The organism is Kitasatospora sp. NPDC029312 (assembly GCF_055569215.1).
In genome coordinates, this window is record NZ_JBVHXY010000030.1 from 55,376 (window position 1) to 97,921 (window position 42,546).

Here is a 42,546-nt window from a genome sequence, read left to right on the forward strand (position 1 = left end):
GGGCCTGCTGCCGGACCGCATCGCGGCGGCGGCGCAGGGGGCGGACACCGTGGCGGACACCCTGGGCCCGGCCCCGGAACTGGCGGCCCTGCTGCTGGAGCGCTACGACGAGGCCCGGCGGGCGGCGCGGTCGGCCCCGGCGCTCACCGCCTGAGCGGACATACCCGTTAGGTGTGGCCCGAGATCCCGTGCTCGATGAGGTCGGCCGCGAACCGGGCCACGGTGCGATAGTCCGCATCGTCGTGGAGGACCGTGAGTCCGTGGTGTGCGGCCGTGGCCGCGATCATGAGGTCGACTGCAGAGGCACTGCCGTGTTGTCCGGCGAGTGCCATCCGGCGCTGAACGGTGTCGATCCATCGCCCTGCACCCTTCGGTACCGACACGTCCGGGTACAACTCTGCGAACATCTCGGAGATCTCGTCGTACTCGCGGCCGTCGCGTGCGGTGTAGAGGAACTCGGCCCGCTGCGGGTAGCACGACGCGATCGCCCCCGCGTCGATCGCGTCGTACCAGGCCGCCTGGAGTTTCGGCTCACGGAGTAGCCGGAACAACCCGGACGTGTCGAGGAGGTAGATCATCGGGCTTCCTTCTCGGCCCGGTGCAGTCGCTCAGCGCGCTCGACGGCCTCCCAGTGAAGAGCCCGTTCGAAGTGCCTGCTGATATGGGCCGCACGTTCCTGCCGTTCGGCGTAGTAGCGCAGCGCGAGATTGACGGCTTCCTTCTTCGTCCGCACTCCGGCGAGTGCCATCGCCCGCTTCAACGCGTCTTCATCGATGTCGATCTGCGTTACGGACATTCGGCGCCTCCGTCGATCGATGTTGGTGATGTACATAGAGTTGTACGCCACCAACATTGCGCCCGACCCGGTTCGGCGCGGGGCAGGATCGGGTCCGGAGCCGCCCCGGGCCGCCGTCCGACAGACGGGTCGGGTCGGGCCGGGCCGGCTCAGACCCGGCGCAGGGTGAAGGTGTCCGCCGGGTGGCCCGACAAGGCGTCGGCGAGGCCGCCGGAGAGCAGGTAGAGGCTGCCGGCCGGCCCGGCGACGGGGGCGGTGGGGGCGGGGTCGGCGGAGGGGTGGACGGCCGTGAGGCGGGCGGTGCGCCAGTGGTCGTCGGAGCGCAGTTCGACCTCGGCGTCGCGGCCGGCGCCCAGGAGGTTGTTGGTGACGCCGGCGATGGAGCCGTCGGGGCGGCCGAGCAGCCCGTCCAGGTGGAGCAGGGCCGCGCCGCCGGCCACCTCGACGCGCCGCAGGGCGGCCGGGTTGCCCAGCGGGACGTTCCACAGCGTGCCGTCGTTCCACTTGCCGATGATCAGACGGCCCTCGCGGTGGACGATGCCGTTGAGGCCGTACGTTCCGGGGGCGGGGGCCAGCCGGGGGTCGCGCAGCAGGACGGAGGCGCTGCCGTCCGGCGCCACCCGGTAGACGACGGGGGCGAAGGAGTCGGTGACGTAGGCGGTGCCGTCGGGGCCGACCGCGATGTCGTTGGCGAGGTGGCTGCCGCCGTCGGCGGCGACGGCGGCGAGGTCGGTGTAGAAGAGGCGGCGGCCGGTGTCCAGGTCGTAGGCCCCGATCCCGGCGATCTTCCCCTGCGTCGCGGCGCTGCTGCGCTCGCCGATGCCGTTGTCGAGGTCGGTGACCAGGACCCGGCGGTGCACGGGGTCGATCCGCAGTCCGGCGATCTCGGTCAGCGCCGGGTCCTGCACCAGGGTGCGCACGCTGCCGTCGAGGCCGACGGCGGAGACGGTGCCGTGGCGCATCGAGCCGAGCAGGAAGCGGTGGTGGGAGGCGTCCCAGACGCCCGACTCGGGCACCAGGGTGGGCGCGTGGCCGGTGATCACGGCCGGGGCGGGGCGGTGGGCGGCCGCGGCGGCCGGGAGCGTTCCGGCGGTGCCGAGCAGGGCGGTGGCGGCGAGGGCGACCAGGGCGCGGCGGGCGGTGGGGTTCTGACGGTTCATCGTGGGTTCCTTGCGCGGTTGGCTGCGTTGTCGTGATCAAGGTTGGCCCAGGCGCCGCGGGGGCGGCAGTGCGTGGCGATACTGGTAGTTCGACCACCAGGAAGGGGCGGGGGACATGAACGAGGCGGAGGAGCGTCGCGCGGAGCTGTCGGGCTTCCTGCGGACCCGGCGGGCCCGGCTGACGCCGCAGGAGGTGGGGCTGGCGCCGGGGGTCCGGCGGCGCACGCCGGGGCTGCGGCGGGAGGAGTTGGCGCTGCTCGCCGGGGTGGGGGTGACCTGGTACACGTGGCTGGAACAGGGGCGGGACATCCATCCGTCGCCGGAGGTGCTGGAGAGCCTGGCGCGGACGCTGCGGCTGGACCGGGCGGAGACGGCGTACCTGTTCCGGTTGGCGAGCGCCCGTCCGCTGGACGGGGAGGTGTCCGGGGCGGCCGAGGTCCCGGCGGCGCTGCTGCGGCTGATGCACGCGCAGTGGCCGTCGCCGGCCTGGGTGATGGACGCCAACTGGGACGTGCGGGCGTGGAATCCGGGCGCGGACGCGCTGTTCGGGCTGTCCGGGCGGCCGCCGCAGGAGTGCAACCTGGCCTGGGTGGTGTTCGGCAACGCGGTGCACCGGGGCCGGGTCGAGCACTGGGAGCAGCACGCCCGCCGCTTCCTGGCGCAGTTGCGCTCCGCCTACGCCGAGCGCGGCGGGGAGGCGACGGCGGTGGGCCGCAGGCTGGGCCGGATGATCCAGCAGGTGCGCGACGAGCATCCGGAGGCGGACCGCTGGCTGGACGAGCACCAGGTCGCGGAGCGCACGGGTACGGAGAAGGTGCTCCGGCACGAGGAGTTGGGCGAGCTGCGGATCGACCAGCACGTGCTGCTGGCCGAGGAGGGGCTGCAGCTGACCGTGATGGCGCCGCAGGACGCGCGGACGGCGGAGCGGCTGCGCCGGCTGGCTCCGGCGGCCGCGGCCGTGTAGGGCGGCGGGTTCGCAGCGGGACGGGAGCGGGCCGTCGGCGGGCCGGGAACGCGGAACGGGCCCCGCGGCCCCTCCCCGTGGCGGGGAGAAGCGCGGAGCCCGTTCGGCGGGACCGGGCCGGCCGTCAGTCGAACTTGCGGCGCTGGCGGCCGGTGCCGTAGTTGCCGCCGGTCTTGGAGCCGCTGCCGGGCTTGGCCCGGCCCGAGGAGCGTCCGATGAAGCCGGCGGCCTGGGGCCGCTCGCCCTGGGCGGCCGCGCCCAGGCGCTGCTTGGGGCGGGGGCGGCGGGGGTTGCCGTTCATGTCGACGTCGGTGGGCAGTCCGGAGCGCTTGGCGGGGCGGCGGCGCCCGGCGGCGGGCTTGCCGTCGGCCGGCTTCTCCACCGTCTGGGCGGCCGCGGCGGCCGGGACGACGGCGACCGGGACGCCGCTGGGGGTGCGGGCGCCGGTGATCCGGGCCAGGTCGGCGTCGCCGGGGCGGACCTTGGTGACGGTCGGGCGGATCCCGGCGACCGTCATCAGCCGGTTGACCTCGCGGCGCTGCTCGGGCAGCACGAGGGTGACGACCGTACCGGACTCACCGGCCCGGGCGGTGCGGCCGCCGCGGTGCAGGTAGTCCTTGTGGTCGATCGGCGGGTCGACGTTGACGACCAGGTCGAGGCCGTCGATGTGGATGCCGCGGGCGGCGACGTTGGTGGCGATCAGCGCGGTGACCTCGCCCTCGCGGAACTGGTCGAGCACGCGGTTGCGCTGCGGCTGGGACTTGCCGCCGTGCAGGGCGGCGGCCTGGACGCCGGTCGCGCGCAGCTGCTTGGCGAGCCGGTCGGCGCCGTGCTTGGTGTGCACGAACATCATCACGCGCCCGTCGCGGGAGGCGATGTGGGCGGTGGCGGAGGCCTTGTCGGCGGGCTCCAGCTGGAGGACGTGGTGGTCCATGGTGGTGACCGCGCCGGCCGACGGGTCGACCGAGTGGGTGACCGGGTCGTTCAGGAAGCGCTTGACCAGCCGGTCGACGTTGCGGTCCAGGGTGGCGGAGAACAGCATCCGCTGGCCGTTCTCGGCGACCTGCTCCAGCAGCTTGCTGACCTGCGGCAGGAAGCCCATGTCGGCCATCTGGTCGGCCTCGTCCAGGACGGTGATGGCGACGTCGGAGAGGTTGACGTCACCGCGCCCGATCAGGTCGTCCAGCCGGCCCGGGGTGGCGACCAGGACCTCGGTGCCGCGGCGCACCGCGTTGGCCTGGCGGCTGATGCCCATGCCGCCGACCACGGTGGTGATCCGCAGGTTGACGGCGGTGGCGTAGGGGGTGAGTGCCTCGGTGACCTGCTGGGCGAGCTCGCGGGTGGGCACCAGGACGAGCGCCAGCGGGTGCCGGGAGTCGGCGCGGCGGCCGGCGGTGCGGGCGAGCAGCGGCAGGCCGAAGGCGAGGGTCTTGCCGGAGCCGGTGCGGCCGCGGCCGAGCACGTCGCGGCCGGCGATCGAGTCGGGCAGCGTGGCGCCCTGGATCGGGAACGGCTCGGTGACGCCTTCGCGGGTGAGTGCGCTGAGGATCGCCTTGGGCAGGTCGAGTTCGGCGAAGGTGGCCGCCGGGGGCCGGGCCGGGGTGCCCTCGACGACGGTGAAGTCGGCGGGCTCGGCGGCGGCGGTGCGGGCGGTCTTGGGGGCGCCGGTGCGGTTGCGCGGCTTGCGGGGGCGGTCGGCGCCCTCACCGCTGCGGCGCGGTCGGTCGGTGCGGCGGGCCTGGTCGGCCGGGCGGTGCTGGTCGCCGTTGCGGGCGGTGCGGTCACGGGGCGTGCGGGCAGGGGTGGTCACGAAATCTCCGTCGGTCGGGCGGCAGCCCGCGGTACGGGCTGGTCGGCCGTCGGATTGGAGTGCGCCGCCCCGGCCGTTCGGCGGCATGAACGAGGGCCCGCACCGCTCGCGGTGCGGGCCCCCGCTTCACGAGATCACAGGATCGCGCGTCAGCGTGGTGGCTGACGTCAGCCGATGACCTGGATGTTCTCGCCCTGCGGGCCCTTCTGGCCCTGGGTGACGTCGAACTCCACGCGCTGGCCCTCGACGAGCTCGCGGAAGCCCTGGGCCTGGATGTTCGAGTAGTGGGCGAACACGTCCGGGCCGCCGCCGTCCTGCTCGATGAAGCCGAAGCCCTTTTCGCTGTTGAACCACTTCACGGTGCCGGTAGCCATAACCGTCTCCTCCTCTTTGGGGCATCGGGGATTCACACCTCGTGAATCCCCAAGTAGCCGCGATCCCCATCCGGAGAGTGAAACACCGGACAAAACAAATGCGCCTGTTGGTTGGGACCAGCAGGCGCACACAAGCGTTCATGGGAACCAAAACTGCAACTGACTCGACTGTAGCACGGTGACACCCCGATTGACCGGGGACTTTCTGCGGAGCAGATCACGTTTGCCGGCTCCGGAAAGCGGGGAGCGGCGCCCCGCCGGAGCGGGGCGCCGCCTGTGCCGCGTGACGGCCGGGTCAGCGCCGGCCGGCCGGCTCCGGCACACCGTGGGCGCCGGCCACCGGGGCCGGGCCCTCGCCGTGGCCGGGGCTCTTGGTGTCGCCGTGGCCGGGCCACCAGGCGCGGTGCCCGAGCAGGGCGGTGATGGACGGGGTGAAGAACATCGCCATCACGAACGCCGCCAGCACGATGCCGAAGGCGAGCGAGAAGCCGAGCTCCATGAAGAGCACGTTGCCCGCGAGCATGAAGGTCGCGAACGACGCCGCCAGGATGAACCCGGCCGCCGCGACGGTCGGGCCGCCGTGCTTGACGGCCTCGCGGGCCGCCTCGCGCGGGTTGCGGCCCTCGCGGGCCTCCTCGCGGAGGCGGGCGATGATCAGGATGTTGTAGTCCGTGCCGATCGCCACCACGAACAGGTAGATGAAGATCGGCAGCATGAACATCAGGCCCTGCTCGCCCTTGACGTTCTGGAACAGCAGGGTGGTGGCACCGAGGGTGGCGCCGAAGCCGAGGCCGACCGAGGCCATCAGGTACCAGGGCGCGACCACGCTGCGCAGCTGCAGACCGAGGATGAGCATGATGAGCAGGGCCGCGATCGGGAAGACCAGCGTGTAGTCGTGCACCATCGCGGTGTTGATGTCCTTGTACACCGAGGTGATGCCGCCGACCAGGGACTTGGTGTTCGCCGGGGCCGCCGAGTGGGCGGCGTCGCGCACCTTCTCGATGGTGTCGATGGCCTTGTTGGAGGCCGGCGCGTCCTTGAGCAGCACGGTGAAGTCACCGGTGGCGCCGTCGGCGCTGATCGTCTTGGCCTGGGCGGACGGCGGGACGACCGAGGCCACCCCGGGGACGCCCTGGAGCCGGTCGCCGAAGCCCTTGATCGCGGCGTCGTCGAGCTTGGCGCCGTCGGTGCTGGTCAGGTAGACGTGGCTCGGGTCTGCGGCGCCGGCCGAGAAGGCCGTCATCAGCTTGTCCTGGACGACCATCGACTCCTTGCCCTTGGGCATCGAGCTGCCCGCCAGGTCGTAGGTGCCGTTGTAGTTGACGCCGGCCAGGGCCAGCACCAGCAGGATGCCGCCGGAGACCAGGGCCACCAGGCCCGGCTTCTTGCCGGTCATCCGGCCGAGCGCGGCGAAGCGCGCGTTCTTCGGCTCCTGCATCCACTTCTTGCCGGGCCAGAAGACCGCCTTGGACGGGATGACCGCGAGCACGGCGGGGGCGAGGGTCAGCGAGACCAGGGCGGTCGCGATGACGGCGATGGCCAGCGCCGGGCCGAGCGCGGTGAACATGCCGAGGCTGGAGAGCACCAGCACCGCGAAGGCGACGGCGACGGCACCGGCGGCGGAGGCGATCGCCTCACCGACCCGGCCGACGGCGTTGGCCACGGCGGTCTTGCGGTCCTCGCCCAGGCGCAGCCGCTCGCGGTAGCGGAAGGCGAGGAAGAGGAAGTAGTCGGTGCCCACGCCGAGGACCACGATGATCAGGATCGCCGAGGTCATCGGGGAGGACTTGAGGTCGAACATCTTGATCGCGTCGGCGATCAGGCCGTTGGCCACCGGCATCGCGACGGCCAGGGCGAGGACGACCGGCAGGATGCCGGCCAGGATGCTGCGGAAGATGATGCCGACGATCAGGATGACCAGCAGCAGGCTGCCGAACATGACGATGGCGTCGGTGGCGCCGGAGGCGTCCTGCTGGTCGAGGCTGCTGGCGGCCTGGCCGCCGACCTGGAACTTCAGCCCGGTGCCGTCGGCGAGCGTAGTGCCCTCACTGCGCAGCTTCTTGGCCGCGTCGGTGTACTCCGGGCTCTGCATCTTGGTCTTGTCGATGGCGACCATGGACAGCGCGTACTTGCCGTCCTTGGACTTCGAGGTCTTGGGGTCGACCGGCAGGATCTTCTCGACGGCGGGGATGTGCGCGTCGGTGAGGCCCTTGACGACCTTGTCCATCGAGGCCTGGTCGCCGTCGGTGAGCGCTTGGCCGTCGGTGCGCTCGAACAGCAGCAGCGCGGCCGGGGTGAAGCTCGACGGGAACGCCTGCTCCTGGAGCTGCGCCGCCTGGATGGACTCGTAGTGCTTGGGAAGGAACGCGGACTCGTCCGTCTGGGAGGTGACCGTGGGCGCCGACGCGACGATGGCGATCATCGCGACGACCCACGCGGCGATCACCCACCAGGCGCGGCGGACGACGAAGTGTCCTAGTCGGTGGAACATGCTCGAATGCCTCCTGGGCATGGTTCACCGCAGCCCTGGGGACGGGACGCTGGGCGACGGCAGGACCGGCACGGGAAGCGCGGAGGCGCTCCTTGCCGGTCGGCAGGTAAGTGGGACTGGGTGTCATCCTACGAGCACCTACTTGCCGCCCGGCAAGGAGCCCCCGTATTCCAACCCCCGTGCGGGCCGACCCGAACCGGCCCCGGCCCAGTCTCTCCCGGCCGAACGCCCGTTGACCTCGTGCTCCGGGTGGAGCCTTCTCCCCCTCAGGGTGGAGCCGCTCCCCTACCTCTGAGGAGGAGTACGTCAGGGTCTCGGGGTAGGGGAAACCCCACCCCCACCCCGACACGAGCGCCCTGGAGCGGGCCCCGGTGGGTCATGATGACCACCGTCCGGGGCCCACCGGATGACCGCCGGCGGAACGGAGCCCAGCCATGATCCCCTTCGACGAGGGCCGCGCCCGGCTGCTGCTCGCCCACGCCTGCGAGTGCGCCGGACTGCCCGGCCCGGGCGACGCCCGGCTGCTCGCCCTCGGCGAGAACGCCGTCTTCGACCTGGGCGAGCCCGCCGTGGTCGCCAAGGTCGGCCGCGCCCCCGAGCTGTACGACCGGGCGCAGCGCGAGCTGACCGTCGCGCACTGGCTGGCCGGGCAGGGCGTCCCGGTGGTCCGCCCCTACCGGGGGACGGCACCCGAGCCGCAGCTCGCCCACGGGCACCCGGTCACCTTCTGGCACCGGCTCGCCCCCGCCGTGCGCCCGGCCCGCCCGGCCGACCTCGCCCCGCTGCTGCGCGCCCTGCACCGGCTGCCGCTGCCGCCCTTCCCGCTCGGCCGGCGGGACCTGCTGGCGCCGGTGGAACGCTGGCTGGCCTCCGCCGAGGGCCATGTCGACCCCGAGGACGTCGACTTCCTGCGCCACCGCCGGGACGCCTTCGCGGCCGCCCTGCCCGACCTCGCCCCGCGGCTGCGCCCCGGGGCGATCCACGGCGACGCCCTGCCGCGCAACGTCCACGTCGGACCGGACGGGCCGGTGCTGCTCGACCTGGAGAACGTCTCCCACGACCTGCGCGAGCACGACCTGGTGGTCCTCGCGCTCAGCCACGACCGGTACGGCGTGCCGGGCGAGGAGTACCGGGCGTTCACCGCGGCTTACGGCTGGGACGTGCGCGACTGGCCGGGCTTCGCGGTGCTGCGCGGGGCCCGGGAGACCGCCAGCGCCTCCTGGGTCGCCCAGCAGGCGGCGAGCAACCCGGCCGCGCTGGCGGAGTTCCGGCGCCGGGTCGACTCGCTGCGCGAGGGTGCCACTGAGGTGCGGTGGTACCCGTTCTGACGGCCGGCGGTACCCGCTTCCGAGGGTGAGTGCCAAGCCCGGCGGGTGTGAGAAGGCTCCTAGAGGGGACCGGTCCGGCGCGCAACCGCGACACGTACGATCGGCGTCCTGTCCGACAGTCATCCTGACCGAGGGATCGGCACCCTTTCTCGTACCTCAGGAGCCGCCGCCATGCCCATGCCCGCCCCCCGTCGAACGACCCACCCGACCCGCACGGCCCGTGACCGCCGCCGGTTGATCGCGGGCTGTGTCGCGGTGGCCGCCGTCCTGGGCCTGTCCGCGTGCGGCACCGCCAGCGGGGCCCTGCAGTCGCCGAGCGCCTCCGCCCCGTCCGCGAGCGGTGCGCCCCAGCAGCCGAGCGGCGCGGGGACGACCGGGTCCACCGGGGCGGCCGTCATCACGCCCACCCCCGGCACCGACGCCGTGGACGGCTCCGCCCCGGCGGCGCCGCCCGTCGCGCCGAAGCCGAAGAGCCCGCAGACGCCGATGGCCACGACGCCCTCGGCCACCCCGACGGCGCCGACCACCCAGGGCGCACCGGCCGCACCGGCCGCACCGGCGACGACGCCGCAGCAGCCCTCCTCCGACGCGGCCCCCGCCACGCACGCCCCGGTGGGGAAGGTGATCGGCTCCACCGCCTCCGGCGGCCGCACCGTCGCGCTCACCTTCGACGACGGCCCCGGCCCGGCCACCGGGCAGGTCCTCGACCTGCTGGCCCAGTACCACGTCAAGGCCACCTTCTGCGAGATCGGCCAGAACGCCGCCGCCAACCCGGCCCTGGTCAAGCGGATCGTCGCCGAGGGCCACCGGCTCTGCGACCACAGCGTCCACCACCCGCAGCCCTTCGCGAAGCTCTCCCACGACAAGGCCGTGTACGAGATCACCGCCGCCCGGGACATGATCGTCAAGGCCGGCGGGCCGGGCACCCAGGTCGGCTGGTTCCGCGCCCCCGGCGGCGGCTTCAACGCCGACAACGAGCACATCACCGCGAGCCTCGGCATGTCCTCGCTCGGCTGGTCCGTCGACCCGCGCGACTGGTCCCGGCCGGGCGTGCCCGCGATCGTCTCCACCGTGCAGAGCCAGCTCAAGCCCGGCGGCGTGATCCTGATGCACGACGGCGGCGGCGACCGCAGCCAGACCGTGGCCGCGCTCAAGCAGCTGCTGCCGTGGCTGGTCGCTCAGGGGTACACCTTCGACTTCCCGGCCTCCTGAGGACACCGGAGCCCGCTCCGACGTCCGCCCGCGCCCGGTCGGCCCCGCGCACCGGTGGGACCGGACCCGCCGGATAGGTCAGCCGAACTGATAGGTCAGCCGAACTGCCGCCGGTAGACCTGGCGGGAGCCGCCCTCCGGCCCCGGCTCGGCGGCCTCGGCCGGGGTGAAGCCCAGCCGCTCGTAGAACACCCGGGCACCGCTGAGCACCGCGCCGGGGTGGTCCGGGCCGAAGGTCACCACCTCGACGACGGCCGGGGGGCGGACGTGACGGCGCAGCGCGTCCTCGACGAGGGCACGGCCGCAGCCGGTGCCGCGGGCGCGTTCGGCGACCACCAGCCAGTGCAGGCGGTGCACCGGGGGCGCCGCCTTCGCGCTGCCGAACAGCAGCCCGCCGAGCAGGCCTTCGCCGTCCTCGGCGACGGTGGCCAGACCCCGGTCGATGCTGCTGCGCACGGCCCGGTGGAAGCCGGGCTCGGCCACCATCGGGCCGAACCAGTGCTCCACCTCGGCGGCCAGCGCCAGGAAGCCGGGCAGGTCGTCGGGGCGGGCCGGGCGTACCGGGCAGACCGGGCGTACCGGGCGGACCGTCATCCGGCCACCTCCGCAGGGCCGGTGGGCAGGTCCGCCGGCGGGTCCGCGGGCAGGCCGGTGGGCAGGTCCGCCGGCGGGTCCGCGGGCAGGCCGGTGGGCAGGTCCGCCGGCCGGGACGGCCAGCGCGGGTCGACCACGGCCAGCGGGTCCTTGCCGCGGCGCAGCCAGGATTGCAGGCCCTCGGCCCACTCCCGGTACCAGCCGACCTGCCGTCGGTGCAGCTCGGCCGGCGCGACCTCCCCCACCTCGGCCGGGTAGCGCCCGGCCAGCGCGACCGCGACCCGGACGGCGGCCAGCGCGTCGCTGCCCGCCTCGTGCGCGTCCGTCAGCTCCACCCCGTACACCTCGCACACCCGCTGGAGGGTGCGGGAGCCCTTGCGGTACTTGTCCACCGCCCGGTCGATCACCAGCGCGTCCAGCACCGGCCCCACCGGCTCGCCGAGGCGCTCGGCGAGCGTCGCCAGCCCGTACCGGCACAGCTCCGCGTCGAGCAGCGACAGGTCGAACGGCGCGTTGAACGCCACGACCGGCCGACCGGCCGCGATCCGCTCGCAGAGCGCCGCGGCTATCTCCTCCACCGCCTCCTTGGCCGGCCGCCCCTTCCCCTGCGCCAGCTCGTCCCCGATCCCGTGGATCGCCTCCGCCTCGGCGGGGATCGGCACCCCGGGATCGAGCAGCCAGTTGGCGGCCTCCACCCGAGCGGCGCCGACCGTGTCCACGAGCGCGGCCGTGACGATGCGGTCCACGGCCGGGTCGGTGCCCGTGGTCTCCAGGTCGAAGCCGACCAGTGGCTGCTGCCACCAGCTCATCAGGTGAGTCCTTCCGTCCAGCCGCTTGAAACAGCCCCTATCATCACCCGCCCCACCGACAGCCCGACCGGCAGGGCGACCGGTCATCGGCTCGGCCGCCCCCCGGCTGCTGCTCCGGGACGACGGGAACGGCCCGTGCGGCCACCGGCGCCGGCCGCCGGCGGACCCGCCCGGTCGGGAGCCGAGCGCGGCGGAACCCGTCGCTTCGGCGCGCGCTCGGCCCGGGCGCACGCCCGGTCGCGGACCATCAGGTTTCGGCTTGTGGTCACGGAGCGGAATGAGCCCGCGTCAGGCGACGTCCGATATCGGCACCGGCACCGGCACCGGCACCGGCACCGGCACCCGGAGCATGGTGACGTCGACCCGGTCCTCGTGGACGACGGCGAAGCCGTGCCGCTCGTACAGCCGCCGGGCGGCACTGCCCCGCAGGACGACCAGGTGCACCGGCTCCCGCGCGGCGTCGGCCTCGGCGAGGAGGTGGCGCAGCACGGCGCCGCCGAGGCCGCGGCCCTGGAGGTGCGGGGCCAGGTAGAACAGTTCCAGGTGCCGGCCGCCCCGGTCGTCGGGGCGGATGGTGACGCAGCCCGCGAAGGCGCCCTCCACCAGCAGGAGGGAGGTGTACCGGGTGGAGAAGGACTTCCGCACCCGCTCCCGGGAGCGCTGGGGGCACCACCGGCCGAGGCGTTCCAGGTCGGCGCGCATGACCAGCGCCTTCAGCTCGACGACGGCTTCCAGATCCTCGGGGCCGGCGGGTGCCAGGGTCCAGGCGGGGAGGCTGTTCACGGGGCCGCACTGTTCCACCGGCCGCGCGCCTGTGACCAGCGGTTTTCTCAGGATACGGACCGGGAGTCCGCCCAGATCCCCTCGAACTCCTCGCGGTAGACCTCCAGCAGTCCGGGTTCGGTGCCGCCCGGCTGCTGGCCGGCGCCGCCGCGCAGGATGAGCGCCGGGGATTCCATGCCCCGGGAGCGGCGCAGGTAGGGCTGGATGACGCCGAGGTCGCGGCTCTGCCGGCGGCCGCCGACCTGGCCGGTGGGGCGGGGGCCCTCGACCAGGTAGGCGGTGAAGCGCGGGGTCTCGTCGAAGACCCTGATCTCGAAGCCGCCCTGGTCCCGCAGCCGGGCCCGGACCCGGCGCACGTGCATGATGTTCATCTCGATGGAGCGGGACAACTCGCCTCGGGAGAGGCCGAGTTCGCGCTCGCGACGGCGCACCGCGCTGCTCGCCGGGTTGAGGAACAGCAGGCGCACCCGGCAGCCTTCGCCGGCCAGGCGCACCAGGCGTTTGCCGGTGTAGTTCTGGCAGAGCATGCCGAGGCCGATGCCGAGCGCGTCCAGGCGGCGGGCGCCGTCCAGCAGGTCCTCCACCGGCAGGTCGCGCTGCAGCCGGACGCGGTCGGCGTGCACCGCGACGACGTCCGCGTAGCGCCCGGCGACCAGGGACTCCACCACGTCGGCGGGCACCCCGCCCGCGCCGCCGTCCAGCACGGCGAGCAGCCGGGCGGCGGCGCGCTCGGTCTGGGCCAGCACGGTCTGGGTGAGCACCCGGTTGCGGGAGACCACGTGCCGGGCCACTTCGAGTTCGTCCAGGGCGAGTTCGATCTCGCGCCGGTCGGCGAGGTAGGGCTCGAAGCAGGGCCAGTGCTGGACCATCAGCTCGCGCAGCTGGGGCAGGGTGAGGAAGACCAGCGGATCGTCGTCGGCCGGGTCGAGGAGGTAGCCCTTGCGCCGGCTGACCTCGCGCACGGCGCCGGCCCGGTGGGCCCACTCCTCGCCGGCCGGTCCGGCGGCGGCGGTGACCCAGTCCTCGCCGTGCGCGGGGGCGTAGATGGGGTGCAGCACCTCGTCGACCAGGGAGCGCAGCCGCTGCTCGACCAGGTTGAGCCAGACGTAGGCGCGGCCGGACAGCCGGACCCGCTGGTAGGCGTCCTCCCACTCACCGGTCGACCAGGCGAGGGCGGGGACCTCGACGGGGCCGCCCTGGGCGGGCACCAGCGTGCGGCCGGTGGGGCGCATGACCACGGTGGGCGCCTCGCTGCGGGCACCGCCCCGGTCGGGACCGTCGGGCCCGGGGCCACGGCCGCCGGCGGGGAACACCATGCGCCACCTCATCTGGTTGCTGCAGCCGGCCCCCGCGGGCGCGGGGACCGTTGACGAACTGTCGAGAGTCCGCCGGGGCGGCCGGGGCGGCCGGACGATCAAGGGTACTGCCCGCCGCGAGCCGCCCGCAGCCGGATGCGCGGCGGTCTCGCCCGTACCACCGGGCGCACTCTTCACAAGATTCGCCACTGGACACCCGTTCGGGCTAACCCCGGCGCTATCTCCCGGCCACCGGGGAAGGCCTCGGGGAGTATGCGGGCTGTGCCGTACGTCACGGCGTGCGAACGTCGCACATGCCCGGCCGCCCGGCCGGGAAAAAGAGCGTCCGGGTCCGGGCAGATTGTCGGACTAGATGTCAGTTTCAGTCGGCAGCAAGGAAGTTGAGGACTCATGCAGGTCTGGCCCGGTAAGCCCTACCCCCTCGGTGCCACCTACGACGGGGTCGGCACCAACTTCGCGGTGTTCTCGGAGAGCGCCGACCGGATCGAGCTGTGCCTGATCGACGAGGACGGCTCGGAGACGGCCATCGAACTGCGCGAGACGGACGCCTTCGTCCGCCACGCCTACCTCCCCGGCGTCCAGCCCGGCCAGCGCTACGGCTTCCGCGTGCACGGGCCGTACAACCCGGGCCTGGGCCAGCGGCACAACAGCGCGAAACTGCTGCTGGACCCGTACGCCAAAGCGATGAGCGGCCACATCGACTGGGACGAGTCGGTCTACGGCTACCACTTCGGCGCCCCCGAGCGCCGCAACGACCTCGACTCCGCCCCGCACACCATGCACTCCGTGGTGATCAACCCGTACTTCGACTGGGGCACCGACCACCCGCCGCGCACCGACTACCACCGCACCGTCATCTACGAGGCCCACGTCAAGGGCCTCACCCAGCTGCACCCCGGCATCCCCGAGGAGATCCGCGGCACCTACGCGGGCCTGGCCCACCCGGCGGTGATCGAACACCTGGCCAAGCTCGGCGTCACCGCGATCGAGCTGATGCCCGTGCACCAGTTCGTCCGCGACCACCGGCTGCGCGACCTGGGCCTGGCCAACTACTGGGGCTACAACACGATCGGCTTCTTCGCCCCGCACTCCTCCTACTCCTCCACCGGCGACCGCGGCCAGCAGGTGCAGGAGTTCAAGTCCATGGTCAAGGCGCTGCACGCGGCCGGCATCGAGGTCATCCTCGACGTCGTCTACAACCACACCGCCGAGGGCAACCACCTGGGCCCGACGCTCTCGCTGCGCGGCCTGGACAACGTCTCCTACTACCGCCTCGCCCAGGACCAGCGCTTCTACGAGGACACCACCGGCACCGGCAACAGCCTGCTGATGCGCAGCCCGCACGTGCTCCAGCTGATCATGGACTCGCTGCGCTACTGGGTCACCGAGATGCACGTGGACGGCTTCCGCTTCGACCTCGCCGCCACCCTCGCCCGGCAGTTCCACGAGGTCGACCGGCTGTCCTCCTTCTTCGACCTGGTCCAGCAGGACCCGGTGGTCTCCCAGGCCAAGCTGATCGCCGAACCCTGGGACCTCGGCGAGGGCGGCTACCAGGTCGGCAACTTCCCCCCGCTGTGGACGGAGTGGAACGGCATGTACCGGGACACCGTGCGCGACCTGTGGCGCGGCGAGAACGCCACCCTCGCCGAGTTCGGCTCCCGGCTCACCGGCTCCTCCGACCTCTACCAGGACGACGGCCGCCGCCCGATCGCCTCGATCAACTTCGTGACCTGCCACGACGGCTTCACCCTGCGCGACCTCGTCTCGTACAACGAGAAGCACAACGAGGCCAACGGCGAGGACAACCGGGACGGCGAGTCCTTCAACCGCTCCTGGAACTGCGGCGTCGAGGGCCCCACCACCGACCCGGCCGTCGAGGAGCTGCGCGCCCGCCAGCAGCGCAACTTCATCGCCACCCTGATGCTCTCCCAGGGCGTGCCGATGCTCTCGCACGGCGACGAGCTCGGCCGCACCCAGCTGGGCAACAACAACGCCTACTGCCAGGACAACGAGCTCACCTGGGTGCACTGGCCCGAGGACGACGGGCCGCAGGCCCGGCTGCTGGAGTTCACCCAGGGGATGATCTGGCTGCGCCGCGACCACCCGGTGTTCCGGCGGCGGCGGTTCTTCCACGGACGCCCGGTGTCCGCCTCCGGCGGGTACGACGACCTCACCGACATCGCCTGGTTCACTCCGGCCGGGGAGGAGATGACCAAGCACAACTGGGGCACCAGCTACGCCAAGTCGCTGACCGTCTTCCTCAACGGCTACGCCATCTCCGAGCCGGACCGGCGCGGCGGGCGGATCATCGACGACTCCTTCCTGCTGATGTTCAACGCCCACTTCGAGCCGCTGGAGTTCACCGTGCCGGTCGGCCACGGGCAGGAGTGGCAGGTCGTGGTCGACACCGCGCAGCCCCGGCTGCCCGCCCCGGGCACCGGGACGAGGGTCAAGGCCGGGGACGCCCTCTGGCTCACCGACCGCTCCCTGATGGTGCTGCAGCGGCCCGCGTGACCGGCGCGCCGCCGCCGGGGCCCGCCGCGGGCCCCGCGCCCGCGGGGGCCGCTCACCTGTTCGGGTCAGCAGCGGGTCTTGGCGGCGGCCCCGGCCGGGTACCTATGGACCTATGACCTCCGCCGCCGAGCCCTCGCAGCCCCGCCCGGCCGCCACCGTCCCCACCTCCTCCTACCGGCTCCAACTCCAGCCCGGCTTCACCCTGCGCAACGCCACCGCCGCCGTCCCCTACCTCGCCGCCCTCGGTGTCTCCCACCTGCACCTGTCCCCGCTCCTGGAAGCCGCCCCCGGCTCCACCCACGGCTACGACACCGTCGACCACACCCGGATCAGCGAACAGCTCGGCGGCGAGGCGGCGCTGCGCGCCCTGGCCGCCGAGGCGCACCGGCACGGACTGCGGCTGATCGCCGACGTGGTGCCCAACCACATGGCCGTGCCCGTCCCCGAACGGCTCAACGCGCCGCTCTGGCAGGTGCTGCGGGACGGCCCCGACTCGCCGTACGCGCGCTGGTTCGACATCGACTGGACCGCCCAGCCCGGACCCGCCGACGCCCCCGGGCGCGGGCGGGTGCTGCTGCCGCTGCTCGGCGACCGGCTCGGCGCCGTCCTGGACCAGCTGACCGTGGACGGCGAGGTGCTCCGCTACCACACCCACGAACTGCCGCTGCGCCCCGGCACCGGCACGCTGCCGCTGCCCGAGCTGCTGGCCCGGCAGTGGTACCGGCTCGCCTGGTGGCAGCTGGCCCGCACCGAGCTCAACTACCGGCGCTTCTTCACCGTCAACGAACTGATCGCCGTCCGGGTCGAGGAGCCGGAAGTCTTCGCCGCCACCCACGCCGTGCTGCTGCGGCTGCACGCCGACGGGGTCCTGGACGGCTTCCGGATCGACCACCCGGACGGGCTCGCCGACCCGCGCGGCTACCTGCGCCGCCTCTCCGATGCCACGGGCGGCGCGTACACCGTGGTCGAGAAGATCCTCACCGGCGAGGAGCGGCTGCCCGAGGACTGGCCGGTGGCGGGCACCACCGGCTACGACGCACTGCGCCGGATCGACGGCGTGCTCATCGACCGCACGGGCGCCTGCCGGCTGGCCGGGGCGTACGAGTCCTTCCTGCACGGCGGCCCGGTCCGCGACCTCTGCCAGGACCCGCACCCGGCGATCGCCGCCGCCCGGCGCGGACGGGCCGACATGACCGGGCCGGGCGGCGAGCTGGCCGCCGAGGTCGAGCGGCTGGTGCGGATCGCGCTGCGGATCGGCGCCGCCGAGGCCGCGCACGCCGACCACGCGCCCCGGCAGCTGCGCGCGGCGGTGCGGCGGCTGCTCACCGACTATCCGGTGTACCGGCCCTACGCGGTGCCCGGGGAGCCGGTCTTCGACGACCCGCTGCAGTCGGCCGGCGCGGACGACCCGACCGAGCGCCTGGTGGCCGCGCTGGCGCTCGGCGAGCTGGGCCGCAGCCCCGACAAGGACGAGTTCTGCGCGCGCTTCGCCCAGACCGCCGCCGCCGTGGCCGCCAAGGGCGTCGAGGACACCGCCTTCTACCGCTGGAACGCGCTGCCCGGCCTGAACGAGGTCGGCGGCGAGCCCGCCCGGCCCGGGGTGGCCCCGGCGGAGTTCCACGACTGGTGCCGGTACCTGGAACGCACCTGGCCGCACAGCATGACCGTGCTCTCCACCCACGACACCAAGCGCAGCGCCGACGCCCGGGCCCGGCTCGCCGTCCTCGCCGAGCAGCCCGGGGCCTGGGCCGCCGAGGCCGCCGCCTGGTCCACCGCCGCCGGGCCCGGCTTCGACCGCGACGCCGACTGGCTGCTCTGGCACACCCTGGTCGCCGCCTGGCCGATCGACCCGGACCGGCTGGTCGCCGCCCTGCTCAAGGCCGCCCGCGAGGCCAAGCTGCACACCTCCTGGACGGCCCCAGACCAGCGCTACGAACAGGCGCTGGAGGAGCGGGCCCGCGCCGTCCACACCAACCCCGCGCTGCTGCCCCGGATCGAGGGCCTGGTGCACGCGCTCGCCCCGTACGCCCGCGCCAACACCCTGGCCGCCGCCCTGCTGCACCTGACCATCCCGGGGGTGCCCGACCTCTACCAGGGCAGCGAGGAGCCGCTGTACACCCTGGTCGACCCGGACAACCGGGGCGTGGTGGACCTCGGCGCGCTCGCCGTGCGGCTCACCGACTCGGCCGCAGCGCGCCCCGGTGACCTCGCCCGGGAGAAGCTGCACCTGACCACCACCGCGCTGCACCTGCGCCGCGCCCGTCCGCTCGGCGCCTACCGCCCGCTGGCCGCCGGCGGCCCCGCCGCCGACCACCTGCTGGCCTTCGCCCGCGGCGAGGACGTGGTCACCGTCGTCACCCGGCTGCCGTACGGGCTGGAGCGGGCGGGCGGCTGGCGGGACACCGTCCTGGAGCTGCCGGCGGGCGGCCCCTGGACGGACGAGCTGACCCTGCGGGGCTTCCCGGCCGGGCCGGTGCCGGTGGCGGAGCTGTTCGCGACCCAACCGGTGGCGCTGCTGACGAGGAGGGGCTGAGCGATGCCGCGCTACGAGGTGTGGGCGCCGTACGCGGCCTCCCGCGTCACCGTGGAGGTCCGGGGCACGGAGCACGCGTTGGCGCGCTGCGCCGACCGGGACGGCTGGTGGGCCGGCGAGGCTCCCGACGGCGACTACGCCTTCCGCCTCGACGGCGGCCCGCCGCTGCCCGACCCGCGCTCGCCCCGGCAGCCGTACGGCCCCGACGGCCCGAGCCGGGCGGTGGACCACGCCGCCTTCCGCTGGTCGCGGACCGGCTGGCACGGCCGCCCGCTGCCCGGCTCGGTGCTCTATGAACTGCACGTCGGCACCTTCACGGCGAGCGGGACCTTCGACGCCGCCGCGGAACGCCTGGACCACCTGGTCGAGTTGGGCGTGGACTTCGTCGAGCTGATGCCGGTCTGCCCGTTCCCCGGCCGGCACGGCTGGGGCTACGACGGCGTCTCGCTGTGGGCCGTCCACGAGCCCTACGGCGGGCCCGAGGGGCTCAAGCGCTTCGTGGACGCCGCGCACCGCAAGGGCCTCGGGGTGGTGCTGGACGTGGTCCACAACCACCTGGGGCCGTCCGGCAACCATCTGCCCTCCTTCGGGCCGTACTTCACCGACCGGCACCACACCCCGTGGGGTTCGGCGGTCAACCTGGACGCCCCCGGCTCGGACGAGGTGCGCCGCTACCTGATCGACAGCGCCCTGGCCTGGCTGCGCGACTACCGGATCGACGGCCTGCGGCTGGACGCGGTGCACGCCCTCGCGGACGACCGGGCGGTGCACTTCCTGGAGGAACTCTCCTGCGCGGTAGAGAAGTTGGCGGTGGCCGTCAACCGGCCGCTGTTCCTGGTCGCCGAGTCCGACCAGAACACCCCGCGCACCACCGCCGCCCGCGAGGCCGGGGGCCACGGCCTCACCGCCCAGTGGAGCGACGACTTCCACCACGCCCTGCACTGCGCGCTCACCGGCGAATCCCAGGGCTACTACGGGGACTTCGCGCGCGCCCCGCTGGCCGCCGTCGCCAAGGCGCTGACCCGCGGGTACTTCCACGACGGCACCTGGTCCTCCTTCCGGCAGCGCCACCACGGCCGGCCGTTCCCGCCGGACGGGGGCCACCGGCTGCTCGGCTACCTGCAGACCCACGACCAGGTCGGCAACCGGGCCCTCGGGGACCGCATCTCCGCCGCCCTGCCCACCGGCCGGCTCGCCTGCGGCGCCGCGCTGGTGCTCACCTCGCCGTTCACCCCGATGCTGTTCATGGGCGAGGAGTGGGGCGCCGCCACCCCGTGGCAGTACTTCACCGACCACACCGACCCGGCCCTCGCGGAGGCCGTCCGGCAGGGCAGGCGGCGGGAGTTCGCCGAGCACGGCTGGGCCGCCGAGGCCGTCCCGGATCCCCAGGAGCCGGCCACCGTGCTGCGCTCGGTGCTCGACTGGACCGAGCCACGGCGCCGGCCGCACGCCGAACTCCTCGACTGGTACCGACGGTTGCTCCGGCTGCGGCGCGAACGGCCGGAGCTGTCCGACCCGGATCTTGGCGCGGTGCGGGTCGCGTTCGAGGAGGAGGCGGGCTGGCTGGTGGTGCACCGGGGGCCGTACCGGGTGGCGGTCAACCTGGGCCCGGCCGAGGCCGCGCTGCCGCTGGAGGCCGCCGGCCGGGAGGTGGTGGCGGCCTTCGGGGCGGCGGTGCTGGAGGGCAGGGCGCTGCGGCTGGCGCCGGACGCGGCGGCCATCGTGCGCGTCTGACCCGCCAGGGCGCGCTTGACCTGCCAGGGCTCGCCCGACTCGTCAGAGCTCGCCTGACCCGCCGGGGCTCGCCCGACTCACCAGGGCGCGCTGACCTACCAGAGGAAGGTGCCGATCCGCTCCCGCAGCGCCGGCGCGTCCAGGCCGTAGGCGGTCAGGTGCTCCGCCATCGAGCCGTAGTGCCGGTGCTCCTCGCGCGGCACGCCGAGGGCCAGCACCCGGTGCGGGCGGTCGGCCAGCGCCGCGTGCACCTCGTTCGCCGACGTGCCCGCCAGGTACGGCTCCACCAGCACCACGTCCGCCCGCTCGCCCGCCGCGGCGCGCAGCCCTGCGGCGTCGAAGGGGCGCACCGTCGCCGCGTACAGCACGGTGGCGTCCAGGCCCTCGGTCGCGGCCAGCACCGCGTCCAGCATCGGGCCGACGGCCAGCACCACGCCGTGCGAGCCCGTCCGCACGGTGGTGAAGCGGCCCGGTTCGACCGCCACGGGCGCGGCGTTCTGGTGGTTGGAGAGCCGGACGTAGACGTTGCGGTCGCCGTCCGCGACGGCGTGCTTCAGCAGCTGCTCGGCCTCGTCCGGGTGGCCGGGGACGTGCACCGTCCAGTCCGGCAGGGTGTCCAGCAGGGCGACGTCGCCCGGGGACATGTGGGTGCGGCCGGCCGCCGGGTTGTCGTAGGAGCCGCCCGCGCTGACCAGGACGGCGCCGACGCCTTGGTGCACCAGGCTCAACTTGAGCTGCTCGAAGGGCCGTTCGACCAGGAAGCTGGCGAAGGTGTGGGCGATCGGTCGCATCCCGCTGAGCGCCAGCCCGCCGGCCGCACCGATCAGCAGCTGCTCGCGGATGCCGACGTTGACCACCCGGTCGGGATGACGGTCCCGGGCCGGTTCGAAGGCGGCCGCAGTGATGTCGGCCAGGACGACGGCCAGCCGGGGGTCCTCGTCCAGCAGGCGGGTGGTGACGGCGACGAAGCGCTCGCGCATGGTGTCCATCGGGAACTGCCTTTCGTTTTCCTGGTGTTGTTCCGGGTGGCGGGGTGGCGCCGGGAGGGCTCAGGAGTTCTTCGGCTCCACCCGGGCGACCACCACGTGCGGGCGGCCCGGGTGCTCGGCGGTGAAGGCGCGGTACAGGGCCTCGTGGTCGCGGCCGTCCACCGTCGCGGTGGACCAGCCCGCGGCCGCGAAGCGCTGGGCGATGCCGCCCTGCCAGCCGTGGGTGGCCGAGGAGTTGTCGATCACCACCGCGTGCAGCCGGTCCAGCCCGTACGCTCCGGCGAAGGCCACCGCCTCGTGGTTGGAGCCCTCGTCGAACTCGGCGTCACCGACCAGCACCCACACCGCCGGGTCGGTCAGCCCCTGCGCCCGCAGCCCGAGGGCCGTGCCGACGGCCAGCGGCAGGCCGTGGCCGAGCGAGCCGGAGGAGATCTCCACGCCGGGCAGCAGCATGCGGTCCGGGTGGTAGCCCAGCGGCGAGTCGTAGCCGCCGAAGCCCGGCAGGAGGGCGGGACCGAGGAAGCCCTTGGCCGTCAGCACCGCGTAGTAGGCCATCGGGCCATGGCCCTTGGAGAGCAGGAACCGGTCGCGGTCCTGCGCCTCGGCGGTCTCCGGGGTGACCCTCAGCACCCGGTCGTACAGCACCCAGAGCGCGTCCAGCGTGGAGGTCGCGGCCACGTCGTGCTTCTCGTCACCGGTCATCAGCGCCATCAGGGCCTGGAGGTCCTCGAAGCGGGCCCGGCCGACGGCTTCCGTGCTCGTGTTCGTCGTCATGCCACCGATCGTGCAACCTCAAGCGAACTTTAAGTCAAGCGGCTACACTCAGCCCCCATGACGGCGAAATCCGACGACGCCCGCGCCGCCGGCCCGCGCCCGGCAGACCTCCTGACCATCGGCCAGCTCTCCGCCCGCAGCGGCCTCGCCCACTCCGCGCTGCGCTACTACGAGAGCCTCGGCCTGATCCAGGCCACCCGCACCAGCGGCGGCCAGCGCCGCTACGCTCGCGGCATGCTGCGCCGGATCGCCTTCGTGCGCGCCGCCCAGCGGGTCGGCCTCTCCCTCGACGAGGCCCGCGACGCCCTGGACGGCCTGCCCGAACGCCCCGCACCCAGCGGCACCGAATGGGACCGGGTCGCCACGGCCTGGCAGGACCGCATCGACCAGCAGATCGCCGAACTGGAAAGGCTCAAGGCCAGGCTCACCGGCTGCATCGGCTGCGGCTGCCTCTCCCTGACCCGCTGCGCCCTCTACAACGCCGACGATCGGCTCGGCAGGGTCGGCCCCGGCGCCCACTACCTGCGCAGCCCCGACCCGGCCGCCGAACTCGGCGGCGCCTGACAGGCCGTTGCCGCAGGGCCTCCCTGCCTTGTCAAGCAGGGGAGTTGAAGCCCTCGGCGCGGACGCTGGATGCCCTCGCCGAGGAGTGGTTCGAGGCCCGCTAGGGCCGGGGGTCGGTGCGCAGCAGGCCGTACACCACCGAGTCCCGCCATGCACCGGCCCGGAAGGTCACCGCGCGGTGCACGCCCTCGCGGGTGAAGCCGACCTTCTCCAGGGCACGCTGCTCGGCGATGTTGCCGACCTCGGTGTCCGCCTCCAGTCGCATCACCGGCGTGTGCGCGAACAGGTAGTCCACCAGCAGCCGTTGGGCCTGCGTCCCGATCCCCCGCCCGCGCGCCTGCGGCGCCAGTTGGATGCCGATGCTCCAGTACTGGGCGGTCGGCAGCATGCCCTTGCGGCGGGCGGCGACGAAGCCGCAGAACTCGCCGTCGGCCACGACCGCGAAGATCCACTGGTCGTCCCCGAGCAGCCCGTGCTCCTCCCACCGCCGCCGGAACCGCTCCTGATGCCGCCAGCCGTACCACTGGTACTCACCCACCACCTCCGGATCGTTGACCAGCCTGCCGAACGCGGGCAGGTCGGCTTCGGCTATCGGGCGCAGGGAGACCGTTTCATCGCTCATCCCTCCACCCTAGGCACCACCGCCGACGCTCCTGCGGCCCGCCCCCTGGCGCCCGACCGGCCGCCGGCCCGAGGATGGTGAGCGTCCTTACCGAACGTCAGGAACGGCGGTGGCCAGCATGGCCGGCATCAGGGTCAGTACGGTGGTGGAAGCCCGGGCCGAGCGGGTGTGGGAGCTGGTCGGGGACTTCCACGGCCTCGGCGACTGGCACCCCCACCTGCCGGTGAGCCGGCTCGGCAACGGGCTGCCGGGCAACACGATCGGCTCGGTGCGGATCTTCGACCTCGACGGCGTGGAGCTGCGCGAGACGCTGCTCGCCTACGACGAGGAGGCCCGCAGCTACACCTACAGCTTCCCCGACGGCACCTTCCACTTCGACGGCTACCGGGCCGCCCTGCAGGTCACCCCGGTGACCGAGCTGGACGCCAGCTTCGTCGAGTGGAGCGTCACCTTCGACATCGATCCCGAGCACCGCAAGGAGTCCACCGACCGCGTGCACGGCGTCTTCACCTCCGGCCTCGCCGCGCTGCGCGAGCACTTCACCGGCTGACGACGGCCGGGCCCCGAGGCGCGCCGGGCACCTCGGGGCCCCGGCCCCTCGCGGGCGGCACCCTCAACCCGACGCGTCGTGCGCGATCACCTCCAGCACACGTCTTCGGACCGCAGCCGAGGCCTCGGGCAGCCAGCGCGTCAACTCGGCGGCCAGACGCCGCCGTTCCGCTCGCAGGAGCCTGGCGACGGGGGTGCGCGAGCAGTGCAGGAACCACCAGTCCCGGATGCGGTCGATCACCCGTGCTCCTCGACGGGGTCGGCCCAGCTGATGCGCACCTCGTGGTCATCACCAAGGGGGATGACGAGGACGGGGTGCGCGGCGAGGTGGCGGATGACGTCCCGCTCGGCGCACGGTCCGGTGAACTGACGCTCCAGGCACCGGACTCGGTCCCTCGCCATCGGAAGGAACCGGACCGAGGCCCAGATCTCCTCGAGCGTCGAGGCGTCGAGAACGCGGACGACCGGCGCCCTGACGCCGGGCACCTCCACCAGGATGTCGTGATCGGCCCTCACGCGGCCACCTCGCCCCAGACGATCTTGCCCACGGGCCGGCGCGGGCAGCAGCCCCAGCGCTTGGCGAGCGAGTCGACGAGCCGGAGTCCGCGTCCGGTCTCGCCGTCGAGACCGGACACCGCGAGGACGGGCGCGCGGTCCCCGAGGGAGTCGTGGACCTCGATGCGGAGGCGGGCGGCATCGACGTCGAGCACGAAGTAGATCAGGCGGCCGACCGGTGTGCCGTGCAGAACCGCGTTGGTGACGAGTTCGGTGGCGACCACCAGGCCGGAGTCCAGGAAGCGCTCCCCGTCCGGGATCGAGGAGAGGAGGGAGTGGACCCGCCGGCGGGCGATGGCGGGCGAGCGGCGGCTGCGCGGCAGCCAGAGGGTGGAGGAGTTTCGGGACACGGCGAAGTCACCTTCCAGGCACTGCGAGTGGAGAAGGCCGGGCGGGGCGGACCGTCACGGGCCCGCGCACGTCGAACGCGAAGCGCCCGTAGGTGCGACGCAGCCACATGCCATGCCTGTCACTGAACGTCAGCGCTTCGTTACGAACAGCATGGAGCACTCGCGCGATAGATCGCAAGGCAAGCCGAGGAAGTATGAAAACTTTCAGCTCTTGGGGCAAGGTCCGCCCTCTACGCTTCCGCAGGTGGTGGCGAATCGTCACCGCTCGCATGCACACTGGTTCCTGAACGCTCTGGAGGGGTCAGATAGATGGCAGTCGCAGTGCCAGCCGTGCGATACCGGCGCATCGCCGCTGAGCTGAGGAGGCTTCGCGAGCTGAAGAACCTCTCGGCCGAGGAGGTCGTCGCCCAGGTCGACGGTGTCAACCTGGTCAAGCTCAGCCGCTACGAGAACGCCCGCGTCCAGCTGAAGCCCGATGTGGTCCGGGCCTTGCTCGACTTCTACGAGTGCGACCAGGAACTCAAGGAAGTCCTCGTCGAGATCCTCCGAGACAAGCGGCGGCCGGGCTGGATGGCGGGATACGAGCAGCTGAACCCGCTCTACACGGACTTGATCCGCCTGGAGGAGACCGCCGTAGGCAACAAGTCATACGAGTCTGCCTACATCCCCGGGTTGCTTCAGACCCGCCAGTATGCCCACGCCATCATCTCCAGCGGCGTGATAAACAAACCGAGCGTCGAAGAGCGGGTCGAAGTCCGGATCAACAGGCAGTCCGTTCTGACCCGGTCCGAGAACCCACTGAAGCTCTGGGCCGTGATTCACGAGGCCGCCCTGTCCATGAGCGCCGCCCCGGGCGTGATGGCGGATCAGCTGGACAAGCTGTTGCAGTTCAGCCAGCTCCCCAACATCAGGATTCAGGTCATGCCGGCCATGGCTCCCCCGCATCCCGGGATGACCGGATCCTTCGCGCTCCTGGAGTTTCGACAGCGTGACCTCGACCTGGTTCTGCTCAGCGGGATGCTCAGCAGCAACTGGGTCGAAGACCCGGATCAAGTCGACATCTACCGGGCGGCGTTCGACGAAATCATGGCAACAGCATTGTCCCTCGAAGAGTCGCGCAACCTCATCACACAGAAGAGAGACACGTTCAAGTGACCCACTTCCCTGTCGCCTCCGCACTTCCCGTGCAGTGGAAGAAGGCGACCGCCAGCAACCCGAATGACAACTGCGTCGAAGTAGCCGACGGCGTCACCGGTCACATCCCGGTCCGCGACAGCAAGGACCCCCACGGCCCGGCTCTCGCCTTCACCCCCGAGGCGTGGCGGTCCTTCATCGCCGGCATCCGTTCCTCCGACTTCCCCACCGTGCCCTGATACAGCACACCGGGCGGCCCCGCGCACCGCGCGGGGCCGCCCGTTTCCCGGCCGACGAGCTCCCAGCCGACGCCCAGCGGCCTCCCAGGCTCTCACCGGCCTCTCATGTCCCGCGCCTACCCTCCGCGCATGAACGTCTCCCTGCTCGACGGCTGGTTCCCGTGGACGGTCCGGGCCGCCGCCGTCGCCCTGTTCCTGGCCGCCGTCGGCCTGCGGGACGGGACCTGGCGGCGCAGGCGGGGGCCCATCGCGCTCGGGACGGCGCTGGTGCTGACCGCGGCGGCGGCCGTCGGTGTGGTCACCCTGTCCGGGATCACCGATCCGATCCCGTTCGAGGTGTGGCTGTGGAGCGGGGTGGCGATCGCGGCGCTCAGCGTGCTGGCCTTCGGCTGGCGCGGCGCGAGGTGGTGGCGGCGGGCACTGGTGGCGCCGAGCGTCCTGCTCGCGCTGTTCTGCGCGGCGAACAGCGTGAACATCGCCACCGGCTACTACCCGACGATCGACGACGCGATCGGCGAGCTCAGCGGGCAGCCGCTCCCGGACCAGATCACCCTGGCCGAGCTCGCCTCGATCCACGGCAAGACCAAGACCGGCCGCATCGTCCAGGTCGACATACCGGACACCGCCAGCGGCTTCGCCCACCGCCAGGAGCTGGTCTACCTGCCGCCCGCCTGGTTCCGTAGCCAGACCCGGCCCAAGCTCCCGGTGCTGGAGATGATCGGCGGCGAGTTCGCGGCACCCGACAACTGGATCCGCTCCGGCAACGCCGTCCGGACCGCCGACGAGTTCGCCGCCAAGCACAACGGCTTCGCCCCGATCCTGGTCTTCGTGGACGCCACCGGCGGCTTCCGGGTGGACACCGAGTGCGTGGACGGCCCGCACGGCAACGCCGAGAGCCACCTTGTCAAGGACGTCCCCCCGTTCGTGCAGAAGACCTTCAACGCGGCCACCGACCCGCACAAGTGGGGCGTGGCCGGCTGGTCGATGGGCGGCACCTGCGCCGTCGACCTGGTGGTCGAACACCCCACCGTCTTCACCCACTTCGGCGACTTCTCCGGCGACAAGGGCCCCTACATCGGCGACAAGGACCACACCGTCCAGGAGCTCTACGGCGGCGACACCGCGGCCTGGGCGGCCCACGACCCGCTGACCGTCCTCGCCCACCACCCCAAGTACCAGGGCGTCTCCGGCTTCTTCGGCCAGGGCGACGAGGAACACGGCCAGATCGAGTCCGCCAAGGCCCTGGACGCCGCCGCCAAGCGCGACGGCATCCGCACCACCAGCGCCATCGCCCCCGGCCGCCACACCTGGCAGACCGGCGCCACGACCTTCACCCAGGCCCTCCCCTGGCTCGCCCAACAACTCGCCGTCCCGGGCACCCGGCCGTAGCGGCGGGCCGCCGCCGCGCGCGTAACAGGCCGGTCCGGGTTCAGTCCGGATTCGGTACCGGCCCCACCCGAACCGCGTGCCTTCCGTACCGCCCGGTGGGGAGGCGCAGCCCCGCCCCAAGCACCCACCGGTTCCGCCGCATTCGCACACAGGTGCCCCACCGGACCGATACACCTGCCGCACACCACCCGCCCCTGGAGGAATCTCGCTTTGCTAGCGGCGCTCGCGTGGCATAGGTTTCGTCCGCCGTCGACACGGCGGTTGATCTGACTGACGGTCAGATCAGCGGTTGTTGCAGCCCCGCGGGCCCTGACGGCAGCATGAACGGGGAAGGGACAGCCATGCCGCGAGGCCGCAGCGACGGGCCGACCGGCCGGCGGGGCGGTTGCGTGGCGTCCCGCTGGGCGAGGCCTTTCCCCGGCCGCGGCGGGCGCCGGTGACGGCCGCCGCGCGGCGGTAACACCCACAGGCGGCCGCCGGGTCCGTCCGGCACAGGGGACCGGACGGACCCGGCGGCATTCTCAGGCCCCGAGGTCAGAGCCCCAGGCGGCTGAGCGCCGTGGTCCAGTCGCTCGCGATGGCGCTGCGGGCGGCCGCCAGGGTCACTCTCCGGCCGCAGACCGCGTTCTTGAGCCGGGTCTCGACCAAGTCCTTGCTCTGCGCCGGCTGGTCGCCGTACCGGGGCTCGGGCCACAGGTTGCGCGGGTCGCGCGGCGCGCCGCCGAGTTCCAGGGGGACGAGGTGGTCCTCCTCGTAGTCCGACGGGTTGGTGTCCGCGTAGCCGTACTGCACGATCTGCTGCGCCTTCAGCGGGTTGGTGTAGCTGGTCGGCGGGCGCACGGTGGCGGTCCAGCCGGAGACGCAGATGGTCGAGCCGATGGTGGCCTGGGTGACGGCCGGGTTGTACGCGCCTGGCGTGCAGGACGGGTCGGGCAGCGGCAGGTACGCCTGCGAGCAGCTCGCGGCGAGCGTGATGGACTTGACCGACGTGCCGTTCGCCGGAGCGGCGGCCTGCGCGGTGCCGGTGGCGAGCCCGGCGGCGGCGAGGACGGCGGCTGCGGCGACGACGGTGAGGCGCTGACGGAGCATCATGGGGGTGCTCTCCTGGGCCGGCCCGGCCGATCGCCGGGCGACTGTGCCCATGACAGCACCGTGCGCGCCACGGGCGGCAGACCCAGGACGTGAACGACTGGTGTCCGGGCGTCACTTCACCAGGAACGGTCTTCACATCCGCGTCGACGTACGGCGATCGCACAGCCGGGCGGTGCTTCAGGAAGCGCCGCCCGCCAGCAGCCGCGCCAGCAGCGCCGCCGGCCCCTCCGGCAGGCTGCCGTGCACCAGTTCGACGCGGTGCACCAGCCGGGGCGCGGCGATCCGCGCCCAGGCGACGCCGGGTGCGGCGGCCGCCACCGCCTCGGGCAGCAGGGTCAGGCCGTGGCCGGTGGCGACCAGGGCGAGCAGCCCGTGCAGGTCGGTGCCCCGGTAGCGGGTGGCGGGCCGGAAACCGTCCGTGCCGGTGGCCGCGCGCAGCCGGGCCGTCGTGGGGGCGAGGTCGGCGGCGTCCAGCCAGCGCGCGGCCGACAGGTCGGCGAGCGCGACGCCGGTACGGCCGGCCAGCGGGTGCCCGTCCGGCAGGGCGACCGCGACCGGCCGCTCGTCCACCGCGACGGTGGTCAGCGGGCCGACCTCGGGCAGCGGCAGCGGGTCGCTCGGTGCGGCCAGGCCGTCGATCAGCGCGAGGTCGACCTCGCCGGTGGCGACCCGGGCGGGCAGCACGTCCTGGGCGAGCACCCGGAGAACCGGTTCCGTCCTCGGGTACGCCCGGCGCACCTCGCCGAGCGCGCGCCCCAGTTCCGCCCCGACCGCCAGCGGGGTGGCGCCGAGCACCAGCCGGGCACTGGAGGCACCGGCCAGGCGCGCGACATCGGCGCGCGCCGCCTCCAGCCGGACCAACAGCGGAGCGGCGTGCTCCAGCAGCCGCCGCCCGGCGGCGGTCGGGCCGACCGGGCGGCGGACCAGCAGCGCCGTGCCGAGGTCCGCCTCCAGCGAGGCGATCTGCTGGGAGACCGCGGACTGGGTGTAGCCGAGCTCGCGGGCCGCCTCGGAGAAGGAGGCGAGACGGGCGACGGTCACGAAGGTGCGCAGCTGCTGCGGATCCACGGCGGTCATCAACCGATCTGATCGATGGTTAAGAGATCATTGTTGGCGCTGATCTCGCGTGCCGGGCCAGGATAGCCGCATGACCTACTTCACCCCGCGGATCGCCCTCGTCGGCGACCGCTCCCCCGCCGTCCGCTCGCACGCCCGCATCCCCGGGCTGCTCGACGCCCTCGCCGACCACGACCAGCTCGTCCTGGACGCCTACTGGATCCCCACCGAGGACGCCGGGGCGCCGGGCGCGCTCGACGGCTTCGACGCCGTCTGGCTGCTGCCCGGCAGCCCGTACCGCAGTGAGGCCGGCGCCCTGGCCGCCGTACGGACCGCCCGCGAAGGCGGCATCCCCTTCCTCGGCACCTGCGGCGGGTTCCAGCACGCCGTACTGGAGTACGCCCGCACCGTCTGCGGCATCACCGACGCCGTCCATGCCGAGGAGCACCCCGAGGGGCGCCGGCAGGTGATCGCCCCGCTCAGCTGCTCGCTGGTCGGCCACGAGGGCGCCGTCTCGGTCACCCCCGGCACCCTGGCCGAGCGCGCCCTGGGCGCCACCCGCACCCAGGAGCGCTACCACTGCTCCTACGGCCTCAACTCCCAGTATCTGGACCGGTTGCGCGCCCACGGGCTGCGCTTCAGCGGTGCGGACGACTCCGGCGACGTCCGGGTGCTGGAGCTGCCGGAGCACCCGTTCTTCCTCGCCACGCTGTTCCAGCCCGAGCTGTCCGGTGACGGCACCCGGCCCCATCCGATGATCCGCGCCCTGGCGGCGGCCGCCGTGGTCCACGCGGCGGGTGGCGCCGGGGACAGGAGCCCGCGTCCTGCCACCACAACCGCCTGAGCGCCGCTCACATCGGCAGCGAGCGCAGCCGCACCGGCCCCTCCGGCCAGCCGGCACCCTCGGCCAGCGGCCGCCACATGGTGCGCAGCGGCATCACCGCGAGCCGCCCCTGCGGCTGTTCGACGGTCACCTCCTCGGCCACCTCCCGGAAGCCGAGCCGACGGTAGAACGCGGCCAGCGGCGGGCGGCAGAACAGCAGCGCGTACCGGAAGCCGAGCGAGCGCCCGTGGTCGAGGGCGGCCCTGACCACGGCCTGGGCCAGGCCGCCGCCGCGCCGCTCGGGGGCGACGCACACGCCGCCGACGCCGATCGCCGTCAGGTCGACGCCGCCGACGGTGAGCGGCAGCGGCAGCAGTCCGGTGTGGGCGACGAGCCGGCCGTCGGCGGCCCGGATGCCGAAGTGGGTGTCCTTCGGAAGGAACGTCAGCCCGGTGTAGGCGACGCCGTACGGGTCCTCGCCGGGGCCGAGGATCTCCTCCTGCTCGGCACGGGAGTACTGCTCGAGCCGGATCACGGTCGGCGGTTCGGAAGAAAAACGATCATCCATCACCCCATGCTCCCTTCCCAGGGGGCGCCTGATCCAGTCCCTTCCCGGCCACCTGTTCGATCACGGCGCTCGGCGCACGCCCGGCCGTACGGCGCTACGCCGCGGCGCGCTTCACCAGCTCCGCCCACACCTCGTCGACGCGCGCCGAAAGCGCCTCCAGCGCACCGCCGTTGTCGATCACCAGGTCCGCGATCGCCAGCCGGTCCTCCCGGGTGGCCTGCGCGGCCATCCGGGCCCGGGCCTCCTCCTCGGCCATGCCGCGCAGCCGCACCAGCCGCTCGAGCCGGACCTCGTCCGCCGCGTCCACCACGACGACGAGGTCGAACAGCGGCGCCAGTCCGTTCTCGGCCAGCAGCGGTACGTCGTGCACCACCACCGCGTCCGGCGCGGCCGCCGCCTCGAGTTCGGCGGAGCGGGCCCGCACCAGCGGGTGGACGATCGCGTTCAGCGCCTGGAGCCGCTTCTGGTCGCCGAACACGATCGCCCCGAGGGCCGGACGGTCCAGCGTGCCGTCCTCGCGCAGCACTTCGGGACCGAACTCGGCGACCACGGCCGCCAGGCCGTCCGTCCCGGGGGCGACCACCTCGCGGGCGATCAGGTCGGAGTCCACGATCACCGCGCCGCGCGCGGCGAACAGCCGGGACACCTCGCTCTTGCCCGCGCCGATGCCACCCGTCAGTCCGATCTTCAGCATGGCGTCAGGCTACCGGTGGGCGCTCCGGCCCGTCAGCCCCCGGGGCCGCCGCCCGCCGCCCACGCCCGCCGGCTCGGAGCCGTCAGCCCGGCCCGCCGCCCCGCCGTCAGTCCAGGACCGCGTCCAGGACCAGGCTCTCGCCCTCGCCGAGCACGGTCAGCCCCGCGCCGGTGCCCGGCCCGTCCGGCCCGAGCAGCCGGGTTGCCACCATCTGCCCGATCGGGCTGAGCGTCGCCTCGTGGACCGGCACGGCCACCCGCGGCCCCGCCTCCCGGACGTAGTCGACCACCTCGGCGGCCTTGCTCCACGGCGCCGCGAGCGGCAGCAGCAGGGTGTCCACGGTGTGCGGCGGCACGGTGAAGGCGTCACCGGGGTGGAAGAGCCGGCCGTCGAAGAGGAAGCCGATGTTCTTCACCAGCGGGATGTCCGGGTGGATCCGCGCGTGCCACTCGCCGTGCACCGAGACGCCGAGCCCGGCGATGTCGAAGGCGTCGCCCTCGCCGACCGCCGTGACCCGCGGGCCGGCGCCCTCCAGCTGGGCGGCCACGGCGCCGTTGGTCCACACCCGCAGCGCCGGGTCCGCCTCCAGCGCGGCGCGCAGCCGGGACTCCTCGAAGTGGTCCATGTGCTCGTGGGTGATCAGGACGGCGTCCGCCCCGGCCAGCGCGGCGGGGTCGGTGAAGGCCCCCGGGTCGACGACGACGGTGGTGGTGCCGTGCTCGATGCGTACGCAGGCGTGTCCGAACTTCGTGATTCGCATACCCGAAACCATACAGCAGAGCTGTACAGTTTAGCTGCATGAATTCCGGATAGACTGCTCCCATGCCCCGCGAAGCACCGCACCCGGACACCCTGGAACTCGCCGCCGACCTGCGCACCGCCCTCGGCAGCCTGGTCCGCTCCCTGCGTGACAGCGACGAACTGCCGCAGAACCAGGCCGCCGTCCTCGGCCTGCTGGTCCGCGACGAACGCTCCTACACCGTCGCCGAACTCGCCGAGCGCCGCCGCGTCCGCCACCAGTCGATGGCCCGCACCGTCGCCCTGATGACCGAGGCCGGGCTGGTCTCCCAGCAGCCCCACCCCACCGACGGCCGCAAGCAGCTGATCACCGCGACCGACGCGGGCCGCACCGCCCTCCTCGACCAGCGCGCCCGCCGCGAGCACCACATCGCGACGGCCATCGAGTCCCGCCTCACCTCCACGGAACGGGACCAGCTCCGCGCCGCCGTCAGCCTGCTGAGCCGCCTTTCCTGAACCCGGAGCCGGCGGCTAGACCTTGACCAGGCCCGTTCCCGCCGCCGCCGCTGCCGGCTCACCGACGGGCGCACCTGCCGGCTCCCCGATCGGAGCCCCCGCCTCCGCCGGCTCCCCGATGGAAGCCTCCGCCGCCGCCCGCGGCAACGGAACGGCCGCCCGCGCCAGCGAGGGCAGCTCGACGTGCTCGCTCAGCCCGAAGCGCCGGTGCAGCCGCTTCAGCGGCGCCGGCGCCCACCAGTTGAACTCCCCGAACAGGCTCATCGCGGCGGGCACCAGCAGGCAGCGCACCAGCGTGGCGTCCACCGCGACCGCGACCGCCAGTGCGATGCCCATCTGCTTGACCATCAGCATGTCCCCGGCCGCGAAGCCCGCGAAGACGATCACCATCAGCAGCGCCGCCGAGGTGATGATCCGACCGCTGCGCTGGACCCCCAGCTCCACCGCCCGGGCACAGCCGTACCCGCGCTGGTGCAGCTCCTTGATCCGGGCGAGCAGGAACACCTCGTAGTCCATCGACAGCCCGAAGGCGAAGGCGAAGACCAGCACCGGCAGGAAGGTCTCCAGCCCCCCGGTCGGGCTGAAACCGAGCAGACCGCTGAACCAGCCGTCCTGGAAGATCAGGGTCAGCGCGCCGAGCGAGGCGCCCAGCGACAGCAGGTTCATCAGCAGCGCCTTGACCGGCATCACCACCGAGCCGGTCATCAGGAACAGCAGCACCAGCGTTCCGACCGCGACCAGGCCCAGCGCCCACGGCCCACGCGACAGCAGCTCGCCCTTGAAGTCCACCACCGAGGCCGCGCCGCCGGTCACATAGGTCCTCAGCCCGCCCCGGTCGGCCCGGAGCTCGTCCACCACGTGCTTGGCCGTGTCACCCTGCGGGTCGCCGTGCACCAGCACGTCCACGGTGGACACCTTGTCGGACACCGGGGTCACCGCCCGCACCCCGCTCACCCCGGGCAGCTTGGCGACGACCTCGTCCGCGTACGCCTGGGCGACCGGCGCGCCCCCCTCGACCACCACCGTGATCGGCGCGACCGCGAGCTGCGGGAACCGCTGGTCGACGGTCTCGGCGACCTGCCGCCCGGCCGAGGAGGTGGGCAGCACGGCGGCGCCGGAGCTGCGCATCTGGGCGTGGAAGAAGGGCGCCCCGGCCGCCATCAGCAGCGCCACCACGGCGAGCGCGACCGGTACGGCCCGCTTGCGCACCCGGCGGACGGTCCTGCTGAAGAAGCCCTCGTCCGGCACGGGCGCGGCGGGCGCCTTGATCCGGGAGCCGGCGAACCCCAGCAGCGCCGGGATCAGTGTCAGCGCGGCGGCGACCGCGATCACCACCACGCTCACCCCGGCCGCGGCGACCGCGCCGAGCACCGGGCTGGTGAACACGAAGAGGCCGGACAGCGCCACGGCGACGGTCAGTCCGGAGAACGCGACGGTGCGCCCGGCGGTGGCGGCGGTGCGTTCGACGGCGGCGGCGATGCCCGCGCCGTGGCCGCGTTCCTCGCGGAAGCGGTTCACCATCAGCAGCGCGTAGTCGATCGAGAGGCCGAGGCCCAGGACGGTGGCGATCGGCAGCACGCTGGTGTCGATGTCCATGATCCGGCTGAACCCGAACATGGCCAGCAGCGCCCCGCCCACCGAGGCGACGGCCCCGATCACCGGGAGCGAGGCGGCGGCCAGGCCGCCGAAGACCAGCACCATGACGACCAGGGTCAGCGGCAGGGTCACCATCTCGCCGAAGCGGGTGTCCTGCTCGGTCTGCTTCTTGACCTCCTGCTGGAGGACCAGGTCCCCGCCGACGGTGACGTGCGCGCCGCCCGCGCCGTTCAGTCCGGCCAGCCGGTGGGTGACGGCGTCGGTCTGGGCGCTGGTCGAGGTGGCGGCCATCCGTACGGTGACCAGGCTCGCCGTCCCGTCGGCGGCGCGCAGCGCGGCCGGAGCCGGCCCGGGGCCGTAGGCGTCCTGCGCGGAGGAGACGCCGGGCAGCGCGGCGATCTCGGCGACCGCCTTCCCGACAGCGGCCCGCACGGCCGGGTCGTCGACCGGCTTGCCGTCCACCACGGCGGTCACCGTGCCCTTGACCGGATCGGCCGCCGCGACGACGGCGCTGCCCCGGTCCCCTTCGGCGGTGGCGGAGGAGGCGCCGGCCACGGAGCCCTCGAAGACCCGGCCGCCGATCAGGACCCCGACCACCAGGACGGCGGCCCAGAAGCCGAGCACCCAGCGGCGGTGGCGGAAGCAGAACCGGCCGATCGCGGCGAGGCGGCCGCCGACCGCACCGACGGGGGCGGCCGAGGAGGGATTGCGCATGAAGGAGCCTTTCGGGCAGCTTCACTCAATGTAGGTGCATCCCGAACTCCGGCCTATAGCAGGGCAATGAGCCCCATCTCACATTTCCCTACACATAAACCACACATAAGTCAAAGCGGAAAACGAAGACTCGGTGAACGGGCGTGGAAGGACGCGCGGAAGAACGGCCCGGACGGCACCGGAAGGCGGAAGAGCGGCCCGAACGGGTCCGGGAACGGGGGAACGCCAACGGGCCCCACCCGGAAGATCCGGGTGGGGCCCGTTGCCTAGCTGTCAGCTAGCGGGGGACGAGAGCCTCAGCTCTGGCCACCGGCCAGCTTCTCGCGCAGGGCGGCCAGGGCCTCGTCGGAGGCCAGGGCGCCCGAGCCCTCGTCGCTGCTGGACGAGTACGAGCCACCAGCGGCAGCGGCGACGGCGTCGCCACCCTCGGCAGCGGCCTCGGCGTCGGCCTCGCGGCTCTTGATGACCTGGGCCTGGTGCTGCTCGAAGCGGGCCTGCGCCTCGGCGTACTGGCGCTCCCACTCCTCACGCTGCTTCTCGAAGCCGGGCAGCCAGTCGTTCGCCTCGGGGTCGAAGCCCTCCGGGTAGATGTAGTTGCCCTGGTCGTCGTACGAAGCGGCCATGCCGTACAGGGTCGGGTCGAACTCGACCTCGGCCGGGTTGGCACCCAGCGCCTCGTTGGCCTGCTTCAGCGAGAGGCTGATGCGACGACGCTCGAGGTCGATGTCGATGACCTTGACGAAGATCTCGTCGCCGACCTGGACGACCTGCTCCGGGATCTCGACGTGGCGCTCGGCCAGCTCGGAGATGTGGACCAGACCCTCGATGCCCTCGTCCACGCGGACGAACGCACCGAACGGAACCAGCTTGGTGACCTTACCCGGGACGACCTGGCCGATCTGGTGGGTCCGGGCGAACTGCTGCCACGGGTCCTCCTGGGTCGCCTTCAGCGACAGGGAGACGCGCTCGCGGTCCATGTCCACGTCGAGGACCTCGACGGTGACCTCCTGGCCGACCTCGACGACCTCGGACGGGTGGTCGATGTGCTTCCAGGACAGCTCGGAGACGTGCACCAGGCCGTCGACGCCACCCAGGTCCACGAAGGCACCGAAGTTGACGATCGAGGAGACGACGCCGGAGCGCACCTGACCCTTCTGCAGGGTGGTGAGGAAGGTCTGGCGGACCTCGCTCTGGGTCTGCTCCAGCCAGGCACGGCGGGACAGGACCACGTTGTTGCGGTTCTTGTCCAGCTCGATGATCTTGGCCTCGAGCTCCTTGCCCACGTAGGGCTGGAGGTCGCGGACACGACGCATCTCGACGAGCGACGCGGGGAGGAAGCCACGGAGGCCGATGTCGAGGATGAGACCACCCTTGACGACCTCGATGACGGTACCGGTGACGATGCCGTCCTCTTCCTTGATCTTCTCGATCGTGCCCCAGGCACGCTCGTACTGAGCGCGCTTCTTGGACAGGATGAGACGACCCTCCTTGTCCTCCTTCTGGAGAACCAGGGCCTCGATGTTGTCACCGACGGAGACGACCTCGTGCGGGTCAACGTCGTGCTTGATCGAGAGCTCACGGGAGGGGATGACGCCCTCGGTCTTGTAACCGATGTCGAGGAGCACCTCGTCACGGTCGACCTTCACGATGACGCCCTCGACGATGTCGCCATCGTTGAAGTACTTGATGGTCTCGTCGATCGCGGCGAGGAACGCGTCCGCGTCGCCGATGTCGTTGACCGCGACCTGCGGGGTGGTGCTGAGGGAGGAGTCGGTGGGGCTCGTCATTAGGAAAAGGGCTCCGGTACGGACATGAAAGTCGTAGGTAATGCCACGCGGAGGGCCCGTATCGCTCCCACCGAAAGCCGGACAGCCAAGAGCACGGCGCACCGGGATCCCGTCGTCCAACGAGAACCGGCGTCCGTCTTGCGACCGTGGGGTCTTCGACAGATGCGAGCGCGACCTGCTCCGTCCGAGGCGCGCAGGCCCGCAGCGCAACTTGTAGCATACGGGGACGGCCAGGCACGGTCAATGCCGAGAACGGCAAGACGGTGGAGCCCAGTACGGATCAGGCCATATCCTCCGGTTGCGCGCCTCGCGGCGGCGCCCGAAGGGACCCTTCCCCGGATGCCACCGCCAGGAGCCGGACCCTGACGGGCCGGTTCGCGGCAGCGGCGCTTCCGCATTCCATACCCTACGCGATGGGCATTGTCACCGTGGCCACCACCCCCCACTCCGACCTCCACGATCTTGACACCGCCGCCCCGGAGGGCGACCTCACCGAGGTCGAGGAGGAGGACGGCGACGGCGCGGTGCGCCGTGCGGCCGGCACCGGGGAGAGCAGCCGCGCCAGCCGCCACTGGTGGGACCGCAACGCCGACGAGTACCAGGACGAGCACGGCGAGTTCCTCGGCGACGACCGCTTCACCTGGTGCCCCGAAGGCCTGGACGAGGCCGACGCCCGGCTGCTCGGCGAGGTCGCGGGCAAGGACGTCCTGGAGATCGGCGCCGGCGCCGCCCAGTGCTCCCGCTGGCTGGCCGCCCGCGGCGCCCGCCCCGTCGCGCTCGACATCTCCCACCGCCAGCTCCAGCACTCCCGCCGGATCGACCTCGGCCGCGGCACCACCCCCGTGCCGGTCGTCCAGGCCGACGCCGCCGTCCTACCCTTCGCCGACGGCTCCTTCGACCTCGCCTGCTCCGCCTACGGCGCCGTCCCCTTCAGCGCCGACACCGCCGGGCTGATGCGCGAGGTGCACCGGGTGCTGCGGCCCGGCGGCCGCTGGGTGTTCTCGGTGACCCACCCCATCCGCTGGGCCTTCCCCGACGAACCCGGCGTCGAGGGCCTCACCGCCGTCTCCTCGTACTTCGACCGCACCCCGTACGTCGAGCAGGACGAGCAGGGCCGCGCCACCTACGTCGAACACCACCGCACCCTGGGCGACCGGGTCCGCGAACTCGTCGGCGCCGGCTTCCGCCTGACCGACCTGGTCGAGCCCGAGTGGCCGGCCGACCTGGAGCAGGAGTGGGGCGGCTGGTCCCCGCTGCGCGGGCGGCTGATCCCCGGCACGGCGATCTTCGTGGCGGAGCGGGGCTGAGCCGCTTGAACCCCGCCTGGCGCGACCTGCCCGTCCGCACCGCCCTGCCCGACCTGCACCGCGCGCTGGACGGGCACGGCACCGCCGTCCTCGCCGCGCCGCCCGGCACCGGCAAGACGACGCTGGTGCCGCTCGCCCTCGCCGGGCTGCTCGGCGACGGCCGGCCGACGCTCCGGGTGCTGGTCGCCGAGCCGCGCCGGCTCGCCGTACGGGCCGCGGCCCGGCGGATGGCCTGGCTGCTCGGCGAGACCGTCGGCGGCCGGGTCGGCTACACGGTGCGCGGCGAACGCCGCGTCGGCCCGCGGACGGTGGTCGAGGTGGTCACCACCGGGGTGCTGCTGCAACGGCTCCAGCGCGACCAGGAGCTGCCCGGAGTGGACGTGGCCGTCCTCGACGAGTGCCACGAACGCCACCTCGACGCCGACACCGCGCTCGCCTTCCTGCTGGACGTCCGGGCGGCACTGCGACCCGAACTCCGGCTGGTCTGCGCCTCGGCCACCTCCGACACCGCCGCCTGGGCCGAACTCCTCGGCGGCGCACCCGTGGTGGAGGCGCACGGGGTCTCCCACCCGGTGGAGGTGGTCTGGGCACCGCCGCCGCGCACCGTCCGGCCCGCCCACGGCACCCGGGTCGACCCGGCGCTGCTGGACCACGTCGCGGCCGTCATCCGGCAGGCCTTGGGCGAGCGGGACGGGGACGTGCTCTGCTTCCTGCCCGGCGTCGGGGAGATCGCCCGCGTGGCGGGCCTGCTCGGCGGGGCGGGCGCCGAGGTGCTCCAGCTGCACGGCCGCGCGCCGCAGGCCGTCCAGGACGCCGCGCTCAGCCCAGCCCCGCAGCGACGCGTGGTACTCGCCACCGCCGTCGCCGAGTCCTCGCTCACCGTCCCCGGCGTGCGCGTCGTGGTCGACGCCGGACTCGCCCGCGAACCCCGCACCGACCACGCCCGCGGCCTGGCCGGACTCGTCACCGTCCGCGCCTCGCTCGCCGCCGCCCGCCAGCGCGCCGGCCGCGCCGGGCGCGAGGCCCCGGGCACTGTCTACCGCTGCTGGCACGAAGCCGAGGACGCCCGCGCCGCCCGCTTCCCCACCCCCGAGATCGCCCTCGCCGACCTCACCGGGTTCGCCCTCCAGGCCGCCTGCTGGGGCGACCCGGACGCCACCGGCCTCGCCCTGCCCGACCGGCCCCCGGCGGGAGCGATGGCCGCCGCCCGGCAGACCCTCCAGGCCCTCGGCGCGGTCTCCCCGGACGGGCGGGCCACCGCGCGCGGGGCGCGCCTGGCCCGCACCGGGCTGCACCCCCGGCTGGGCCGTGCGCTGCTCGACGGCGCGACGGCGGTCGGTGCGCGGCGGGCCGCCGAAGTCGTCGCCCTGCTCTCCGAAGAACCACCGCGCGCGCTCGGGGACGACCTCGGGGCGGTGTGGCGGGCGGTGAAGGATTCCCGGGACCCTTACGCGGGCCGCTGGCGCGACGAGGTCCGCCGGTTGCAGCGTGCCACCTCCGACGAACCTTCGACCCCGTTGCCCGACGCCACCGCCGTCGGACTCGTCGTCGCCCTCGCCTTCCCGGAACGCATCGCCCGCGCGCGGGTCGAGCGGCCCGCCCCCGGCGAGCGCAGCCCGTACCTGATGGCCTCGGGTACGGCCGCCGAACTCGCGCCCGGCACCACGCTCGGCGCGCTGCCGTGGCTCGCCGTCGCGGTCGCCGACCGGCCGGCGGGGGCGCACTCGGCGCGAGTGCTGCACGCCGCCGCGCTGGACGAGGACACCGCCCGCCGAGCCGGCGCGGCACTGCTCACCGGTCGTGAGGAGGTCCACTGGGACACCCGGCGGGGGGAGGTCGTCGCTCGCCGCGTCGAGTCCCTCGGCGCGATCGAACTCGCCGAGCAGCCCCTCGACCGCCCCGACCGGGCACTCGTGCGCGCCGCCCTGCTGGAGGGCCTCACCCGCGAGGGCGTCAGCACCCTGCTGACATTCACCTCCGGTCTCCGCGAACGTCTCGCCTTCCTCCACACCGCCATCGGAGACCCGTGGCCGGACGTCAGCGACGAGGCACTGCTTCAGCGCGCCGACGAATGGCTGGAACCCGAACTCTCCCGCGCCCGCCGCCGCGCCGACCTCGCGAGGATCGACACGACAGCCGCTCTGCAGCGCCTACTCCCGTGGACCACCGGCGAGGCGGGCCGCCTGGACGAACTCGCCCCGGAGCGCATCACCGTCCCCAGCGGCTCGAAGATACGAGTCGACTACACCACCGAACGCCCAGTGCTAGCGGTGAAGTTGCAGGAACTCTTCGGCTGGACGACCACCCCCACCCTGGCCGCCGGCCGCGTCCCCGTCACCATCCACCTCCTCTCCCCCGCCGGCCGCCCCGCCGCCGTCACCGCCGACCTGGAGAGCTTCTGGCGCAACGGCTACCACGCCGTCCGAGCGGATCTCAGAGGCCGCTACCCCCGCCACCCCTGGCCGGAAGACCCGACGACGGCCGAGCCGACCCGCCGCCTCAACGCCCGGAAGTAGCAGCAAGTACAACCCGGTGGGGTGCCTGTTCGGCGGCCAGCAGGTACCCCTGATGAGAGAGGTCACCGGGGCGCGGATCGGTGCCGCGTGCTGCATGGGAAGTCGGCCCGGCCGACTTCCCGTGCAGCACCAGACACCGCCCCCGCGGTCTGCCCGCCGGGGCGGTGGGTCAGAGTACGGCGAGCCGGTCGACCAGCAGCTCCACCCTCCGCTCGGCGAACTCCCTTGGCAGCCGTCCCGCCCGGGTCAGGGTGGCCAGTCCGTGCAGGGACGCCCAGAACAGCTCGGTGAACACTCCCGGGTCGACGCCGTCCCCGGCGACCTCGCCGAGGCTTTCCAGCAGGGCGGCGAAGGCGTCCTTCAGCGGCTCGGGGGTGTCCTCGTGCGCGAAGGCCAGGCCGCCGTCGAGCTGGAAGAGGGCGTCGTAGACCGCCGGGTTGCGTGCGGCGAAGTCGAGGTAGGCGCGGGCGAGAGCGGTGACCCGCTCGCGCGGGCCGTCCGCGGCCGAGGTCGCGGACCGCAGCGCCGCGGCCATCTCGCCGGCGCCGTCGAGGGCGACGGCGCCGATGATCTCGCGCTTGCCGCGGAAATGGCTGTAGAGGACGGGCTGGCTGTATTCGATGCGCTCGGCGAGCCGGCGGGTGGTGACCGCGTCCCAGCCCTCCTGCTCGGCGAGTTCGCGGGCCGTCGCCACGATGAGGCGTTCGCGGTTCGCCCGTTCGCGCTGCTTTCGTTCCTGTACCGACATGACTGGATCCTAGCACCGCTAGACAACCAAGCGGCAGCAGTACTAGCGTTGCCTCATCATCTAGCGGCGCTAGTTCTCAGAGGGGTCATCATGCTCGGCGCACTCAAGGTCGTCACCGTCGTGGTCGTCGGAGTGATGGTGGGGGTGGAGTTCTCCGTCGCCTTCGTCATGAACCGGATCTTCAGCGCACTACCCGAGGACAGTGACCAACTCGGCCGCGCTCACGGGAGCCGGATGCTCGGCGCCGTGATGCCGTTCTGGTACATCGGCTCGCTCGTCCTCGCGGCGCTCTGGGCAGTCACCGGATGGCACCAGCACGGCACCGGTCTCGTCCTCACGGCGGCCGCGCTGCTGATCGTCAGCGTGCTCATGTCCGTCCTGCTGCTCGTCCCGATCAACAACCGGAGCAAGACGTGGACCCCCGAGAACCGGCCCGCCGACTGGAAGGAGCAGGCCAACCGCTGGGACCGCTACCACTACGTCCGCGTCGCCGTCATCATCGCCGCCTTCGCCCTGCTGGCCGCCGCCCTCACCTGAGCCGAAGTCGGCCGCGACGGCACTCGTCGAGCGCCTGCGCCACCGTCCCGCATCCCGCCGTCCCGCATCCCGTCCCTGCGTCAGTGGGCGCCGGTTGCGCGACGGACCGGCAGATCGTAGCGGGGGGGGGGGGGGAGGGGGGGGGGGGGGGGGGGGGGGAAGAAGAGGGGGGGGGGGGGGGGGGGGGGGGGGGGGGGGGGGGGAAGGGGGGGGGGGGGGGTGGGGGGGGGGGGGTGGGGGGGGGGGGGGGGGGGTTTTTGGGGGGGGAGAGG

The 42,546-nt window shown here is 73.3% G+C and carries 41 protein-coding genes (1 of these 41 running past the window's edge); 17 read left to right on the forward strand and 24 right to left on the reverse strand.

Features of this window, described 5'->3' with window-relative positions; all coding sequences use genetic code 11:
• Positions 1 to 154, forward strand: the 3' portion of a protein-coding gene (locus ACZ4WV_RS23675; RefSeq protein WP_465749826.1) for a sirohydrochlorin chelatase. The gene continues 605 nt to the left of window position 1, outside the view; the window shows 154 of its 759 coding nt (coding positions 606-759); the start codon falls outside the window, past its left edge; it ends in the stop codon at positions 152 to 154.
• Positions 155 to 167: 13 nt separating this feature from the next.
• Here ACZ4WV_RS23675 and ACZ4WV_RS23680 read toward each other — a convergent pair whose 3' ends face one another.
• The 3 genes from ACZ4WV_RS23680 to ACZ4WV_RS23690 all read right to left on the reverse strand — a co-directional run bounded on the left by ACZ4WV_RS23680 (position 168) and on the right by ACZ4WV_RS23690 (position 1,956).
• Positions 168 to 578, reverse strand: a complete 411-nt coding sequence (locus ACZ4WV_RS23680; RefSeq protein ID WP_465749828.1) for a PIN domain-containing protein — start codon at positions 576 to 578, stop codon at positions 168 to 170.
• Positions 575 to 796 carry a type II toxin-antitoxin system VapB family antitoxin gene (locus tag ACZ4WV_RS23685; protein WP_465749830.1) on the reverse strand — a complete coding sequence of 74 codons (222 nt, stop codon included), beginning with the start codon at positions 794 to 796 and terminating at the stop codon, positions 575 to 577. Before ACZ4WV_RS23685 ends, ACZ4WV_RS23680 begins: the two co-directional genes overlap by 4 nt.
• Positions 797 to 945: 149 nt before the next feature.
• Positions 946 to 1,956: a hypothetical protein gene (locus ACZ4WV_RS23690; protein WP_465749832.1), complete on the reverse strand. Its 1,011-nt coding sequence runs from the start codon at positions 1,954 to 1,956 to the stop codon at positions 946 to 948.
• 115 nt (positions 1,957 to 2,071) lie between these two features.
• On the opposite strand from ACZ4WV_RS23690, the gene ACZ4WV_RS23695 reads away from it, so the two are divergent.
• Positions 2,072 to 2,920, forward strand: a complete 849-nt coding sequence (locus ACZ4WV_RS23695) for a helix-turn-helix transcriptional regulator (RefSeq protein WP_465749834.1) — start codon at positions 2,072 to 2,074, stop codon at positions 2,918 to 2,920.
• Between the two features lie 124 nt (positions 2,921 to 3,044).
• Here ACZ4WV_RS23695 and ACZ4WV_RS23700 read toward each other — a convergent pair whose 3' ends face one another.
• From ACZ4WV_RS23700 to ACZ4WV_RS23710, 3 genes are all read right to left on the reverse strand, one after another.
• A complete protein-coding gene (locus tag ACZ4WV_RS23700; RefSeq protein WP_465749836.1) occupies positions 3,045 to 4,730 on the reverse strand; it encodes a DEAD/DEAH box helicase in 1,686 nt (561 codons plus the stop codon).
• Between the two features lie 167 nt (positions 4,731 to 4,897).
• Positions 4,898 to 5,104, reverse strand: coding sequence for a cold-shock protein (locus ACZ4WV_RS23705; protein WP_207816199.1), 207 nt, complete (start codon positions 5,102 to 5,104; stop codon positions 4,898 to 4,900).
• A gap of 295 nt (positions 5,105 to 5,399) precedes the next feature.
• Positions 5,400 to 7,595, reverse strand: coding sequence for an MMPL family transporter (locus ACZ4WV_RS23710; protein ID WP_465749838.1), 2,196 nt, complete (start codon positions 7,593 to 7,595; stop codon positions 5,400 to 5,402).
• Between the two features lie 434 nt (positions 7,596 to 8,029).
• Here ACZ4WV_RS23710 and ACZ4WV_RS23715 point away from each other — a divergent pair, with 434 nt between their 5' ends.
• Together ACZ4WV_RS23715 and ACZ4WV_RS23720 are read left to right on the forward strand one after the other, a co-directional pair.
• On the forward strand, positions 8,030 to 8,923 hold the full coding sequence (locus ACZ4WV_RS23715) for a phosphotransferase enzyme family protein (protein ID WP_465749840.1): 894 nt from the start codon (positions 8,030 to 8,032) through the stop codon (positions 8,921 to 8,923).
• A 171-nt stretch (positions 8,924 to 9,094) separates the two neighbouring features.
• Positions 9,095 to 10,135: a polysaccharide deacetylase family protein gene (locus tag ACZ4WV_RS23720; protein WP_465749842.1), complete on the forward strand. Its 1,041-nt coding sequence runs from the start codon at positions 9,095 to 9,097 to the stop codon at positions 10,133 to 10,135.
• Between the two features lie 95 nt (positions 10,136 to 10,230).
• On the opposite strand, the gene ACZ4WV_RS23725 is transcribed toward ACZ4WV_RS23720, so the two are convergent.
• The 4 genes from ACZ4WV_RS23725 to ACZ4WV_RS23740 all read right to left on the reverse strand — a co-directional run bounded on the left by ACZ4WV_RS23725 (position 10,231) and on the right by ACZ4WV_RS23740 (position 13,636).
• Positions 10,231 to 10,728 carry a GNAT family N-acetyltransferase gene (locus tag ACZ4WV_RS23725; RefSeq protein ID WP_465749844.1) on the reverse strand — a complete coding sequence of 166 codons (498 nt, stop codon included), beginning with the start codon at positions 10,726 to 10,728 and terminating at the stop codon, positions 10,231 to 10,233.
• Entirely contained in the window at positions 10,725 to 11,537 is an 813-nt protein-coding gene (locus ACZ4WV_RS23730) for an exonuclease domain-containing protein (protein ID WP_465749846.1), read from the reverse strand. Before ACZ4WV_RS23730 ends, ACZ4WV_RS23725 begins: the two co-directional genes overlap by 4 nt.
• Before the next feature lie 288 nt (positions 11,538 to 11,825).
• A complete protein-coding gene (locus ACZ4WV_RS23735) occupies positions 11,826 to 12,320 on the reverse strand; it encodes a GNAT family N-acetyltransferase (RefSeq protein WP_465749847.1) in 495 nt (164 codons plus the stop codon).
• Between the two features lie 47 nt (positions 12,321 to 12,367).
• On the reverse strand, positions 12,368 to 13,636 hold the full coding sequence (locus ACZ4WV_RS23740; protein WP_465749849.1) for an SAV2148 family HEPN domain-containing protein: 1,269 nt from the start codon (positions 13,634 to 13,636) through the stop codon (positions 12,368 to 12,370).
• Between the two features lie 390 nt (positions 13,637 to 14,026).
• Between ACZ4WV_RS23740 and glgX the strand changes: the two genes are divergently transcribed.
• The 3 genes from glgX (at position 14,027) to treZ (ending at position 20,417) form a co-directional block, all read left to right on the forward strand.
• Entirely contained in the window at positions 14,027 to 16,150 is a 2,124-nt protein-coding gene (gene glgX / locus ACZ4WV_RS23745; protein WP_465749850.1) for a glycogen debranching protein GlgX, read from the forward strand.
• A gap of 112 nt (positions 16,151 to 16,262) precedes the next feature.
• Positions 16,263 to 18,683 carry a malto-oligosyltrehalose synthase gene (gene treY / locus ACZ4WV_RS23750; protein ID WP_465749852.1) on the forward strand — a complete coding sequence of 807 codons (2,421 nt, stop codon included), beginning with the start codon at positions 16,263 to 16,265 and terminating at the stop codon, positions 18,681 to 18,683.
• 3 nt (positions 18,684 to 18,686) lie between these two features.
• Positions 18,687 to 20,417, forward strand: a complete 1,731-nt coding sequence (gene treZ / locus ACZ4WV_RS23755; protein WP_465749854.1) for a malto-oligosyltrehalose trehalohydrolase — start codon at positions 18,687 to 18,689, stop codon at positions 20,415 to 20,417.
• A gap of 95 nt (positions 20,418 to 20,512) precedes the next feature.
• Here the strand turns inward: treZ and ACZ4WV_RS23760 are convergent, their stop codons facing one another.
• A complete protein-coding gene (locus tag ACZ4WV_RS23760; RefSeq protein ID WP_465749856.1) occupies positions 20,513 to 21,406 on the reverse strand; it encodes a transketolase family protein in 894 nt (297 codons plus the stop codon).
• A 60-nt stretch (positions 21,407 to 21,466) separates the two neighbouring features.
• The gene (locus ACZ4WV_RS23765) at positions 21,467 to 22,180 is read right to left on the reverse strand and encodes a thiamine pyrophosphate-dependent enzyme (protein WP_465749858.1); all 714 of its coding nucleotides are present in this window, start codon (positions 22,178 to 22,180) and stop codon (positions 21,467 to 21,469) included.
• 57 nt (positions 22,181 to 22,237) lie between these two features.
• Here ACZ4WV_RS23765 and soxR point away from each other — a divergent pair, with 57 nt between their 5' ends.
• The gene (gene soxR, locus ACZ4WV_RS23770; RefSeq protein WP_465749860.1) at positions 22,238 to 22,744 is read left to right on the forward strand and encodes a redox-sensitive transcriptional activator SoxR; all 507 of its coding nucleotides are present in this window, start codon (positions 22,238 to 22,240) and stop codon (positions 22,742 to 22,744) included.
• Positions 22,745 to 22,844: 100 nt separating this feature from the next.
• Here soxR and ACZ4WV_RS23775 read toward each other — a convergent pair whose 3' ends face one another.
• Positions 22,845 to 23,366 carry a GNAT family N-acetyltransferase gene (locus tag ACZ4WV_RS23775; RefSeq protein WP_465749862.1) on the reverse strand — a complete coding sequence of 174 codons (522 nt, stop codon included), beginning with the start codon at positions 23,364 to 23,366 and terminating at the stop codon, positions 22,845 to 22,847.
• Between the two features lie 118 nt (positions 23,367 to 23,484).
• Between ACZ4WV_RS23775 and ACZ4WV_RS23780 the strand changes: the two genes are divergently transcribed.
• On the forward strand, positions 23,485 to 23,916 hold the full coding sequence (locus ACZ4WV_RS23780) for an SRPBCC family protein (protein ID WP_465749904.1): 432 nt from the start codon (positions 23,485 to 23,487) through the stop codon (positions 23,914 to 23,916).
• Positions 23,917 to 23,979: 63 nt separating this feature from the next.
• Here the strand turns inward: ACZ4WV_RS23780 and ACZ4WV_RS23785 are convergent, their stop codons facing one another.
• From ACZ4WV_RS23785 to ACZ4WV_RS23795, 3 genes are read right to left on the reverse strand one after another with little or no spacing between them, the layout of a single operon-like run.
• The gene (locus ACZ4WV_RS23785) at positions 23,980 to 24,156 is read right to left on the reverse strand and encodes a hypothetical protein (RefSeq protein WP_465749864.1); all 177 of its coding nucleotides are present in this window, start codon (positions 24,154 to 24,156) and stop codon (positions 23,980 to 23,982) included.
• Positions 24,153 to 24,431 (reverse strand): hypothetical protein, encoded by a 279-nt coding sequence (locus ACZ4WV_RS23790; protein ID WP_465749866.1) that lies wholly within the window; start codon positions 24,429 to 24,431, stop codon positions 24,153 to 24,155. The genes ACZ4WV_RS23785 and ACZ4WV_RS23790 overlap by 4 nt, the downstream gene beginning before the upstream one ends.
• Complete coding sequence (locus ACZ4WV_RS23795) at positions 24,428 to 24,820, reverse strand: ATP-binding protein (protein ID WP_465749868.1); 393 nt, start codon at positions 24,818 to 24,820, stop codon at positions 24,428 to 24,430. Before ACZ4WV_RS23795 ends, ACZ4WV_RS23790 begins: the two co-directional genes overlap by 4 nt.
• A 309-nt stretch (positions 24,821 to 25,129) precedes the next feature.
• On the opposite strand from ACZ4WV_RS23795, the gene ACZ4WV_RS23800 reads away from it, so the two are divergent.
• The 3 genes from ACZ4WV_RS23800 to ACZ4WV_RS23810 all read left to right on the forward strand — a co-directional run bounded on the left by ACZ4WV_RS23800 (position 25,130) and on the right by ACZ4WV_RS23810 (position 27,582).
• Complete coding sequence (locus ACZ4WV_RS23800) at positions 25,130 to 25,975, forward strand: helix-turn-helix domain-containing protein (RefSeq protein WP_465749870.1); 846 nt, start codon at positions 25,130 to 25,132, stop codon at positions 25,973 to 25,975.
• Positions 25,972 to 26,193: a DUF397 domain-containing protein gene (locus ACZ4WV_RS23805; RefSeq protein ID WP_465749872.1), complete on the forward strand. Its 222-nt coding sequence runs from the start codon at positions 25,972 to 25,974 to the stop codon at positions 26,191 to 26,193. The genes ACZ4WV_RS23800 and ACZ4WV_RS23805 overlap by 4 nt, the downstream gene beginning before the upstream one ends.
• A 129-nt stretch (positions 26,194 to 26,322) precedes the next feature.
• Entirely contained in the window at positions 26,323 to 27,582 is a 1,260-nt protein-coding gene (locus ACZ4WV_RS23810; protein ID WP_465749874.1) for an alpha/beta hydrolase, read from the forward strand.
• Between the two features lie 534 nt (positions 27,583 to 28,116).
• Here ACZ4WV_RS23810 and ACZ4WV_RS23815 read toward each other — a convergent pair.
• Positions 28,117 to 28,674 carry a hypothetical protein gene (locus ACZ4WV_RS23815; RefSeq protein WP_465749876.1) on the reverse strand — a complete coding sequence of 186 codons (558 nt, stop codon included), beginning with the start codon at positions 28,672 to 28,674 and terminating at the stop codon, positions 28,117 to 28,119.
• A gap of 177 nt (positions 28,675 to 28,851) precedes the next feature.
• A complete protein-coding gene (locus tag ACZ4WV_RS23820) occupies positions 28,852 to 29,751 on the reverse strand; it encodes a LysR family transcriptional regulator (protein WP_465749878.1) in 900 nt (299 codons plus the stop codon).
• 70 nt (positions 29,752 to 29,821) lie between these two features.
• Here ACZ4WV_RS23820 and ACZ4WV_RS23825 point away from each other — a divergent pair, with 70 nt between their 5' ends.
• Positions 29,822 to 30,574, forward strand: coding sequence for a CTP synthase C-terminal region-related (seleno)protein (locus ACZ4WV_RS23825; RefSeq protein WP_465749880.1), 753 nt, complete (start codon positions 29,822 to 29,824; stop codon positions 30,572 to 30,574).
• Positions 30,575 to 30,581: 7 nt separating this feature from the next.
• On the opposite strand, the gene ACZ4WV_RS23830 is transcribed toward ACZ4WV_RS23825, so the two are convergent.
• The 3 genes from ACZ4WV_RS23830 to ACZ4WV_RS23840 form a co-directional block, all read right to left on the reverse strand.
• Positions 30,582 to 31,121 (reverse strand): GNAT family N-acetyltransferase, encoded by a 540-nt coding sequence (locus ACZ4WV_RS23830; RefSeq protein WP_465749882.1) that lies wholly within the window; start codon positions 31,119 to 31,121, stop codon positions 30,582 to 30,584.
• Positions 31,122 to 31,215: 94 nt separating this feature from the next.
• Complete coding sequence (gene coaE / locus ACZ4WV_RS23835) at positions 31,216 to 31,815, reverse strand: dephospho-CoA kinase (protein WP_465749884.1); 600 nt, start codon at positions 31,813 to 31,815, stop codon at positions 31,216 to 31,218.
• 106 nt (positions 31,816 to 31,921) lie between these two features.
• Positions 31,922 to 32,575, reverse strand: coding sequence for an MBL fold metallo-hydrolase (locus ACZ4WV_RS23840; protein ID WP_465749886.1), 654 nt, complete (start codon positions 32,573 to 32,575; stop codon positions 31,922 to 31,924).
• 62 nt (positions 32,576 to 32,637) lie between these two features.
• Here ACZ4WV_RS23840 and ACZ4WV_RS23845 point away from each other — a divergent pair, with 62 nt between their 5' ends.
• Positions 32,638 to 33,069, forward strand: a complete 432-nt coding sequence (locus tag ACZ4WV_RS23845; RefSeq protein ID WP_465749888.1) for a MarR family winged helix-turn-helix transcriptional regulator — start codon at positions 32,638 to 32,640, stop codon at positions 33,067 to 33,069.
• A 15-nt stretch (positions 33,070 to 33,084) separates the two neighbouring features.
• Here the strand turns inward: ACZ4WV_RS23845 and ACZ4WV_RS23850 are convergent, their stop codons facing one another.
• Both ACZ4WV_RS23850 and rpsA read right to left on the reverse strand, forming a co-directional pair.
• Positions 33,085 to 35,379, reverse strand: a complete 2,295-nt coding sequence (locus ACZ4WV_RS23850) for an MMPL family transporter (protein ID WP_465749890.1) — start codon at positions 35,377 to 35,379, stop codon at positions 33,085 to 33,087.
• Between the two features lie 296 nt (positions 35,380 to 35,675).
• Positions 35,676 to 37,166 carry a 30S ribosomal protein S1 gene (gene rpsA / locus ACZ4WV_RS23855; RefSeq protein ID WP_350748100.1) on the reverse strand — a complete coding sequence of 497 codons (1,491 nt, stop codon included), beginning with the start codon at positions 37,164 to 37,166 and terminating at the stop codon, positions 35,676 to 35,678.
• A gap of 413 nt (positions 37,167 to 37,579) precedes the next feature.
• On the opposite strand from rpsA, the gene ACZ4WV_RS23860 reads away from it, so the two are divergent.
• Both ACZ4WV_RS23860 and hrpB read left to right on the forward strand, forming a co-directional pair.
• Entirely contained in the window at positions 37,580 to 38,473 is an 894-nt protein-coding gene (locus ACZ4WV_RS23860; protein WP_465749892.1) for a class I SAM-dependent methyltransferase, read from the forward strand.
• 5 nt (positions 38,474 to 38,478) lie between these two features.
• A complete protein-coding gene (gene hrpB, locus ACZ4WV_RS23865) occupies positions 38,479 to 40,989 on the forward strand; it encodes an ATP-dependent helicase HrpB (protein ID WP_465749894.1) in 2,511 nt (836 codons plus the stop codon).
• A gap of 169 nt (positions 40,990 to 41,158) precedes the next feature.
• Here hrpB and ACZ4WV_RS23870 read toward each other — a convergent pair whose 3' ends face one another.
• Positions 41,159 to 41,737 (reverse strand): TetR/AcrR family transcriptional regulator, encoded by a 579-nt coding sequence (locus ACZ4WV_RS23870; protein ID WP_465749896.1) that lies wholly within the window; start codon positions 41,735 to 41,737, stop codon positions 41,159 to 41,161.
• A 90-nt stretch (positions 41,738 to 41,827) separates the two neighbouring features.
• Between ACZ4WV_RS23870 and ACZ4WV_RS23875 the strand changes: the two genes are divergently transcribed.
• Positions 41,828 to 42,274, forward strand: a complete 447-nt coding sequence (locus ACZ4WV_RS23875; protein WP_465749898.1) for an anthrone oxygenase family protein — start codon at positions 41,828 to 41,830, stop codon at positions 42,272 to 42,274.
• The last annotated feature ends 272 nt before the right edge of the window (positions 42,275 to 42,546 follow it).

What these genes read in the sequence shown, in the direction of transcription:
- ACZ4WV_RS23740 (WP_465749849.1), bottom strand. Translation starts at nt 13,636, where the DNA reads ATGGTGTTCCCCGCCGGCGGCCGTGGCCCCGGGCCCGACGGTCCCGAC.
- ACZ4WV_RS23870 (WP_465749896.1), bottom strand. Translation starts at nt 41,737, where the DNA reads ATGTCGGTACAGGAACGAAAGCAGCGCGAACGGGCGAACCGCGAACGC.
- treZ (WP_465749854.1), top strand. Translation starts at nt 18,687, where the DNA reads ATGCCGCGCTACGAGGTGTGGGCGCCGTACGCGGCCTCCCGCGTCACC.
- ACZ4WV_RS23685 (WP_465749830.1), bottom strand. Translation starts at nt 796, where the DNA reads ATGTCCGTAACGCAGATCGACATCGATGAAGACGCGTTGAAGCGGGCG.
- coaE (WP_465749884.1), bottom strand. Translation starts at nt 31,815, where the DNA reads ATGCTGAAGATCGGACTGACGGGTGGCATCGGCGCGGGCAAGAGCGAG.
- ACZ4WV_RS23875 (WP_465749898.1), top strand. Translation starts at nt 41,828, where the DNA reads ATGCTCGGCGCACTCAAGGTCGTCACCGTCGTGGTCGTCGGAGTGATG.
- soxR (WP_465749860.1), top strand. Translation starts at nt 22,238, where the DNA reads ATGACGGCGAAATCCGACGACGCCCGCGCCGCCGGCCCGCGCCCGGCA.
- ACZ4WV_RS23695 (WP_465749834.1), top strand. Translation starts at nt 2,072, where the DNA reads ATGAACGAGGCGGAGGAGCGTCGCGCGGAGCTGTCGGGCTTCCTGCGG.
- ACZ4WV_RS23725 (WP_465749844.1), bottom strand. Translation starts at nt 10,728, where the DNA reads ATGACGGTCCGCCCGGTACGCCCGGTCTGCCCGGTACGCCCGGCCCGC.
- ACZ4WV_RS23820 (WP_465749878.1), bottom strand. Translation starts at nt 29,751, where the DNA reads ATGACCGCCGTGGATCCGCAGCAGCTGCGCACCTTCGTGACCGTCGCC.
- ACZ4WV_RS23850 (WP_465749890.1), bottom strand. Translation starts at nt 35,379, where the DNA reads ATGCGCAATCCCTCCTCGGCCGCCCCCGTCGGTGCGGTCGGCGGCCGC.
- ACZ4WV_RS23730 (WP_465749846.1), bottom strand. Translation starts at nt 11,537, where the DNA reads ATGAGCTGGTGGCAGCAGCCACTGGTCGGCTTCGACCTGGAGACCACG.
- ACZ4WV_RS23760 (WP_465749856.1), bottom strand. Translation starts at nt 21,406, where the DNA reads ATGGACACCATGCGCGAGCGCTTCGTCGCCGTCACCACCCGCCTGCTG.
- rpsA (WP_350748100.1), bottom strand. Translation starts at nt 37,166, where the DNA reads ATGACGAGCCCCACCGACTCCTCCCTCAGCACCACCCCGCAGGTCGCG.
- ACZ4WV_RS23775 (WP_465749862.1), bottom strand. Translation starts at nt 23,366, where the DNA reads ATGAGCGATGAAACGGTCTCCCTGCGCCCGATAGCCGAAGCCGACCTG.
- ACZ4WV_RS23840 (WP_465749886.1), bottom strand. Translation starts at nt 32,575, where the DNA reads ATGCGAATCACGAAGTTCGGACACGCCTGCGTACGCATCGAGCACGGC.
- ACZ4WV_RS23680 (WP_465749828.1), bottom strand. Translation starts at nt 578, where the DNA reads ATGATCTACCTCCTCGACACGTCCGGGTTGTTCCGGCTACTCCGTGAG.
- ACZ4WV_RS23710 (WP_465749838.1), bottom strand. Translation starts at nt 7,595, where the DNA reads ATGTTCCACCGACTAGGACACTTCGTCGTCCGCCGCGCCTGGTGGGTG.
- ACZ4WV_RS23690 (WP_465749832.1), bottom strand. Translation starts at nt 1,956, where the DNA reads ATGAACCGTCAGAACCCCACCGCCCGCCGCGCCCTGGTCGCCCTCGCC.
- glgX (WP_465749850.1), top strand. Translation starts at nt 14,027, where the DNA reads ATGCAGGTCTGGCCCGGTAAGCCCTACCCCCTCGGTGCCACCTACGAC.
- ACZ4WV_RS23845 (WP_465749888.1), top strand. Translation starts at nt 32,638, where the DNA reads ATGCCCCGCGAAGCACCGCACCCGGACACCCTGGAACTCGCCGCCGAC.
- ACZ4WV_RS23815 (WP_465749876.1), bottom strand. Translation starts at nt 28,674, where the DNA reads ATGATGCTCCGTCAGCGCCTCACCGTCGTCGCCGCAGCCGCCGTCCTC.
- ACZ4WV_RS23810 (WP_465749874.1), top strand. Translation starts at nt 26,323, where the DNA reads ATGAACGTCTCCCTGCTCGACGGCTGGTTCCCGTGGACGGTCCGGGCC.
- ACZ4WV_RS23705 (WP_207816199.1), bottom strand. Translation starts at nt 5,104, where the DNA reads ATGGCTACCGGCACCGTGAAGTGGTTCAACAGCGAAAAGGGCTTCGGC.
- ACZ4WV_RS23830 (WP_465749882.1), bottom strand. Translation starts at nt 31,121, where the DNA reads ATGGATGATCGTTTTTCTTCCGAACCGCCGACCGTGATCCGGCTCGAG.
- ACZ4WV_RS23765 (WP_465749858.1), bottom strand. Translation starts at nt 22,180, where the DNA reads ATGACGACGAACACGAGCACGGAAGCCGTCGGCCGGGCCCGCTTCGAG.
- ACZ4WV_RS23720 (WP_465749842.1), top strand. Translation starts at nt 9,095, where the DNA reads ATGCCCATGCCCGCCCCCCGTCGAACGACCCACCCGACCCGCACGGCC.
- ACZ4WV_RS23780 (WP_465749904.1), top strand. Translation starts at nt 23,485, where the DNA reads ATGGCCGGCATCAGGGTCAGTACGGTGGTGGAAGCCCGGGCCGAGCGG.
- treY (WP_465749852.1), top strand. Translation starts at nt 16,263, where the DNA reads ATGACCTCCGCCGCCGAGCCCTCGCAGCCCCGCCCGGCCGCCACCGTC.
- ACZ4WV_RS23860 (WP_465749892.1), top strand. Translation starts at nt 37,580, where the DNA reads ATGGGCATTGTCACCGTGGCCACCACCCCCCACTCCGACCTCCACGAT.
- ACZ4WV_RS23715 (WP_465749840.1), top strand. Translation starts at nt 8,030, where the DNA reads ATGATCCCCTTCGACGAGGGCCGCGCCCGGCTGCTGCTCGCCCACGCC.
- ACZ4WV_RS23825 (WP_465749880.1), top strand. Translation starts at nt 29,822, where the DNA reads ATGACCTACTTCACCCCGCGGATCGCCCTCGTCGGCGACCGCTCCCCC.
- ACZ4WV_RS23800 (WP_465749870.1), top strand. Translation starts at nt 25,130, where the DNA reads ATGGCAGTCGCAGTGCCAGCCGTGCGATACCGGCGCATCGCCGCTGAG.